Annotated in this window: 42 protein-coding genes, 1 tRNA gene and 1 other RNA gene (2 of these 44 only partly in view); 23 read left to right on the top strand and 21 right to left on the bottom strand. The window is 51.9% G+C overall.

The features are described 5' to 3' along the window. Positions 1-140, top strand: partial view of a ClpXP protease specificity-enhancing factor gene (gene sspB / locus U868_RS0101955; RefSeq protein ID WP_025151823.1) — the 3' portion only. Its footprint begins 349 nt before the window's first position; only the last 140 of its 489 coding nucleotides appear in the window; its start codon lies off the left edge, out of view; it ends in the stop codon at positions 138-140. A 58-nt stretch (positions 141-198) separates the two neighbouring features. On the opposite strand, the gene U868_RS23970 is transcribed toward sspB, so the two are convergent. The 4 genes from U868_RS23970 to gltB all read right to left on the bottom strand — a co-directional run bounded on the left by U868_RS23970 (position 199) and on the right by gltB (position 7,381). Beyond that, entirely contained in the window at positions 199-726 is a 528-nt protein-coding gene (locus tag U868_RS23970; RefSeq protein ID WP_025151822.1) for a hypothetical protein, read from the bottom strand. Beyond that, positions 689-1,270 (bottom strand): hypothetical protein, encoded by a 582-nt coding sequence (locus U868_RS25415; RefSeq protein WP_162817198.1) that lies wholly within the window; start codon positions 1,268-1,270, stop codon positions 689-691. Before U868_RS25415 ends, U868_RS23970 begins: the two co-directional genes overlap by 38 nt. 223 nt (positions 1,271-1,493) lie before the next feature. After that, positions 1,494-2,912, bottom strand: a complete 1,419-nt coding sequence (locus U868_RS0101940) for an FAD-dependent oxidoreductase (protein ID WP_025151820.1) — start codon at positions 2,910-2,912, stop codon at positions 1,494-1,496. A gap of 11 nt (positions 2,913-2,923) precedes the next feature. Continuing rightward, the gene (gene gltB, locus U868_RS0101935; RefSeq protein WP_025151819.1) at positions 2,924-7,381 is read right to left on the bottom strand and encodes a glutamate synthase large subunit; all 4,458 of its coding nucleotides are present in this window, start codon (positions 7,379-7,381) and stop codon (positions 2,924-2,926) included. 617 nt (positions 7,382-7,998) lie between these two features. Here gltB and arcB point away from each other — a divergent pair. The 3 genes from arcB to mtgA all read left to right on the top strand — a co-directional run bounded on the left by arcB (position 7,999) and on the right by mtgA (position 11,950). Then, positions 7,999-10,329, top strand: a complete 2,331-nt coding sequence (gene arcB, locus U868_RS0101925; protein ID WP_025151818.1) for an aerobic respiration two-component sensor histidine kinase ArcB — start codon at positions 7,999-8,001, stop codon at positions 10,327-10,329. 241 nt (positions 10,330-10,570) lie between these two features. Next, positions 10,571-11,221: an isoprenoid biosynthesis glyoxalase ElbB gene (gene elbB, locus U868_RS0101920; RefSeq protein WP_025151817.1), complete on the top strand. Its 651-nt coding sequence runs from the start codon at positions 10,571-10,573 to the stop codon at positions 11,219-11,221. Between the two features lie 6 nt (positions 11,222-11,227). Further along, positions 11,228-11,950 carry a monofunctional biosynthetic peptidoglycan transglycosylase gene (mtgA, locus tag U868_RS0101915; RefSeq protein ID WP_025151816.1) on the top strand — a complete coding sequence of 241 codons (723 nt, stop codon included), beginning with the start codon at positions 11,228-11,230 and terminating at the stop codon, positions 11,948-11,950. Between the two features lie 237 nt (positions 11,951-12,187). Here mtgA and dolP read toward each other — a convergent pair whose 3' ends face one another. The 4 genes from dolP to U868_RS0101895 form a co-directional block, all read right to left on the bottom strand. Then, the gene (gene dolP / locus U868_RS0101910) at positions 12,188-12,760 is read right to left on the bottom strand and encodes a division/outer membrane stress-associated lipid-binding lipoprotein (RefSeq protein WP_025151815.1); all 573 of its coding nucleotides are present in this window, start codon (positions 12,758-12,760) and stop codon (positions 12,188-12,190) included. A gap of 9 nt (positions 12,761-12,769) precedes the next feature. Continuing rightward, on the bottom strand, positions 12,770-13,360 hold the full coding sequence (gene diaA / locus U868_RS0101905) for a DnaA initiator-associating protein DiaA (RefSeq protein ID WP_025151814.1): 591 nt from the start codon (positions 13,358-13,360) through the stop codon (positions 12,770-12,772). A 34-nt stretch (positions 13,361-13,394) separates the two neighbouring features. Continuing rightward, positions 13,395-13,757, bottom strand: a complete 363-nt coding sequence (locus U868_RS0101900) for a YraN family protein (protein ID WP_025151813.1) — start codon at positions 13,755-13,757, stop codon at positions 13,395-13,397. Between the two features lie 85 nt (positions 13,758-13,842). After that, positions 13,843-15,603: a penicillin-binding protein activator gene (locus U868_RS0101895; protein ID WP_025151812.1), complete on the bottom strand. Its 1,761-nt coding sequence runs from the start codon at positions 15,601-15,603 to the stop codon at positions 13,843-13,845. A 60-nt stretch (positions 15,604-15,663) separates the two neighbouring features. Here U868_RS0101895 and rsmI point away from each other — a divergent pair, with 60 nt between their 5' ends. Both rsmI and rnpB read left to right on the top strand, forming a co-directional pair. Continuing rightward, positions 15,664-16,536 carry a 16S rRNA (cytidine(1402)-2'-O)-methyltransferase gene (gene rsmI / locus U868_RS0101890; protein WP_025151811.1) on the top strand — a complete coding sequence of 291 codons (873 nt, stop codon included), beginning with the start codon at positions 15,664-15,666 and terminating at the stop codon, positions 16,534-16,536. Positions 16,537-16,612: 76 nt separating this feature from the next. Further along, positions 16,613-16,984, top strand: an RNA gene (rnpB, locus tag U868_RS23980) — RNase P RNA component class A. Between the two features lie 50 nt (positions 16,985-17,034). Here the strand turns inward: rnpB and U868_RS0101885 are convergent. Then, positions 17,035-17,733, bottom strand: coding sequence for a pirin family protein (locus U868_RS0101885; RefSeq protein WP_025151810.1), 699 nt, complete (start codon positions 17,731-17,733; stop codon positions 17,035-17,037). 106 nt (positions 17,734-17,839) lie between these two features. On the opposite strand from U868_RS0101885, the gene U868_RS0101880 reads away from it, so the two are divergent. Both U868_RS0101880 and U868_RS0101875 read left to right on the top strand, forming a co-directional pair. After that, on the top strand, positions 17,840-18,736 hold the full coding sequence (locus tag U868_RS0101880) for a LysR family transcriptional regulator (RefSeq protein WP_025151809.1): 897 nt from the start codon (positions 17,840-17,842) through the stop codon (positions 18,734-18,736). Between the two features lie 203 nt (positions 18,737-18,939). Beyond that, entirely contained in the window at positions 18,940-19,695 is a 756-nt protein-coding gene (locus U868_RS0101875; RefSeq protein WP_025151808.1) for a glycosyltransferase family 25 protein, read from the top strand. 40 nt (positions 19,696-19,735) lie between these two features. Here U868_RS0101875 and U868_RS0101870 read toward each other — a convergent pair whose 3' ends face one another. The 6 genes from U868_RS0101870 to U868_RS0101845 all read right to left on the bottom strand — a co-directional run bounded on the left by U868_RS0101870 (position 19,736) and on the right by U868_RS0101845 (position 23,438). Next, on the bottom strand, positions 19,736-20,122 hold the full coding sequence (locus tag U868_RS0101870) for a DoxX family protein (RefSeq protein WP_025151807.1): 387 nt from the start codon (positions 20,120-20,122) through the stop codon (positions 19,736-19,738). A 186-nt stretch (positions 20,123-20,308) separates the two neighbouring features. Beyond that, positions 20,309-20,611: a YqjK-like family protein gene (locus tag U868_RS0101865; RefSeq protein WP_025151806.1), complete on the bottom strand. Its 303-nt coding sequence runs from the start codon at positions 20,609-20,611 to the stop codon at positions 20,309-20,311. Further along, complete coding sequence (locus U868_RS0101860; RefSeq protein WP_025151805.1) at positions 20,604-21,020, bottom strand: phage holin family protein; 417 nt, start codon at positions 21,018-21,020, stop codon at positions 20,604-20,606. The genes U868_RS0101865 and U868_RS0101860 overlap by 8 nt, the downstream gene beginning before the upstream one ends. Positions 21,021-21,023: 3 nt before the next feature. Continuing rightward, complete coding sequence (locus tag U868_RS0101855; RefSeq protein WP_025151804.1) at positions 21,024-21,326, bottom strand: DUF883 family protein; 303 nt, start codon at positions 21,324-21,326, stop codon at positions 21,024-21,026. Between the two features lie 217 nt (positions 21,327-21,543). Then, positions 21,544-22,224: a DedA family protein gene (locus tag U868_RS0101850; protein WP_025151803.1), complete on the bottom strand. Its 681-nt coding sequence runs from the start codon at positions 22,222-22,224 to the stop codon at positions 21,544-21,546. 263 nt (positions 22,225-22,487) lie between these two features. Beyond that, a complete protein-coding gene (locus U868_RS0101845; protein ID WP_036411297.1) occupies positions 22,488-23,438 on the bottom strand; it encodes a VirK/YbjX family protein in 951 nt (316 codons plus the stop codon). A 752-nt stretch (positions 23,439-24,190) separates the two neighbouring features. Between U868_RS0101845 and U868_RS0101840 the strand changes: the two genes are divergently transcribed. Genes U868_RS0101840 through U868_RS0101835 form a run of 3 tightly spaced genes read left to right on the top strand, consistent with a single transcriptional unit; the run spans position 24,191 to position 27,591 of the window. Next, positions 24,191-25,900 carry a pyridoxal phosphate-dependent decarboxylase family protein gene (locus tag U868_RS0101840; RefSeq protein ID WP_025151801.1) on the top strand — a complete coding sequence of 570 codons (1,710 nt, stop codon included), beginning with the start codon at positions 24,191-24,193 and terminating at the stop codon, positions 25,898-25,900. A gap of 57 nt (positions 25,901-25,957) precedes the next feature. Further along, positions 25,958-26,278: a hypothetical protein gene (locus tag U868_RS25410; protein WP_162817197.1), complete on the top strand. Its 321-nt coding sequence runs from the start codon at positions 25,958-25,960 to the stop codon at positions 26,276-26,278. Next, positions 26,275-27,591 (top strand): sodium-dependent transporter, encoded by a 1,317-nt coding sequence (locus U868_RS0101835; RefSeq protein ID WP_025151800.1) that lies wholly within the window; start codon positions 26,275-26,277, stop codon positions 27,589-27,591. The genes U868_RS25410 and U868_RS0101835 overlap by 4 nt, the downstream gene beginning before the upstream one ends. Positions 27,592-27,643: 52 nt before the next feature. Here the strand turns inward: U868_RS0101835 and U868_RS23965 are convergent, their stop codons facing one another. Further along, positions 27,644-30,376 (bottom strand): autotransporter outer membrane beta-barrel domain-containing protein, encoded by a 2,733-nt coding sequence (locus U868_RS23965; protein ID WP_025151799.1) that lies wholly within the window; start codon positions 30,374-30,376, stop codon positions 27,644-27,646. Between the two features lie 929 nt (positions 30,377-31,305). Between U868_RS23965 and hybO the strand changes: the two genes are divergently transcribed. From hybO to hypA, 7 genes are read left to right on the top strand one after another with little or no spacing between them, the layout of a single operon-like run. Further along, positions 31,306-32,439 carry a hydrogenase 2 small subunit gene (hybO, locus tag U868_RS0101815; protein WP_025151798.1) on the top strand — a complete coding sequence of 378 codons (1,134 nt, stop codon included), beginning with the start codon at positions 31,306-31,308 and terminating at the stop codon, positions 32,437-32,439. Positions 32,440-32,441: 2 nt separating this feature from the next. After that, a complete protein-coding gene (gene hybA, locus U868_RS0101810; RefSeq protein WP_025151797.1) occupies positions 32,442-33,425 on the top strand; it encodes a hydrogenase 2 operon protein HybA in 984 nt (327 codons plus the stop codon). Then, positions 33,415-34,596 carry a Ni/Fe-hydrogenase cytochrome b subunit gene (hybB, locus tag U868_RS0101805; RefSeq protein ID WP_025151796.1) on the top strand — a complete coding sequence of 394 codons (1,182 nt, stop codon included), beginning with the start codon at positions 33,415-33,417 and terminating at the stop codon, positions 34,594-34,596. Before hybA ends, hybB begins: the two co-directional genes overlap by 11 nt. Continuing rightward, a complete protein-coding gene (gene hybC, locus U868_RS0101800; protein ID WP_025151795.1) occupies positions 34,593-36,296 on the top strand; it encodes a hydrogenase 2 large subunit in 1,704 nt (567 codons plus the stop codon). The genes hybB and hybC overlap by 4 nt, the downstream gene beginning before the upstream one ends. Further along, positions 36,296-36,790 (top strand): HyaD/HybD family hydrogenase maturation endopeptidase, encoded by a 495-nt coding sequence (locus U868_RS0101795; protein WP_025151794.1) that lies wholly within the window; start codon positions 36,296-36,298, stop codon positions 36,788-36,790. The genes hybC and U868_RS0101795 overlap by 1 nt, the downstream gene beginning before the upstream one ends. Continuing rightward, positions 36,783-37,274 carry a hydrogenase-2 assembly chaperone gene (gene hybE, locus U868_RS0101790; RefSeq protein WP_025151793.1) on the top strand — a complete coding sequence of 164 codons (492 nt, stop codon included), beginning with the start codon at positions 36,783-36,785 and terminating at the stop codon, positions 37,272-37,274. The genes U868_RS0101795 and hybE overlap by 8 nt, the downstream gene beginning before the upstream one ends. Next, positions 37,267-37,608: a hydrogenase maturation nickel metallochaperone HypA gene (hypA, locus tag U868_RS0101785; RefSeq protein ID WP_025151792.1), complete on the top strand. Its 342-nt coding sequence runs from the start codon at positions 37,267-37,269 to the stop codon at positions 37,606-37,608. The genes hybE and hypA overlap by 8 nt, the downstream gene beginning before the upstream one ends. Before the next feature lie 3 nt (positions 37,609-37,611). Here the strand turns inward: hypA and ampR are convergent, their stop codons facing one another. Continuing rightward, positions 37,612-38,487, bottom strand: coding sequence for a LysR family transcriptional regulator AmpR (gene ampR, locus U868_RS0101780; RefSeq protein WP_025151791.1), 876 nt, complete (start codon positions 38,485-38,487; stop codon positions 37,612-37,614). 110 nt (positions 38,488-38,597) lie between these two features. On the opposite strand from ampR, the gene U868_RS0101775 reads away from it, so the two are divergent. The 5 genes from U868_RS0101775 to U868_RS25830 all read left to right on the top strand — a co-directional run bounded on the left by U868_RS0101775 (position 38,598) and on the right by U868_RS25830 (position 49,302). Next, positions 38,598-39,737, top strand: coding sequence for a class C beta-lactamase DHA-12 (locus U868_RS0101775; RefSeq protein WP_025151790.1), 1,140 nt, complete (start codon positions 38,598-38,600; stop codon positions 39,735-39,737). 194 nt (positions 39,738-39,931) lie between these two features. Continuing rightward, positions 39,932-45,847, top strand: a complete 5,916-nt coding sequence (locus U868_RS0101770) for an alpha-2-macroglobulin (RefSeq protein WP_025151789.1) — start codon at positions 39,932-39,934, stop codon at positions 45,845-45,847. A gap of 23 nt (positions 45,848-45,870) precedes the next feature. Then, positions 45,871-48,231: a penicillin-binding protein 1C gene (pbpC, locus tag U868_RS0101765; RefSeq protein WP_025151788.1), complete on the top strand. Its 2,361-nt coding sequence runs from the start codon at positions 45,871-45,873 to the stop codon at positions 48,229-48,231. Positions 48,232-48,454: 223 nt separating this feature from the next. Continuing rightward, positions 48,455-49,123 (top strand): DMT family transporter, encoded by a 669-nt coding sequence (locus U868_RS23325; protein WP_240182641.1) that lies wholly within the window; start codon positions 48,455-48,457, stop codon positions 49,121-49,123. Then, positions 49,120-49,302: an EamA family transporter gene (locus U868_RS25830; RefSeq protein ID WP_240182640.1), complete on the top strand. Its 183-nt coding sequence runs from the start codon at positions 49,120-49,122 to the stop codon at positions 49,300-49,302. The genes U868_RS23325 and U868_RS25830 overlap by 4 nt, the downstream gene beginning before the upstream one ends. A 61-nt stretch (positions 49,303-49,363) precedes the next feature. On the opposite strand, the gene U868_RS0101755 is transcribed toward U868_RS25830, so the two are convergent. The 4 genes from U868_RS0101755 to dnaG all read right to left on the bottom strand — a co-directional run. Next, positions 49,364-54,043 (bottom strand): SEL1-like repeat protein, encoded by a 4,680-nt coding sequence (locus tag U868_RS0101755; protein WP_025151787.1) that lies wholly within the window; start codon positions 54,041-54,043, stop codon positions 49,364-49,366. A 463-nt stretch (positions 54,044-54,506) separates the two neighbouring features. Further along, positions 54,507-54,583: transfer RNA gene (locus U868_RS0101745), tRNA-Ile, on the bottom strand. Between the two features lie 202 nt (positions 54,584-54,785). Beyond that, on the bottom strand, positions 54,786-56,684 hold the full coding sequence (rpoD, locus tag U868_RS0101740) for an RNA polymerase sigma factor RpoD (protein ID WP_275886613.1): 1,899 nt from the start codon (positions 56,682-56,684) through the stop codon (positions 54,786-54,788). A gap of 136 nt (positions 56,685-56,820) precedes the next feature. Continuing rightward, positions 56,821-57,671 carry the 3' portion of a DNA primase gene (gene dnaG / locus U868_RS0101735; protein ID WP_024474555.1) on the bottom strand. Its footprint extends 886 nt past the window's final position, so 851 of the gene's 1,737 nt are visible here — the last part of the coding sequence; the start codon falls outside the window, past its right edge; it ends in the stop codon at positions 56,821-56,823.

The raw sequence follows: 57,671 nt of genomic DNA, 5'->3' as shown, positions 1-57,671 counted from the left end.
ACATTCTGACCCCGGCTGTGGATAACATCACCCTGATCCACGACGAACCGGCAAAACCGGCGGAAGAGAGTACTGACGGGGATGACCCGGAACCGCCGAAACCACCGCGTGGCCGTCCGAACTTACGTGTCGTGAAGTAACAGACTGATAAATAAAAAAGACCGCGAAAGCGGTCTTTTTACTGAAATTCTGCGGAGATTACCGGAGTATCGGGCAGGTAAATGTTTTTGCTTCTTTGTCTGCAATAAACGTCTCAATGCAGGCTATTTTCGTGCGAAGGTGTTGTTTTTCATCCGGGGATAACTGATTAATCTGATTATCCACGGTTTCAGCCGAGCGGTAATAGAGAAGCGTATCCGGTACAACCACCGAATTAAACTCTGTTAAGGCATTGTTCCGGGTTTTTACTTCTTTAAGCATTAATAACCGGGCATCAGCATAGTGCACGATAGTGTCAGGTGAAGGATAACGCAGCATCTTTTCGCCATACATTTTTCCGGCAGCTGACCAGTTTTTTTTTGCCATTGCGTTGACAGCCGGCGTATTAAATTGGGAAAGCACGGCATCATCAGGTGATATCGCAGCATTTTTCAGGCCATCAAGAACCAGGCCGGGTTGCCGGGCATCAGCCGTATTTTTTAAAACAAGCGTATCAGTACCGGCACTGGCAGGTGCAATAAAAAGACTATTAACGAGTAACAGTAACACGACCGACAGTTTTTCCATCTCCGCTCCTGCAACGAATAAGATATTCGTATAATTCTGTCCATTTGGTAGGGTCAACAGTAATACAGCCTAAAGTACCTCTTCCGGGATGTAAATACCGGTCATTATTACCCGGGACTGCATTTCCTGTTCCCAAATAAAACCAATTTTTGGCAAACGGTGATTGTACGGTATATCCCAAACCGCCATCATGCGGGAAATCAGGTATTTGAATATTGTGAATACCAACGGGGATTGGGTTGATATCATCGGTGAAGGCATGTATTTTCCCGTAAGGATATTCCAGTATTTCATTTGAAACAGAAAAACTGAGTGATGCGGCTGATCGGTAATTCGGGCTGACCCGTGATAAATACCCCTCTTTAACAGAGAAGTTTTTCCCTTTTTCCACACCTTCTGACGCTGTAAAATAGTCGCGGCCATTCTTATTACTGGTCACATCAACTTTTAATGTTCCGGGGAGTGCAATAATGTTTTGTGCGGGTTCTCTTTTGACATTAAGCCAGCCATCTGCACCGCCTGTAATATAGCGTATATCTGCCATTGGATATTTCCTTATGATCCGAAATTCAGATAATACTAACAGCCGGTAATTAAAAATAAATGAGTAGTAATAATTAGAGATTCGATATTCTTTTGACCGGCAGACAATAAAACGGTACCGTCAAATCTGAAACACAAAACCGGATTTCAGGGCACAGACAATAACGGGAAGGCCAATCTTCAGCCTTCCCGTTACCGGGTTTTATATAAGTGTAAATCCGTTTTTATACATGCAGATAATCCAGAATACTTTCTGCCGCCCGGCGGCCTTCGGCAATGGCGGTAACCACCAGATCCGAACCGCGTACCACATCCCCCCCGGCAAAAATGCCGCTGACAGAGGTTTCAAACGGATAGGTTGCCTGTGCGGGGGCGCTGATCCGGCCCTGCTGATCCCGCGTGACACTGAGGGCATCCAGCCACGGCATCGCGTGCGGCCGGAAACCAAACGCGATAATGACCGCATCGGCATCAATAACAAAGGCGGAATTATCATCCGTTTCAATCTGACGGCGGCCACTGCTGTCCGCATCACCCAACCGGGTGGTTAATACGCGGACACCACAGGCCTTACCCGATACATCGGTTTCAATGGCGGATGGCTGACAATTAAACCGGAAAATAACCCCTTCTTCTTTGGCATTTTTCACCTCACGGCGCGATCCCGGCATGTTCTCCTCGTCGCGGCGGTATACGCAGGTCACTTCCGCAGCCCCCTGGCGGATAGCCGTCCGCAGGCAGTCCATTGCGGTATCACCACCGCCGAGCACCACGACACGTTTATTTTTCAGATCAATAAACGGGGCAGAATCATCATCCGGCAGTCCCATCATCTGGCGGGTATTGCCGATCAGATACGGCAGGGCGCTGTATACCCCGGCGGCATCTTCATTTTTCAGCCCGCCGCTCATCGGCTGACAGGTACCCGCGCCAATAAAGACAGCATCATAATTCTGTTGTAATTCACTGAGCGTGATGTCTTTTCCGATCTCGGTATTCAGCTGAAATTCAACGCCCATTTCAGTGAACAGTTCACGGCGGCGCTGCATAATGGATTTTTCCAGCTTAAACGACGGAATACCGAACGTGAGAAGCCCGCCGATTTCCGGGTGCTTATCAAAGACCACCGGGGTGACGCCGTTGCGGATCAGGACATCGGCACAGGCCAGACCGGCAGGACCGGCACCGATGACCGCGACCTTTTTTCCGGTCAGGCAGACAGCGGAGAGATCCGGTTTCCAGCCCATTTCAAACGCTTTGTCGGTGATGTAACGTTCAATATTACCGATGGTGACTGCACCGAACTCATCATGCAGGGTACAGGCACCTTCACATAATCTGTCCTGCGGGCACACCCGGCCGCACACTTCCGGCAGACTGTTGGTCTGGTGTGACAACTCAGCGGCCTCAATAATCCGGCCTTCCTCCGCCAGCCGCAGCCAGTTAGGGATATAGTTATGTACCGGGCATTTCCATTCACAGTACGGATTACCGCAACCGAGGCAGCGGGTGGCCTGCTCTTTCACCTGCGGCGGCGAAAACGGCTCATAAATCTCGATAAATTCGGTTTTACGGAGTGCCAGCGGCAGCTTTTGCGGATCCGTACGCTGTAATTCAATAAACTGATAAACATTGCGGCTCATCTTGATTCCCCTTACTGTGCCCGGATCCGTAATTCAGTGTCTGCGTGGCGGGTTACCCCGGCAAGTGCATGAATATCCGCAGATTTCGGCTTGACGAGGATAAACCGCCCGGCCTGTTCTGTCCAATCTCTGAGAAGTGCGTCTGCTCTGGCGGAGCCGGTCAGGCGGCGGTGGTCTTCCAGCATGCCGCGCAGGTGTTCCTGCAGAACCGGCAGCCCGCTGATATCGCGGGTTTCTGCCATTTCCGGGTTGACACGCCCGGCGGCGGTGCCGTCCTCATCATAGAGATAAGCGAATCCGCCGGTCATCCCGGCCGCGAAGTTAATTCCGGTTTTGCCGAGCACACAGACAATCCCGCCGGTCATATATTCACAGCCGTTATCACCGACACCCTCGACCACCGCGAGTGCGCCGGAGTTACGGACAGCAAAGCGCTCTCCGGCACGACCTGCGGCATACAGTCTGCCGCCGGTAGCGCCATACAGACAGGTATTTCCGGCAATTGTGGTATCGTGAGCGGCAAAGGCAGAACCCGGATGCGGATGCAGAACAATCTGCCCGCCTGCCATTCCTTTACCGACATAGTCGTTGGCATCGCCCGTCAGGGTCAGTTCAATACCTGCGGCATTCCAGACGCCGAAACTCTGCCCGGCGGTGCCGGTGAAGTGCAGTTTCAGCGGTGAGGCGGCGATCCCGCTGTTGCCGTACAATTCCGCCACAAAGCCGGAGAGCGCAGCCCCCACCGAGCGGTCGGTATTGCGGATATCGTAATAAAAGGCGCGGGATTGCTGTGTCTGCACGCAGGTGCGGGTCTCTTCCAGGATGCGGCGGTTCAGTTCACCCTTATCAAACGGCGGATTGGTTTGTGAACAGAACAGGGCAGCACCCTCATGTGGTACCGGGGAGACCAGCAGATCGGACAGATCCAGTTTCTGCTGCCGGGCGGTGGTGCCTTCAATCCGGACCAGTAAATCAGTGCGGCCGATAAGATCGGTCAGTTTTCTCACCCCCAGTTGTGCCATCAGCTCGCGGGTTTCCTGTGCAATAAAGCGGAAATAGTTCATTACCCGCTCCGGCAGGCCGTGATAGTGATCGCGGCGCAGCGTTTCATCCTGGGTTGCCACGCCGGTGGCGCAGTTATTCAGGTGGCAGATGCGCAGATATTTGCAGCCGAGCGCGACCATCGGTCCGGTGCCGAAACCAAAACTTTCCGCACCAAGAATGGCGGCCTTGATGATATCCAGCCCGGTTTTCAGCCCGCCGTCTGTCTGTAAGCGGATTTTATGGCGCAGACCGTTGCTCACCAGTGCCTGCTGGGCTTCCGCCAGCCCCAGCTCCCACGGTGTACCCGCATATTTGACGGAGGTGAGCGGGCTGGCGCCGGTGCCGCCGTCATACCCCGAAATGGTGATGAAATCGGCATAGGCTTTCGCCACACCGGTGGCAATGGTGCCGACGCCCGGCTCCGAGACCAGTTTGACGGAAATCAGCGCGTCCGGATTGACCTGTTTGAGATCGAAAATCAGCTGAGCCAGATCTTCGATTGAGTAAATATCATGGTGCGGCGGCGGGGAAATCAGGGTGACGCCGGGCACCGAATAGCGCAGCGAAGCGATATACGGCGTGACTTTATCTCCCGGTAACTGGCCGCCTTCACCGGGTTTCGCGCCTTGTGCCACTTTGATCTGAATAACCCGCGCACTGCGCAGATATCCCGGGGTCACACCAAAGCGTCCGGAGGCTACCTGCTTGATTTTAGAGTTTTTCTCTGTACCAAAGCGCGCCGGGTCTTCACCGCCTTCGCCGGAATTGGAACTGCCGCCGAGCCGGTTCATGGCGACAGCCAGTGCTTCATGGGCTTCCGGGCTGAGGGCGCCGATAGACATGGCAGCGGTATCAAAGCGGGAAAACAGGGATTCCGCCGATTCTGTTTCATCAATACTGATGGGTTGTGTATCGGTACGCAGTGCCAGCAAATCGCGCAGCATAGCGGCCGGACGTCCGTTTACCAGCGCCGCATAGTGCTGGTAATCCGCATAATGTCCGCTGTGAACTGCTTTCTGCAATGTGGCGATCACATCCGGGTTATAAGCGTGATATTCACTGTTATGAATGTATTTCAGCAGACCGCCCGCATCGAGCGGTTTGCGCGGCAGCCAGGCGAGACGGGACAGGTTATGCAGATCCTGCTGGAAATCACTGAAATCCGCGCCGCCGATCCGGTTTGGTACGCCCCGGAAACAGAGCTCCGCTACCGAATCACTCAGGCCGACCGCTTCAAACAGTTTGGCGCAGCGGTATGAGGAGACGGCGGAGATCCCCATTTTGGACATAATTTTATACAGTCCCTTGTTGATGCCGTTACGGTAGTTGAGTAACACCTGCGCCGGTGAGTGTGTCAGAACGTTATCACTGCACAGTTTCAGCAGGGATTCACAGGCAAGATAAGGGTAAATGGCGGTAGCACCGAACCCGAGCAGGACGGCAAAATGATGCGGGTCACGGGCACCGGCGGTTTCGGCGATAATGTTGGCATCACAGCGCAGGCTCCGGCTGACCAGGCGCTGCTGTACCGCGCCGACAGCCATCGGTGCCGGGATCGGCAGGGTATCCGGGGAAATCTGCCGGTCACTTAGCACCACCAGTACGGCACCGGCGCGGACAGCGGCTTCCGCATTATCACACAGGGTGCGGATCGCCTGCTCCAGCGTGGTTTCCTGCGGATCAAAGCAGAGTGACAGATGTTCCGCGCGGTAATAATCCGGATCACGGCTCAGTAATTGTTCAAAATCCGTGTGCATCAGTACCGGCGAGGCCATACTCAGCCGGTGTGCCTGGCCTTCCGCTTCGCAGAAAACATTCATTTCCCGGCCGATGCTGGTGGCGAGCGACATAACGTGGGCTTCCCGCAGCGGATCGACCGGCGGGTTGGTTACCTGGGCAAACTGCTGGCGGAAATAGTCATAAATCAGACGCGGGCGGGTGGAGAGTACCGCAAACGGGGTATCATCCCCCATTGAGCCGACCGCTTCCTGGCCGTTTTCCCCCAGCACCCGCAGTACCTGCTCCAGCTCTTCGAGAGTGTAGCCGAACTGCTTCTGATAGACCGCCAGTTGTGCATCATTAAGGGCACGCTGCGGCGGTGTTTTATTCATCAGATCCTGATACGGCGTGAGGCGCACAACGTTTTTTTCCAGCCATGCTTTGTACGGATGACGGGTTTTGAGATCGTTATCGGTCTCGCGGGTATGCAGAATGCGGCCTTCCTGTGTATCAATCACCAGCAGTTCCCCCGGCCCGACACGGCCTTTTTCCGTGACCTCATCCGGCTGATAATCCCAGATACCGATTTCGGAGGCGCAGGTGATCAGTTTATCTGTGGTGATCACATAGCGGGCAGGGCGCAGCCCGTTGCGGTCGAGGTTACAGGCGGCATAGCGCCCGTCAGAGATAACAATTCCCGCCGGGCCGTCCCACGGCTCCATATGCATCGAGTTAAAATCAAAAAAAGCACGCAGGTCATCATCCATATCCGGATGATTCTGCCAGGCAGGCGGCACCAGCAGGCGCATGGCGCGCACCAGATCCATCCCGCCGTTGAGAAACAGTTCCAGCATATTATCCAGCGAACTGGAATCCGAACCGGTTTCATTAATGAACGGGGCGGCGGTGATAAGATCCGGGATCAGCGGCGTACGGAATTTATAAGCACGGGCACGTGCCCATTCGCGGTTACCGGTGATGGTGTTGATTTCGCCGTTATGAGCGAGATAGCGGAAAGGCTGTGCCAGCGGCCAGCGCGGAACGGTATTGGTTGAAAAACGCTGATGGAACAGACAGATGGCGGATTCCATTCTTAAATCGGCCAGATCCGGATAAAAACGCGGCAGATCGGCGGCCATGCACAGGCCCTTATAAATCGTCACCAGGTTGGACAGACTGCAGACATAAAAATCCGGGTCGCTGATGCGCTTTTCAATCCGGCGGCGCGTCATAAACAGGCGGCGTTCCAGATCCCGGGCCCGCCAGCCTGCGGGAGCATTGATAAAAACCTGCTCAATCTGCGGCATACCGGCGAGAGCGATTTCGCCGAGGATTTCCGGTCTGACCGGCACTTTGCGCCAGCCTGCGATAAACAGCGTTTCGTCCGCCAGCTCTTCTTCGATAATGTCACGGCAGGTTTGTGCAATGACCGGATCCTGACTGAGAAACAGCATCCCGACTGCATAATTACGCGCCAGCCGCCATTCATTCTCTGCAGCAATCATCTGAAAGAAACGATCGGGTTTTTGTAATAACAAACCGCAGCCGTCCCCGGTTTTGCCGTCGGCAAGGATCGCACCGCGATGCTGCATCCGCGCCAGCCCGCTGATGGCGGTACGCACGACTTTATGGCTGGGTTGTCCTTCGAGGTGGGCAATCAGGCCGAAACCGCAGTTGTCCTTATCCTGTGACGGGTTATAAAGCATAAGTGGCCCCTTTTGCATGTCTCACATTAGGCCGCATTCCTGCGGCGAAGCTGTTTCCGGGCCTCAGTCAGCCCTGCTGACGACAGATATCTCAGCAAAGGGTATTGTGATGTTATGTTTGTGCCGCGACCGGCTTCTGAATAATTATTATATCGGTGCTGACCACAGGTGATCCGGAACGTCATTTTTCAACTTACCGGGAAATACTGTGACGGTCAAATATCAGGGGACTGACAGTATGTGAGCCTGGTTTTTGCGATAATTTAATGAAAAAAAACTATTTTCAGGATTTTAATCCGCTGTTTCCGCAACCGGAGTGCCAATTTTTTGTGTGATGCACATCACTGTTTTTTGCGGGTTATTACCGCGCAGCATGGGCGTTTTTATTTATAACCTGATTTTATCTGCTCTGTTTCTGCTAATTTGCAGATAAATGTCGTGTTTTTAATTTTATTCAGATAAAAAAACAGTACCGGGTGATAATCCGGCCATATTATCCGGCGGAAAATGCGTACAGCGCCGGTGAGTTTGATTTTTTACTTAATCCGCGCCGGAAACGCGGTGATCCGCCAATTTTACGTTATGATACTAATCCTCATTCAGCGGGTGGAGCAGGTATGAAATTGCTACGCGGTTTAGCACAATATTATGTTGATTTACTGATGAAACTGGGACTGGTCCGGTTTTCGTTATTGCTGGCATCGGGACTGGTGGTACTGGCAATGGTGGTGCAGATTGCTGTCACCATGCTGCTTCAGGGGGAAGTGCAGAGTATTGACCTGGTGCGCTCGGTCTTTTTCGGCCTGCTGATCACGCCGTGGGCGGTCTATTTTATGTCGGTGGTGGTTGAACAGCTTGAGGAGTCCCGCCAGCGCCTGTCCGGGCTGGTCAGTAAACTGGAAGTGATGCGTAAGCGGGATCTTGAGCTCAACGAGCAGCTGAAAGAGAATATTACCCAGCTGAATCAGGAAATTACCGAGCGCGAAAAAGTCGAGGATGAACAGGTTGTTCTGCTGGATAAACTGAAGAAAGAGATCAGCCGCCGTGAGCAGACCCAGCTTGAGTTTGAACAGCAATCAGTCCTGCTGCGTTCCTTCCTTGATGCCTCACCCGATCTGGTTTATTACCGCAATGAGAAAAATGAGTTTTCCGGTTGTAACCGCGCCATGGAACTGCTCACCGGACGCAGTGAAAAACTGCTGCGCGGCCTGACCCCGCGCGATATTTATGACCCCGAAATCGCCGATAAGGTGATGGAAACTGACGAAAAAGTGTTCCGTCATAATGTCTCGCTCACCTATGAACAGTGGCTGGTCTACCCGGACGGGCGCAAAGCCTGCTTTGAGCTGCGCAAAGTGCCGTTCTATGACAGTGTCGGCAAACGCCACGGTCTGATGGGTTTTGGTCGTGATATCACGGAGCGCAAGCGCTATCAGGAGGCGATTGAAAACGCCAGCCGCGAGAAAACCACCTTTATTTCCACCATCAGCCATGAACTGCGCACACCGCTGAACGGCATTGTCGGGCTGAGCCGGATTCTGCTGGATACGGATCTTAATCCGGAGCAGGAAAATTACCTGAAAACCATTCATGTCAGCGCCGTCACCCTCGGCAATATCTTCAATGACGTGATTGAGATGGACAAACTGGAGCGGCGCAATGTCCGCCTCGATACCCAGCCGGTGAATTTCACCGAATTTATTTCTGATCTGGAAAACCTGTCCGGCCTGCTGGTGCAGCCGAAAGGGCTGCAGTTCACCCTCGATCTGATCCAGCCGGTACCGTCCGTGATCATGGCGGACGGCACCCGTCTGCGCCAGATCCTGTGGAACCTTATCGGCAACGGTGTGAAGTTTACCCGGGAGGGCGGCATTACGGTGAAAGTGTGGCGCGAAGCCAATGACATGCTCTGTTTTGAGGTGCGGGATTCCGGCATTGGTATTCCGAAGGATGAACTGGAGAAAATCTTCGCCATGTATTACCAGGTCACGGACAGTGCGGGCGGACGCCCGGCCACCGGTACCGGTATCGGCCTGGCGGTCTCCCGCCGTCTGGCGCAGGCAATGGGCGGTGATATCACCGTGACCAGTGAGCCGGGTAAAGGCTCCTGCTTCACGCTGTCGGTCTGCGCACCGGCCCGGGAGGCACCGGAAGAGGAAGATGATGATGACCTGCTGCCTGCCCTGAATATCCTGCTGGTGGAGGATATCGAGCTGAATGTGGTGGTGGCGCGTTCTGTCCTGGAAAAGCTGGGTAACACGGTGGATGTTGCGATGAATGGCCGTGACGCGCTGGCGATGTTCTCGCCGGAGGAGTACGACCTTGTGCTGCTGGATATCCAGCTGCCGGATATGAGCGGGCTGGATATCGCCCGTGAGCTGCATCAGCGTTATCAGGCGGATGAGTTACCGCCGCTGGTGGCACTGACCGCCAATGTACTGAAGGACAAAAAAGAGTATCTGGACGCCGGGATGGATGACGTACTGAGCAAACCGCTTGCTGTGGGCGCTCTGACGCAGATGATAGCGAAATTCTGGGGGGATGGCAGTGAGGTACTGCCTGCGGAGAAAAGCAGCTCAGCGGCATCTGAAGACGTGTATGCGCAATCACTGGATCTGGAGATGCTGAACCAGTATATCGAACTGGCGGGACCGAAACTGATTGCAGACAGCCTAGATGTATTTGAAAAAATGATGCCGGGCTACCTGGCGATTCTCAATTCCAATATGGTGGCGAAAGATCGCAAAGGTATTACGGAGGAAGGGCACAAAATCAAAGGTGCGGCGGGATCTGTCGGGCTTATCCGTCTGCGGCAGGTTGCGCAGCAGATTCAGTCACCGGAACTGCCGGCATGGGATGATAACGTGCAGGAATGGATCGATGAACTGAATCACGATTGGGAAAGTCAGGTGGGGATTTTAAGAAACTGGCTGGCAAATCGCAGGTAAAAAATAACCCCAACCGAGGTTGGGGTGCGCGAATACTGCGCCAACACCAGGGAAACTGGTTCACCCGCGACAACTATTTATCGTTATTTAGGCGAGTGATGAAATAGGCTCTTACATCATACAGGCTTCAACATAGCAAAGATAAGTATTTTTGTTACAAGATTCATTAAAAACTGTGATGAAGATTGGTGTTTGGACCTCTAAAGGGTTAAGCATTAATCTACTACAAAAGGAGTCAGATATGAAATCTGTTGGTATCGTTTTAAGCGGATGCGGTGTTTTCGACGGCAGTGAAATCCATGAATCCGTTCTTTCACTGCTCAGTGTAACCCAATCCGGCGCACAGGTGTATTTTTTTGCACCGGATGAACCTCAACGCACTGTTATCAATCACCTTTCCGGTGAGGAAAAGTCAGAGAAACGCAATATGCTGGAAGAGTCTGCACGGATTTCCCGCGGAGAAATCCGTCCGCTGGCTGACGCGGATGCCTCACAGCTGGATGCCCTGATTGTTCCGGGGGGTTTTGGGGCGGCAAAAAACCTGTGCGATTTTGCGGTAAAAGGCGCTGACTGTGAAATAGATAAATATTTTTTATTGTTGGCGCGTGAGATGTTGTCTCAGGGCAAGCCGATGGGATTTATGTGTATTGCACCGGTAATGATCCCGAAAATCGTTAATTCATCAGTGCAGCTTACTATTGGTAATGATTCTGATATTGCGGCTGCGATCGCAAAAATGGGCGGTGTGCATGTCAGTTGCACGGTGGATAATATCGTCGTAGATGAAACCCATAAAATCGTGACAACCCCTGCTTATATGCTGGCTGAGGATATCGCTCAGGCTCAGATCGGGATTGATAAACTCGTGAAAAAAGTGCTTGAACTGGCCTGATAGGGGATGAGGAAAATGATGGGGAGGATATTGCGGTTTCTGCGGAAAATAGTTGTTTTTGTTATGTTGTTATGGGTAACAATGATAATTTTATTCGCGTTCCTCCCCGTTCCTTACTCCATGGTGATGCTGGAAAGACAGCTGTCGGCATGGTCAACATTTAATTTTTCTTATGTTGCCCGCAGTACATGGGCGGGCGAAGATGCTATTTCTCCCCGGCTGAAGCTGGCGGTGATTGCATCTGAGGATCAGAATTTCCCGCACCACTACGGTTTTGACTTCGGCGCTATCTCTGATGCACTGTCAAAAAGCGGTAAGAAAGGCGGGGCTGCACGCGGTGCATCCACACTGAGCCAGCAGACGGTCAAGAACCTGTTCCTGTGGGATGGCCGCAGCTGGGTACGTAAAGGACTGGAAACGCTGCTGACGCCCGGCATTGAGCTGGTCTGGTCAAAGTCACGGATCCTGACGGTGTATCTCAATATCGCGGAGTTCGGGCCGGGTATTTTTGGTGCGGAAGCTGCGGCACAGCATTTTTTCGGTAAAAGCGCGAAGAACCTGACTGCTGCTGAGGCCGCATTACTGGCAGCCGTACTGCCAAATCCGCACCGTTTGCATGCGGATAAACCTTCTGCGTATCTTCGCCAGCGCCAGCAGTGGATTCTGCATCAGATGCAGTTACTGGGCGGAACTGCGTTCCTGAAGAAGAATAATCTGGCTGACAATTAACCATTGTATAATGAATTTATCTTACTGATTTATTTTTTGCAGAAATCATAAATAATTATGATAGTCGCTGTGGTTCTGACTGTTTCGGTATAATATTCTTATTATTTGTTATTTACTGATATATCCTGCATTTTATCTGTTTTCGGGCGGGGAAACAGAAAGCCGGCGCCCGGTACAGGTATAAAAAAAACCTGACATTAAGTCAGGTTTCTTATCGGTTTCCGAAAGCGGACGGAATTAATTCAGCCAGGTAAAGGCAGTAGTGACTTTTTTCGCGCCATCTGTTTCACTGGCTACTTTCGCCGCAGCCGCCCCTTCCTGACGGGTAACCACCCCTAACAGGAAAATCTCACCGTTTTCAGTGATCACTTTGATATTGGCGGATTTTACCGCATCACTGGTCAGCAGTTTGGAACGGACTTTTGTTGTGATCCAGGCGTCTTTGGAGGCGGTTCCCAAATCAATCGGTTCTCCCTGACGAACTTCGTTATACACCAGTTCGGTGCCGTCCACTTTGGCGGCAATCTCTTTTGCCCGCCGGGCCAGGGAGAGATCGTCTGCCTGTCCAATCAGCAGAACTTTCCCCTGATAAGCCACCGGAATAATCCGCTGCTGTTTGATATCTTTATCTTTATTGAGCTGGCCGCTGACACGGGCTTCCAGTGTGCCGTCATCGACCTGTGTGCCGACAGAGCGGGGATCTGTGGCGGCTTTGGTCGCCACAGCTGCCGATCCGACAAGTGCTGCGCCGATACATCCCTGTAACAGTAACGCGCTGCAGATTAATGCTGCCACGGGCACAATTCTCATAATATCTCCTTAGTCTTCCTGGTGGGGGAAAAGGGTATTGTCGATTAAATCACATAAACAATTCACCGTCAGCATATGCACTTCCTGTATGCGGACACTGTGCTGTGAAGGTACGCGGATTTCCGCATCACGCGGACCCAGCAGACCCGCCAGCTCCCCGCCGTCGTAGCCGGTCAGGGCCACGATCGTCATATCACGGGTCACCGCTGCCTCAACCGCTTTAATGATATTGCGGCTGTTGCCGTGTGTGGATATTGCCAGCAGCACATCACCGGTCTGACCAATGGCGCGGACCTGCTTGGCATAAATTTCATCCTGCTGCCGGTTGGCGGCGATCGCGGTCATCACCACATTATCGGTATTCAGTGCCAGTGCGGGCAGGCTCGGGCGCTCGGTTTCAAACCGGTGGATCATACTGGTGGCGAAGCGTGAAGCTGTCGCCGCCGAACCGCCGTTACCGCAGCAGAGGATTTTATTGCCGTTCAGCAGCGACTGAACCATCATAAGGGCTGCCCGTGAAATGGCATCCGGCAGGGCTTCTGCGGCTGCAATCTGCGTCTGAATACTTTCAGTAAAACACTGTTTAATTCTGTCTAACACGTATAAGTCCTGCTATCAGCAACGGATGACGACATTAACAAAAATCGGCGTGACCAAAGGCATTTTTCAGCCAGTCAATATGGTCACCGGTTATCGCGCAAATGTCAAAACGGCAGTCACAGGTCAGCATACTCAGCTGTTGCTGAGATAACCAGCAGGAAGCGGCATAAAGTAAGCGGCGCTGCTTGGTTTTTGTGACACTGGCGGCTGCTCCGCCATAGTGCGCATTGCGGCGGTAGCGGACCTCGGTAAACACCCAGGTGCCGCTGTCCCGCATAATCAAATCAATTTCGCCCCGGCGGAAACGGACATTCTGTGCAACAAATGTCAGTCCCTGCCGTTCCAGCCAGCGGCGGGCAAACAGTTCATGACGACGGCCTGTCAGCCATGTAAGCATAAATACGCTCCCTGTATATCAGCAATATCCTGTATACCAGCAAGATGAAGGTGACATCCTGTCACCTGTAAAATTCAGATAAAGACTAGTTTACAGCATCCAGCGGGGCAAGATTACCCTGCTTAAAGACCAGCCACGGCAGGTGGCGGTAAACGGTGCAGTTATCAGTGACAGTGATATCTCCGCTGGCACCATTCATGCGCAGAGTATGACGCTGCATATCACCGAACTGATTCGCCAGGCGCCATGCATCCATACCCATTGCATAGAGGCGGACACGGGTATAGTCGTTGCCGAATTTCCCGGCTGCCTGATTCAGTAACTGCGGGTTACTACCCGCAATCAGCGGAATATCCGTCAGTTTCAGCCCTTCCATCTCAAACTGAAAATCTTTACCGGTTCCGGCTTTATTGCTGCGGGAGCTGGCATAAAACGCCGGGCGTCCGCGCGCGCTGGTGGCAAATTCCAGTGCCGGTTTGATGTAAATCAGCTGATCAGAGGTGGCGATAATATAGACCGAGTCCACGCCGCCGCTGACAGGCTGCGGCTGTACCACCGTGTCTTCCGGCTGCGCTACTGCTGATGAGGACGGCTGCACCGGGACACCGGTCAGTGAAAGCGCGCTGCCCGGATTGCCGGAGAAGGTCTGGTGCAGTACCACACCACCGCCGTTTTTCTGCCACTCATCGGCAAAGCTTTGTGCGATCCGGCGGCCGAAGCTGTTATCCGGTGTCAGCACCAGCGGCGCGGTTTTATTATCCTGAAGGATAAACTGCGCCGCGTTGCGGGCTTCATCTTCCGGTGAGAGCGAGAAATAGCAGACATTAGGACGGGCGATTGGTGTATCTAATTCATTGAGCGCCAGAATGTTCAGCGGGGTGTTTGCTGCCGCCAGCGTGGCAACATCCCCTTTGAGCAACGGCCCGACGATCAGATCCATTCCGTCAGCCTGTGCCTGTGCCAGCAGGGTTACCAGCGGCTGGCTGTCGGTATCATAGATTTTTACATCAGTCACTGTGCGGGATTCGCCGCTGTACGGCAGTGCCTGCGGGGCAGACACCGGGCTTGCAGCCGTTGCGCCGTCTGCGGTGCTGTCATTAGTCGGTGCGCCGTTTGCTTCGTCCGGGGTGGTGATGTCTCTATCCGGATCCGCCGGGCTGAGTGTGGTCTGCGCCGGTACCGGCTCTGTGCTGACCGGCTGTGCAGCCGGCATTTCAGCAGCGCGGTAACCGGTACTGTATACCGCCCCGTTTTGTGCATCGGTAAAGCCCTGACGGATAGCATCACCCATCAGTTTCGCCTGACCGCTCAGCGGCAGGAACAGGGCGACACGGGCATTGTTACCGGTCTGACCGTAGGTGCTGCTCAGTATCTGGATAAGATCCTGCGGCAGGGATTTGGCGGCCGGGTTATCCGGGTAGCGGATTTGCCAGTCACCGAGTGCAGCGGAAAGCGCTTTCAGATCCTGCTGGTTGTTCTGATACAGAAAAAGCAGGTCAATCCAGCCCTGTAATACACTTTCATCTGCGTTAACCTGAATGTTATTGCGCTCATCCGGGGTAAAACGTGTTAGCATCAGCCAGGTTTCATCAATATTCTGCTGATGTGCATCCGGATCAGAAAGCAGCGGCTCCTGCGCGATATAGGCACGGATAGCATCAACGGACGGTTTTCCGGCCGCAGCATCAATAACCTTCTGATATTGCTGAACCAATGTTTCCGGCTGGCCTTTGCCGGTAGTACCCGCATGCTGGTTATCGGGTGTACACCCTGAGAGAACCAGTGTGGAAAAGAGTGCGGTACAAAGTAATTGCCTGCGGTAACGCGATAAAGTTAAGGAAAACATACTGTACCCGGTTATAGTTTTCTGAAAGCTCAATTCTAATGTGATCATCTGGACGAAACAATGAATCAACCTAATCAAGCCGTGGTTGCGGCAGCGACACTTTATGTTGTGCCGACACCGATCGGTAATCTGAAGGACATCACGGCACGCGCGCTTGAGGTGCTCACGAATGTCGATCTGATTGCAGCGGAAGATACCCGGCATACCGGCTTATTACTTTCTCACTTCGGTATTAATAACCGGTTGTTTGCGCTGCATGATCATAATGAACAGTATAAAGCAGATCAATTAATTACCAAATTACAGTCCGGGGTCAGTATCGCATTAGTGTCCGATGCAGGTACACCTTTAATTAACGATCCCGGTTATCATCTGGTCCGCCGCGCCCGTGATGCGGGGCTTACTGTGATCCCGCTGCCCGGTGCCTGTGCCGCTGTCACCGCGCTGAGTGCCGCCGGTCTGCCGTCTGATCGATTTTGTTACGAAGGGTTTCTGCCCGCCAAAACCAAGAGCCGTCAGGACACATTGCGGGCACTGGCCGATGAACCGCGCACGCTGATTTTTTATGAATCCACCCACCGTATTCTGGACACACTGGCTGATATGGTCACCGTCTGGGGGGAAGACCGCTATGTGGTACTGGCGCGGGAGCTGACCAAAACCTGGGAGTCTATTCAGGGAAAACCGGTCGGGGAACTGCTGGCCTGGATTCTGGAAGACGAAAACCGCCGCAAGGGGGAGATGGTGCTGATTGCGGAAGGGGCGAAACCGGTTCAGGATGAGGAATTCAGCCCGGAAATTTTGCGTGCGCTGGCGATTGTACAGAAAGAACTGCCGCCGAAAAAAGCGGCTGCCGTGGTGGCAGAGTTGTACGGTGTGAAGAAAAATGCCCTTTACCGCTACACCCTGGAGGGGAATTCAGCTGCGGAGTGATGCATTTCCCGCCATCCGCTCTTTCGTCGCGGAGTTATTCTGTACATCAGCGGGAAAGCTGCTTATAATCCGCAGCGGAGTCAGCCAGGCAATCGCTGCTTTATCGTAGTCCCTCCGGGAGACGGGTAAAGGGGAGGAAAGTCCGGGCTCCGCAGGGCAGGGTGCCAGATAACGTCTGGGAGGCGTGAGCCTACGACCAGTGCAACAGAGAGCAAACCGCCGATGGCCCGTAAGGGCACAGGTAAGGGTGAAAGGGTGCGGTAAGAGCGCACCGCGCGGCTGGTAACAGTCCGCGGCACGGTAAACTCCACCCGGAGCAAGGCCAAATAGGGGTTCATATGGTGCGGCCCGCACTGAACCCGGGTAGGCTGCTTGAGCCAGTGCGTGAGTGCTGGCCCAGAGGAATGATTGTCCACGACAGAACCCGGCTTAACGGCTGACTCCTCACTATCACAACCCCGCGTCTGACGCGGGGTTGTTTCATTTCAGAACCGTGTATCAGGTAAGAATATCAATCAGCAGTGCCCGGCAGGACGTTTTCGCCTGAAAGGTCACTTCCCGGCTGTCCTGTATAAACGCACCGTCCCCACACTCAATTATCCCCTGTTTTTGCCCGTCATCCGCCGTCACCGTACCGTGAACCGACTGATAAAATGCCCGTTTGCCGTACAGCGGCAGTGTCAGGGATTCACCGGCAGGGAGCAGAATATGGGAAATCCGCACACCCTGCTGTAAATCAAGACTGCCGTTTTCACCGTCCGGTGAGGCAATCAGCTGTACCGGCTGCTGTGTCAGCATCAGTTTTTGTGAACTGCCGCGCAGGCTGCCGCGTGCGGCTTTCAGCCAGATCTGAATCCGGGTCAGCGGGGATGCCTGACAGGGATTGGTTTCGGTGTAACTGGTATCCTTGCGCGGTGAGAAAAACAGACACTCATCCTGTCTGCTCTCCAGATACAGCCCGTCATTATCACGAATATCGTGCTTCCCTCTGAGGATCAGGTTTACAATATCCACATCGGGATAGGATTTGGGCTGGAAACCGGCACCGGGCGCCAGTACCTCCTGATTCAGGGCTTTCAGCGGACCGTATCCCATAAATCCGGGGTCAAAATAGTGTCCGAAAGAGAATGCATATTTTGCCTGTAACCAGCCATAGTCGGCGGACCCGGCCTGTCCGGCGGTTCTGTGTATAATCATAATGGTCTGCCTGTTATTCAACATAGTGAAATAATAAAGGGCTGGACGCTGAATTGTTAGCCAGTTAATCTGGTGGCGACATTCAAAATTTCTGACTGAGATAATGATGAGTAAAGACAAAGCGTTGACGCTGGAATCATTGCGCGTGATGGATGCCATCGACCGCCGGGGAAGTTTTGCGGCGGCGGCAGAAGAACTGGGGCGTGTACCATCTGCCCTGAGCTATACCATGCAGAAACTGGAAGAAGAGCTGGATGTTGTTCTGTTTGACCGCTCGGGTCACCGGACAAAATTCACCAATGTCGGGCGGATGCTGCTGGAACGCGGCCGCCTGCTGCTGGAGGCAGCGGATAAACTGACCAGTGATGCGGAAGCTCTGGCAAGAGGCTGGGAGCCGCATCTGACCATTGTCTGTGAGGCGCTGATCCCGGCAGCCTCGCTGTTCCCGCTGGTGGACAAACTGGCACAGAAATCCACCACTCAGCTGACCCTGGCGACCGAAGTGCTTGCCGGGGCCTGGGAGCGGCTGGAAACCGGGCGCGCCGATATCGTGATTGCGCCGGATATGCATTTCCGCACCTCCTCTGAAATCAACTCCCGCCCGCTCTATTCCGTGGTGAATGTGTACGTGGCGGCACCGGATCACCCTATCCATAAAGAGCCGGAGCCGTTATCCGATACCACCCGGGTGAAATACCGGGGAATTGCGGTGGCGGATACCGCCCGTGAACGACCGGTGCTGACGGTGTTACTGCTGGACAAACAACAGCGTCTGACGGTCAGTTCTATTGATGATAAACGCCGGGCTCTGCTTGCCGGGCTGGGGGTGGCGAGTATGCCGTACCCGATGGTGGAAAAAGATATTCAGGAAGGCCGCCTGAAAGTGATCGGTTCCGAATACAGCCACGAAACCAATGTGATTATGGCGTGGCGCCGTGACAGCATGGGTGAGGCCAAAGCATGGTGTCTGCGGGAAATTCCGAAATTGTTCAGCGGAAAATAAATTTTTATATTACTGAACCGCATCAGTATGCCCGCCCTGTTATGCAGGGCGGGCATTTTTTTTGCGTGCCGGCGGTCTGTTGCGGCATCTTCCATCAATAATAAGAACAACAGCAATTGACGGTAACTATTTATCCGTTAGCCTTTACCGGATACCAGCGGTCATAGCAGAAATATTTCATCAGTGAATGTGCAGGGGGCAATGTGGATCTGAAGCGGTTTATGTCGGATGTGGATTTTGCATTTGATCATGATTTTTTTGAGAAGGTTATTTATATCAATCTCGCATCACGGCCGGATCGCAAATTCGATATTCTGGAAGCGCTGGCAAATATTGAAATTCCGCACCATAAAATTGTCTGTTTTGATGCGGTCGCGAAAAGTCCGGGATTTCTGGGATGTGCACTTTCTCATGTCGCAGTGATGAAGATGATTATCGACAATGACTGGGGACCGGTACTGGTCGTCGAGGATGATAACAATTTTTATTATGATGATGAGCATATCCGGCAGGCGAATGTTTTTTTATCGGCTTTGCGGGAAAGAGACTGGGATGTCGCGTTACTGGGCGGAAATTATTATCATGTCTATGAGCATGAACCGGAGTGGTATTCACTGAAACTGAAATATTCACACTGTACAAATGCCTATATTGTGAACCGGGGTTACGCAGAGACACTGTATCAGGCCTTCAGTGAGTCTGTTTGCCGGATTACTGCAGGCGATGAACCGAATGAATCGCACAGTATTGATGTTGTCTGGAACGAGCTGATGGATAAAGATAACTGGTATGGCTTATACCCGTGTATTGCCTATCAGGAAGCCGGATTTTCGGATATTCGTATGGCAACACTGAATTATGAATATTTGTTTAATAAGCCGTTATCAGATCTGATATTCTTTACCCGCGATGGTCATGTAAAAAAAGCAGAAACATCCGCCGGCGCGGATGTTTCATAATATTATTATTATATTGCTGTGTGGCTTTGCCTGAATGTGATTACCATTTCTTTTTCAGTAAATAATCGATACTGAATTTACCCGGTCCGGTTACCGCCAGCAGTAAATAACCACCTGCAATGGTAAAGTTTTTCATAAACATTAACTGGTTGGCACCTTCCGCAAAATTGCTGTGGAACAGCAGGGCGGTCAGTACAGTAAAAGCAAAGGTGAAAATCGCGGTTGTGCGGGTTAAAAAACCAAACAGGATGGCCAGCCCGCCGCCCAGTTCAAGCAGAATGGTTAACGGCAGTAATGCTCCCGGAACACCCATTGCCTGCATATATTGCTGAGTACCTGCATAAGCATCCCCTAATTTGCTGTATCCGGCCACAATAAATAAGACAGGCATCATGATACGGGCGACTAAAATAGCGTAGTTGTTCATTGTGAGATCCTTATTAGCTCAACAATACTGAATAGTAAATATGAGGACTGTGTCACATATTCTTTTGTTTAAATGGCACGATGTGCCAATCCGTTTCGTTGGGATAATAGTAAGTGCGAATGATAAGGATTGTTAGCAAGAATTCTTAATAAACAAATTCAAAATTTTTGAATGCGGGGGAATATGTCAGTGCTGTTTGTTACGGGGTAAGCTGTTCTGAAGTGTGCGGAAGACACCCCACAGCCCCAGGGCGCGTTGCCCCCAGCGGACGAGTTTTTTCGGATGGCGGACAGCAAAGACGGACAACAGGCTGACACCCGCCACAACCAGCGGACGCAGTTGTGATAATGTTTGCCAGGTGCGATCGAATGACTCGGTTTTTTTCAGCCACTGATCCGTGGCCTGTGACAGATCGCTGCGCTGGGCAGCGATAGTGTCAATCAGTGCCTGTTTTTTGCGGGCGCGTTCGGCACGCTGATGCTTATTCATGATCCTGCTCCTGCTGCTTTTTTCTTTCCAGCAGTTGCCGGTCTATCGCCAGCTGTTCGCGGGTCGCGCCCAGTAAGGATGAACGGCGGGCTTTGCGGACGGCACACAGGGCGAAAATCAGCGCCCCGCCGAGCAGAACCGATGTCATGATAATCATTGCGGTCAGGCGGTAGACAGGATCGACCGCCCACATAACCAGAATCATCAGGCTCATCAGCCCGAATGCCGTCAGCAACAGAGCGGTACCGGCCAGTAAAATCAGCTGGATCAGGCTGGATTTCTCTTCTTCCAGCTCCGTGGCGACAAGCCGGAGCCGGGTCTCAGCCATGCTGATCACAATGGCGGCGATACGTGTCAGTGTATCAAGGAGCCCTTTGCCGGGCCCCTGCGGACGCTCCTGATCGGTCATAACTCAGCGGCGGGCCAGTAAAACGCCTAACACCACACCGACAGCGGCACCGATACCGATACCGGTCCACGGATTTTCGCGGACATAATTATCGGCCTTGCCGGCGATCTCTTTTGTCTGCTGCACAACCTGCTCTTTCCCTTCCGCCAGACGGGTACGGGATTTTTCCAGTGCGGCCTGTGCTTTTTTCTTCAGCGAATCCACTTCTTCTTTGGATTTGCTTTCTGCCGTACTCAGCACAGATTCCAGGGTGTCAGCCAATGATTTCAGTTCAGCGCGTAACTCTTCATTTGTATGATGTGACATAGGAACTCCTCGTGGTGGTTATACCGTAGCAGATTCAAAATAACCGCTTTTTATCTGCAATTAAAGGTAAATTATAGTTTATTTTCCGGCATTGTTCTGCACATTACGGGGGATGCCGGGATAATTCAGACGAAATGACGCTGAAATGGCGGCCGGGGAGATAATGTATCCCGGCCGGCTGCTGTAATTGCACCGGCCGGAAAAATAGTCTGTTGATTTACTGCGCGTGCGTGTCGTCAGACGGTTTTGTCCGCCGGCGTTTCCACACCACCCACAGGCTGGCGATCAGACCAAAGACCAGCAGCACCACCGGGATCAGCATCAGGATATTCATCAGATGATGTTCATACTTGCGGAAAATCGGGCTGATACCGAGGCCGTAACCGAGGGTGGTTAAAATACCGACCCACAGGAAGCCGCTCAGCCAGTTGAAAAACTGAAAACGGCGTGAATTCAGACCGGCGATCCCCGCCAGCATCGGCAGCAGGGTACGGATAAACGCCAGGAAACGACCGACTAACAGTGCCGCAAGGCCGTGACGGTGGAATAAACTGTGTGCCCGCTGATGGTAATGCGGGGGCAGATGAGACAGCCAGCCTTTCACAATCCGGGTATTACTGAGCCAGCGCCCCTGTAAATAGCCCACCCAGCAGCCGAGACTGGCTCCGGCGGTGAGAACTATCAGGGTTGTCGGGAAATCGAGCGTATCTTTGGCGATCAGAACACCGACAAGAATCAGCAGGCTGTCGCCGGGTAAAAATGCAGCGGGAAGCAGGCCGTTTTCCAGGAACAGAATGGCAAACAGCATAATGTAAATCGCCCACAACAGGGACGGATTTGACAGGGTTTCATAGTCCTGATGCCAGAGGGCAAAAAAAAGTTGCTGCATTGTTTCCATCAATTATTCCCGGATCTGAAGTAAACTTATTTTATGTTATGGGGCATTTCTGCTGATATGGCCGGAACCCCTGATATACACATCGGTAAATCCGGCCACTTTAGCAAATTAGAGGTAGCGGAGACAGTGAATTTTTTCCGGTTCCCTGAAACAATATTAAGATTAAATTCAGCCTTTTGCAGATTATATTTTACGGAAAATCAATAAGTTCTGTAATGAAATGTCAATTACCGGTCAAACCTGCTGTAAATGAAGGTTTTTTCTTAAATAACGTTATGTTGAACAGCTGTTTTATTTTCCGCCGGCGGCAGTTGCAGGCGTTCACACACGGCCTGCGCCACAGTATCCAGTAACTGATAACGGCGGCGGTATTCGGCACGTTTTTTACTGGCTATTTCCTCCGCAGGTTTACGCGGCAGGGTCAGCGGAAGTATATATTCCTGCTGCGGGTTGGCGGTGCCCCCGACAGATTCCCAGAAAGTATTATAATCGGCCACCCATTGTGTCAGTTTTTTATGGCGGTAACGGCGGCTGCGGTAAATATGCGTTTCATTACTGGACGCAATAATCTGCTGACACTGAAACAGTGAAGCGATAAGGCAGATGACTTCCGTGAGAATACGTTTGGGAAATACACCGTGGCAGTTTTTGGTCGCTGCGCGGATAGCATGGTGCGCCTGTTCACTGACACCGCCCTGGAGTGCGCCGATAAACAGCGTCCGTTTTTCGTTCAGGTTCAGCAGCGTGAAGGCACTGCGCGCCAGAATCTCTCCGGCATCATCCCGCATTTCCAGCGTCAGTTCACCCTCTTTGTTAAATGCATCCTGCACATCCAGCCAAAGGTGGCAAAGACCCTCTTTTCCCTCAACCGGGCAGAGATAAAAACGCTCGTTACTGTAGATTTGGCTGAATACTTCCGGCGGCAGAACGGCTTTGGTGATCCGGTAATGGTCACAGATAGCCGCCGACTTATTTTTCCGGTGAAAATTAATACTCAGATACGGACGCTGTAATTTGGTCGGCAGCAGCGGCTGTTTTTTCAGGATCGCATCGCAGCAGGCGGTATCTGTCAGGCCGGACAGGTATTTCATGGTAGACAGCGGCATAAACAGGCTGCGGGCCGCAAATTTAAAGCGGTTACGGGCGGAATCCCAGTGCATACCGGGGCAGAATTCTTTGGTAATGAGTTGTTTGAACAGTCGGAGGCCGGACATAGTAGCGCCTTTGATAAATAAAATTATTACACAATGAAACAATTCATCCATTTTAACGGCAGAATAAAGATAAAAATTAAAGAAAGCTTATCACCGGACCGCAGGCTTAGCTAATTATAAGGATTTCAGGGGAAAAACCAGTGATTACAAAACCACAACAACCGGCGGAATAATAGCCGGTTAATTATGGAAAAATAATATTTATATTTAAAATCAATCTATTATTGATGTACTTCATACCGTTGATAAAAAATCACTCATCAACATTCATTAGTTATATTCATGGTATTTTTATTATCCGGCAGTATTTTATCTGGCTGGAGAAGTGAATGGCTACGGAAAACGGAAAAAAGAAGCAAAATAACCGTGATTTTTCAGCAGAAGAAAAATAACGACAGAAAATAAACAATAAACAAAATTAAACAATGCATTATTAAGTATTGCACCGGCATTGTTAATGTTTTGTATTTAACGGTTCTTTGTAGAATAAAAAACCAGTAAATAACTTATTATGTAAATTTAAAATCTTATTTTTTCTTATTTTTTGGATTAAAAATTTGTGATCTCGACGTCATTTCTCAAAAAAACTTAGTGGCTAAAAAGGGTTGTTGTTTTATGTATTTAATTGATTTTATTTCATTTTATTTAAGTTTGTCACTGTGATTTATAGTTAGGCTATCATTTAAAATGCAATGAATTTGGCGCAAAGTAATGACATTACCTCAGTGTAATTTACTATTTTGGAGCTCATTGTGAATCAGTCAGAACTTATCACGCTCGCGTCCGCGAATGCGTTAAATAAAGATTTCGACGTTAAATATCAAAACGTCATCAGTGATTTCTTCAGCCGGGATCCCGGTAAATGGCCGATTTTTAATCATCCGCAAATTCGGGCAATTACGCAATTCCGTCAGACCACTGATGCGGATGTGCAGCAGATCAACCGTTATCCGCAGGGGAAGGATCTGTTTGCTCAGCTGGCGGGTGAGTCACATGTCCGTCAGAACGTGACCTGTCCGGGAGAAGGGCAGGATGATTTACTGGTGTTTGCGTCCGCGCTGTGCAAAAACTGGGAAAATCCGCTGGCGGTGGAAAACGTTATTGCCATGCCGTCAGACCCGGCAGTTTACGGCTCCATGCTGGGATTACTGGGTAACCCGAACATGGTGTACTGCGAGTACTCCGGCGTGGCGGATAACATGGAAAAAACCGTTATCCGCAAAGTGGCCAATCTGATTGGCTATGATGCGGACAAAGCGTCCGGTCTGTTCACCCAGGGCGGAACCATGTGTAACCTGTACGGTTATCTGTTCGGGATCCGTAAATCGCTGAAACAGTCAAAACACCTCGGAATGTCGGTTGATCAGGATTTCCGTATCATCAACTCACAGGGTGGTCACTACTCCAATATGACTAACCTGTCCCTGTTAGGTGTGGATATCACCAATAAAACAATCCGTATCAGGGTCACGTCAGATAACACCATCGACCTGGCGGATCTGGAACAGCAAATCCGTGCCTGCTATACCGTCCACTGTAAGATTCCGGTCATTTTACTGACGGCGGGAACAACTGATACCTTTGGTGTGGATGAGATCAAACAGGTTTATGATTTGCGCAACCGTCTGTGTGAAGAATTTGAAATTACCGAAAAACCGCATATTCACGTGGATGCGGCGGTCGGCTGGCCGATTATTTTCTTTATTGATTATGATTTTAATACCAACCCGCTGGCGATTAACGATGCCACCCTGGCTGGTCTGCGTCACAATGTGGCGAAATTTAAACAGCTGAAATATGCCGATTCCATCACTATCGACTTCCACAAATGGGGTTATGTGCCGTATACCTCCAGTCTGGTGATGGTGCGTGACGGTGATGATTTTAAAGCCCTGGAAAATGACCCGGAGAACTTCACCTATTTTGAGCATGCGCTGGAAGGGCAGACTCACCTGCAATCCACCATTGAGTGCAGCCGCAGCGGTGTCGGTGTATTCGGCGCGTATGCCGGATTGCATTATCTGGGTGCCGAAGGTTATCAGACCATCATTGCGCACTGTCTGCAAAATGCGAACTATATGCGCAATCGGCTGTTATCGCTGGGGAATGCCTGTGTGATGGTGCCGGAAAACCAGGGGCCGAGTGTCGGTTTCCGTCTCTATTCACCGAAACTGGTCAATGATCCGCAGGCAATGTTTGCGTATGAGCTGACCTGTGCCGGAGATAAAACGGCCTATGATATGATGGTGCGTAACAGCCGCCGGCACCGCGAATTATTCCTGAAACGCGGCAAAGCAGGGCTGTTTACCAACTGGGTGGACTCTATCGCCTGCTCGGCTTATGCGGAGCATAACCGGTTTGTCTATATTCCGGGGGAAAAAGCGGTCTTTATGAACCCGGTGACGCAGCGTCATCATATCGATGCGTTTACTGAAATGCTGAAAACCATGAGCACAGAATAAAAAAGGGTGTTTTTTTCTTTTCTGTTTATGGTATAACAGAAAAAGAGCATCACGGCAGTGTCATATAACGGCACTGTCTGTGAAGCAAGATTAACGATTTTAAGAGAAGAGCAAACCGATGAACTGCATGATGAACCGTCAGCTAAGCCTAAACCTACTACTCAGTTAGGTGGCTCCGTTTATCTGTTTTTCTTCATAAGCCACCAGCAAGGTGGCTTTTTTGTGCGTGTAAACCTGCTGGTGGAACTGTTTTTTTTAGGGAGAGTTCCTATGATGTCAGGTTTTACCGCAAGGATTATTATCAGCGCAGCTTCACGATCGGTCTGTTGTTCTGCCGCCGCTTCTGTCTCTCAGATGACACAGCAGGAGGCCGTATGAGTCAGGAATGGACATCCCGTTTTGGTCATATTTTAGCCGCCGCCGGGTCGGCCATCGGCATCGGTGCTATCTGGAAATTTTCGTATGTTGCCGCCAATAACGGCGGTGGTGCCTTCCTGGTTGTTTTCCTCTTATTCAGTTTTGTTATCGGTCTTGCGGTATTACTGGCCGAAAATATCCTCGGCAGCAGCACCCGCAGCGAAGCCGTCAACGCTTTCAAAAAAATGATGGGACGCCACTGGGCGTGGATCGGGGTGATCGGCGTATTCAGCTCGTGGTGTATTTACAGTTTCTACAGCGTGGTCGGCGGCTGGACTATCGGTTACACCGTGATGGCCGCCGCCGGTGAGCTGAACATTACCGACAGCAGCCAGCTGAGCGGTATCTTCACCCGCTTTATCAGTAACCCGTGGTGGCCGGTGATCGCCCACCTGGTATTTGCCGGTATGACCTGCTTTGTGGTGCTGGCCGGGGTGCAGCGCGGGCTGGAAAAATCCGTGAAAGTCATGATGCCGTTACTGTTTATTATTATGATCGTGCTGATTATCGTCGGGATAAGCTTACCCGGCTCATCCGCCGGACTGAAACTGTTCCTGTATCCGGATTTCAGCAAACTGACCGGCAAAGGCGTGCTGGATGCACTGGGTCTGGCGTTCTTCTCACTCTCTATCGGGCTGGGGATCCACATTACATACAGCGCGTATTTATCTGATAACAAAAGCATTGCCAACTCCAGCATGTGGGTGGTGATCCTCTCCTGCATGGTGTGTGTGCTGGCCGGACTGATGATTTTCCCGGCATTAGCGGCGGCCGGTCTGGAGGCGAATGCCGGTCCGGGTCTGACCTTTATGACCATGCCGGTGTATTTTGCTCATCTGCCGGGCGGCTCCGTGCTGGCGGTGACGTTCTTTGTCTTGTTGCTGATGGCGGCACTGACATCCGCAATTTCACTGCTGGAACACATTGTGGCGTATGTTCAGACGCGTTTTCAGTGGACACGCCGCAGAGCGGGCCTGGTGGTGACGGCATCGATTATGCTGATGGGGATCCCTGTGTCATTATCTTTCGGGCCGTTAAGTGATGTAACCTTCGGCGGGAAAACAATTTTTGATGTTCTTGATTATCTGACATCCAATATCCTGATGCCGCTGTTCGGTATTGCTGTCTGCCTGATTTTCGGCTGGTCGCGTAAAGCGAATGCGCTGATTCCGGAAAATATCACCGGACTGAAACGTCAGAGTTTATTACTGGTCTGGCGTTATGTGGGACCTGTCTGTATCGGTGTGATTCTGGTACACGGTCTGATCAGTTAATAACAGATAAAAAAACGGCCTGCATACGCAGGCCGTTTTGCTTTACGGACAATCAGAACCGGTAATTCACACCCAGGAAGCCGCTGTACGGCGTTTCCTGTTTACTGCCGTTGGCGTAGTTGAATTCGCCGTAGACAGCCCAGTTATCATTCAGTTTTGCATCAACACCAATACCGTATTTCCCGGTGGTGCCGGACATATCATTGGTCCGTTTCCCTTGTTTATTCAGTTCCACATCACCGTTTTTCAGGAATTCATGGTTCACGGCCACGCGGATATACGGTTTGATTTGTGTACCGTTTTCCAGCACGAAGTTTTTCCCGAAGGTGGCACCCAGCTCACCGCTGAACGAGCGGGCGGCATCGGCTTTGATACTCATCTCATTACTGTAGCGGTAATCCGCGCCCTGGCCGCGGAAGGCGGCAACCATGGCATACGGTTCGATAAAGTAATTCTCTTTTTCGAAGTACTTACCGGTTTCAACAGAGAAGCCGATACCGTTGGTGTTACTGTTGGCAGAGGTTTTGCCGTCATTAAACTGCGCATCATAATCACTGCGGAAATGGTTGGCTTTCACCACACCGTCCACATAGATACCGGATTTATGCTGCCAGGTGGTGTAAACGCCGAGGCTGTAACTGTTTATGGTACCGTCGTTTTTATCCATCTTCAGAGAGGAGTGAGAATACCCGGCAACAACGCCGCTCCAGAGATAGCCGTTTTCCAGCTCCGTCATTTTGTCACCACCGGCGACAATGCCGCTGATATCATGACGGTAGGCGACTTCATTATTACTGATATTGTGGCGTCCGCCGGTGACTTTCGACCAGACACCGAGATTCACCTGCGGGTTATTGCGCAGCTCACCGAGACGGGCGCGCAGCGTACTCAGTTCGCTCCGCCAGATTTGCGGCAGGGCGTTGGCAATCATCATTGCGGTTTTACCCGGTTCAGAGAGATCCGGGCGTTCAGGTTCCGGATCCACAGGGTCAACCGGGTCAACCGGGCCAACCGGCGGAGTTTCTTTGGTGGGTGACAGATACCATTCATCCGCTGAATTTTTATCCTGCACCAGATAATATTTATAGGCTCCGAGATCCACACTCTTGTTGGTCATGGTAAACGTATCGTTCTGACTGCCGGCGGCGTGGATCAGATGATAGCGATCCGGGTCGGTGGTGTTACTGACCAGCGCCTTACCGGAATCCATAACACGGACACCAAACTTACCGTCTGTTTTATCCGAGACACTGAGGAAATCCCCGCTGCCGTCCGCGAGGCTGGTATTCATCACAAACAGGCCGTTACCGGAGAGTTCTTTGATGTTGAGCTGACTGTTGCGTCCGGTATTGCTGCTGCCCGGTTCACCGAAGACGGCGACACCATTGTTCACCAGGTTATCGACAGTGACAACGGATTCACCGGTATCACCGTTATGGCGGATATAGAGATACGCATTATCACCGGTCAGATTCACATTCTGAGCATACGATCCTTTACCGAAGTTGCTGAGCCACGGATGCTGATCCCCGCCTTCCATCACCAGAGAGCCGTCTTCCACATCCAGGTTATAGAAGGAGTAAGCACCGTAATCGAGGATGGTTTGTCCGCCGTTGCGGATAGTGGTACCTTCTGTGCCGCCGTAAGCCAGAACATGCTGGATCCCGCCGTCAACCAGGGTAGTGGCCGCTTCCGCATATTTGCCGACAAGCTGAAGGCCGTCTCTATAAATAGTGGTATCGGAGGCTTTGCCGTTCAGTCCGACATTCTGAACACCGCCTGCCATGACCTGTGTATTAATAGCCGTCGGATCATTACCCCATTTTGCTTCAGGATCACTGTTCTCAACCCACCTGCCGTCTTTCCAGTCACCGTCATGGTTTGTCACCAGCTGCTGACCGTATATCACGGTATCCTCAACCGTCCCGGAGCGTACCCGCTGTGTGCCGCCTGTATAAATCGTGGTGTTTTTGGCACCGGTACGGTCATTGACATAAACCGACTGATAGCCGCCGTCATAGATATAGTTGTTCAGTGCCAGCCCGGACACGGCGTGATAGCTTCCTGCGCCGGTAATATAGTTATTGGTGGCTGTACCACTATCCTGTGTATAGGTACCGCCATTCCGAATAAGGGTACTCCGGGTTTCTGCATCCGGATTACTGACAGGAATGTACAGCTCACCGCCGTCAATCAGATTATTTTCAGCATAGGCGTTATAGCCGACAGTCAGCTTACCGTCTTTATTTACACGGGTATTATAAGCCGATACCCGTTGTTTGGTGTCAGATGCGGTGCGTAACTCCATCACACCGAAGGTATCCACGGTGGTGTTGTAGGATGTCGTGCCGTTATACATTTGCAGGTTAGCGACATGGCCCGCATCAATCCCTTTCAGGGTAATACCGATAACGCTGCTGTTATCAAAAGGGGTTGCTCTGAATGAATCGCCCAGGTGGGTCGTCGAGTGCCCGATGGTCGTGCCGATCAGGTGGGTATCATCCTGAAATCTGACATTCGGTTTTTTTGCCGCAGAGTAATTGATATCTATTCCGGTCAGGTATTTATAACCTTTTACCGTAAATCCTTTGCCTGCACTGACATCCGCCAGTACATCAGCATCCGCATTGCTATAGCTGCCGCTATTTTTAATACTATCAATACGTTTGGATTCATCACTGAAGGAAAATTCAGGAATCGGTTCAGGTATCACAGCATAACCGGCAGAGGCGTACGACATCCCCATTGCGGAAAGTATCAGAAAGGAAAGTTTATTGATTTTCATTTTTTTGCCCGTGGTGGTTTTTTAAAAACACGTGAAAATCTGTGTTATTTAATTAATAAATAAAAGAAAATATTTTTTTTCGGGGGCGGAAAGAGAATAATAAGATCCTAGGATTTTAGTTAAGAACAGTCAATGCAGGGAATTTAGGGAAATTTAAGAATGTCTGTAATGCTGATTTTTTGCACAAAAAAGATCAGAAAGTATGAAAGTGAAATGATTATTTCAGGTGATGATCACTATTAAAATGAATAATAAACAGAATATAAATAATCAGCTAAGTATAAACAGATAACAACATTATAATAATAAACATCTTATTGTGTTCTTATGGTGATATTTTCTGTATTTACGCTTATTTGTAGTATTAATATCTGATTTTCCTAATTTAATGCAGAGTGTAAGAGTAATGAGAAATTCAATATTAATTGATTTAAGTCAAAACAGCCAAAAGCCATATTGTATTAATTGATATCCACCGGTAAATAAATCAGATGTAATTTATTTAATTTGTTATTTATTTGTGCTTAACCGATTAAATTATACCGGATGAGAATGTATTTCATTTTTATTTTAAACAGCATCGGTTGTACGAAATGTATTATTTCGCCGGACTCAGTTAATTCTGAAAACACCCCGGATTGCGTCTGATGAACCGGTGATATTCATCCGGTAAATGCTGTCTTTCTTCCTGTCGGTAGTGAAAAACTCCGCCATTCTCATTGCTGAACGCCGGTACGTTATATTTTAAATTGATATAAATTAATAAAACCGATAAATAGATTAAATGTTAAAAATAGAAAAAATTCTCATTATCTGTAAAATAATATTTCTGATTTTATTTTTTTGTTTATTGATTATGTTCCGTGTCTCAGTAATTTAATAATAAGCGGATTATATTAATATTAAATTAACACAACGGAATAGAGAGAATGATCGAAGATAATACCTTTATTACTTCGGATATCACTTCTGAGGGTATTAACCGGCGAAGCTTTCTGAAACTCTGTGCGGCGTTAGCGGCCACCATGGGTCTCAGTGCAAATACATCTGCCGAAATCGCGGCGTCCGTCAGCCGTAAGGATTGTCCCCCCGTCATCTGGATATCTGCACAGGAGTGTACCGGTTGCACTGAGTCCCTGCTCCGGGCGACGCACCCGACCATCGAAAATCTCATCCTTGATATGATTTCGCTGGAGTACCACGAGGTACTCTCAGCGGCATTCGGTCATCAGGCGGAAGCCAACAAACACAATGCGATTGAGAAATACAAAAGCAAATATGTGCTGGTGGTGGACGGCTCTGTACCGCTGAAGGATAACGGCATTTACTGCATGATCGCCGGCGAGCCGATTGCCGATCATATCCGCCGTGCGGCGGAGGGTGCTGCCGCGATTATTGCCATCGGCTCCTGTGCCGCCTGGGGCGGGGTGGCTGCCGCCGGTGATAACCCGACCGGCGCGGCATCACTGGAAGCGGTTCTGCCCGGCAAAACCGTGATTAATATTCCGGGCTGCCCGCCTAACCCGCATAACTTCCTGGCAACGGTTGCTCACATCATCACTTACGGCAAAGCCCCGGGGCTGGATGACAAAAACCGACCGCTGTTTGCGTACGGTCGTCTGATCCACGAACACTGCGAGCGCCGCGCTCACTTTGACGCCGGACGTTTTGCCAAAGCGTTCGGCGACCACGGTCACCGCGAAGGCTGGTGTCTCTATCACCTCGGCTGCAAAGGGCCGGAAACGTACGGTAACTGCTCCACATTGCAGTTCTGCGATGTCGGCGGTGTGTGGCCGGTGGCTATCGGGCATCCGTGTTACGGCTGTAATGAGGCCGGTATCGGCTTTCATAAAGGTATTCATCAGCTGGCCGGGGTACAGAACCAGACACCGCGCGCTGAAAAACCGGATGTGGATCTGAAAGAGGGCGGTTCGGTATCGGGTGGTGCTATCGGTCTGCTCGGCGGTGTGGTTGGTCTGGTGGCCGGTGTCAGTGTGATGGCTGTCCGTGAGCTGGGCCGCCAGCAGAAGAAAAACCGGTCCGGCGATCTGCGGGGAGAGTAACTGTGAACAGGCGTGACTTTATTAAAGCGGCTTCCGGCGGAGCATTACTGTTAGGTAATACATCCGTGAGCCATGCGGCGGCGGAGAACCGCCCGCCGATCCCCGGTGCATCGGGCATGCTGTATGACTCCACCCTGTGTGTCGGCTGTCAGGCGTGTGTGACCAAATGTCAGGATATCAATTTCCCCGGCCGTAATCCGGACGGGGCGCAGACGTGGTCCAACAATGACAAGCTGTCACCGTACACCAATAACATTATCCAGGTATGGACGAGCGGCAGCGGTGAACACAAAGATCAGGAAAAAGACGGTTATGCCTACATCAAGAAACAATGTATGCACTGTGTTGATCCGAACTGTGTCTCTGTCTGCCCGGTCGGTGCGCTGAAAAAGCATCCGGTCACCGGTATTGTGCATTATGACAAAGATATCTGCACCGGTTGCCGCTACTGCATGGTCGGCTGCCCGTATGATATACCGAAATACGATTACGATAACCCGTTCGGGGCGATCAGCAAATGCGAACTGTGCAACCAGAAAGGCGTTGAACTGCTTAATAAAGGTGGTTTGCCCGGCTGTGTGGATGTCTGCCCGACCGGCGCTATCATCTTCGGTTCCCGCGAAGATCTGATGAGTGAAGCGAAAAAACGCCTCGGGCTGACAGCCGGAGAGGAATACGCCTATCCGCGCCAGACCCTGAAAACCGGCGACAACTACAACCATCCCGTGCCTTCCTATTACCCGCATCTGTACGGCGAAAAAGAGGGCGGCGGAACGCAGGTGATGGTACTGACCGGCGTGCCGTATCAGAATCTGCAACTGCCGGAACTGGCTGAACTCTCCACCGGCGCCCGCTCCGAAAACATCCAGCATACCCTGTACAAAGGGATGATCCTGCCGCTGGCGGTACTGGCCGGGCTTACTGTGCTGGTGCGCCGCAACAGCAAAAATGACACTCACGACGGAGGTGATGATCATGAGTCATGATCCCAAACCCCTCGGCGGAAAATTATTCAGTAAGCCGATCATCATTTTCGGACCGCTTGTTATCCTTTGTGTTCTGCTTATCGTCAAACGTCTGATTTTCGGACTGGGGTCTGTCTCTGATCTGAACGGCGGCTATCCGTGGGGGATCTGGATTGCCTTTGACCTGCTGATCGGTACCGGTTTTGCCTGCGGCGGCTGGGCGCTGGCGTGGGCGGTGTATGTATTCAATAAAGGTGAATATCACCCGCTGGTACGTCCGGCATTGCTGGCAAGCCTGCTGGGGTATTCGCTGGGCGGATTATCCATCACCATTGACCTTGGTCGTTACTGGAATATGCCGAACTTCTTTATTCCGGGGATTTTTAACGTCAACTCCGTTCTGCTGGAAACCGCGGTCTGTATGACGATTTATATCGGCGTGATGGCACTGGAACTGGCACCGGCATTCTGTGAACGCATGGGCTGGAAAATCTCTCTTAAGCGGCTGAACAAAATCCTGTTCTTTGTGATAGCGCTCGGCGCGTTGTTACCGGCTATGCACCAGTCATCGATGGGATCACTGATGATTGCGGCAGGCCACAAGGTCTATCCGCTGTGGCAGAGTTATGAAATGCTGCCGCTGTTCTCCCTGCTCACCGCCTTTATTATGGGATTCTCCATTGTGGTCTTTGAGGGCTCGCTGGTGCAGAGCGGCCTGAAAGGCAACGGCCCCGATGAAAAACGGCTGTTCGGCAAGCTGGCACTGACCGTCAGTGTGCTGATGGCGCTGTTTCTGGTACTGCGCTTCGGGGAGCTTATCTATCGCGGCAAGTTCGGGCTGGCTTTCGCCGGGGATTATTACGCTGTGCTGTTCTGGTGCGAGATCGCGCTGATGGCGATTGCACTGGCGGTCTTCAGTATCCCGGCGTTCCGCCGCGATTCCCGTCTGCTCTACATCGGTGCGGTGAGCATGCTGCTCGGCTGTGCGGCATGGCGTCTTGCCTATTCATTGCTGGCGTTTGATCCCGGTAATGGCTATCACTACTTCCCGGCGACGGAAGAACTGTTAATTTCCATTGGTTTCGTGGCTGTTGAGATCTGCGCTTACCTTTTCCTGATCCGCCTGTTACCGATACTCCCTGCAGTCAATAAAACCGCAGATCACCCTTATCATGAGGCAAGCAAGTCATGAGCCAGAGAATTACGATTGATCCGGTCACCCGTATCGAAGGACATTTACGCATCGACTGTGAAATTGATGATGGTGTGGTCACCAAAGCCTGGGCGTCAGGCACCATGTGGCGCGGAATGGAAAAAATCGTCAAAGGCAAGGATCCGCGTGATGCGTGGATGATCCTCCAGCGCATCTGCGGTGTGTGCACCACCACACACGCGCTGGCCTCAGTGCGTGCCGTGGAAAATGCCCTGAACCTGGATGTGCCGGTGAATGCGCAGTACATCCGCAATATCATTCTGGCGGCGCACACCACCCATGACCATATCGTTCACTTTTATCAGCTTTCCGCGCTGGACTGGGTGGATATCACCTCCGCACTGAAAGCGGATCCGGCAAAAGCCTCTGCCATGCTGAATGGCGTGTCTGACTGGCCGCTCAACAGCACACAGGAATTCATCAGAGTACAGGATAAAATCAAAGCCCTGGTGGAGAGCGGGCAGCTGGGGATTTTTGCCAACGGCTACTGGGGACACCCGGCGATGCAGTTGCCGCCGGAAGTGAACCTGATTGCTGTCGCGCACTATTTACAGGCACTGGAATGTCAGCGCGATGCTAACCGCATTGTGGCGCTGCTGGGCGGCAAAACGCCGCATATCCAAAACCTGGCGGTCGGCGGGGTGGCAAACCCGATTAATCTCGACGGTATCGGTGTGCTGAACCTGGAACGCCTGATGTATATCAAATCATTTATCGACAAGCTGAATGATTTCGTTGAGCAGGTTTATAAAATTGATACTGCGGTTATTGCTGCATTTTACCCGCAGTGGTTTGAAACCGGGCAGGGCGCGGTGAACTACCTGAGCACGCCGGAATTCCCGACCGACGGCAAAAACGGCAGTTTCCTGTTTCCCGGCGGCTACATTGAAAACGCTGATTTAGCGACCTTCCGCCCGATTAATTCTCAGACGGATGCTTTTCTGCTGGAAGGGATTCAGGAAAGCTCGCCGCACTCCTGGTATCAGGATGAAGCACCGCAAAAACCATGGGAAGGCACAACCGAGCCGAAATACACCGGCTGGGACCCGGATGGTAAATACTCGTGGGTGAAATCGCCGACGCTGTACGGCAAAACCGTTGAAGTCGGTCCGCTGGCGAATATGTTCTGTAAACTGGCGGCGAAACACCCGGGAACAGCCGAAAAACTGAATGAAATTATCGAGGTTTATCAGACCCTGACCGGCAACACGCTGGAAGTAAAACAGCTGCATTCCACACTCGGGCGGATTATCGGCCGTACGGTGCACTGCTGTGAATTACAGGCGGTGTTGCAGCATCAGTATGCCGCGCTGATCGCTAATATCGGTACCGGGGATCACATCACCTATGTGAAACCGGAATTCCCGGCTACCGGTGTGATAAAAGGCGTGGGTTTCCTGGAAGCACCGCGCGGCATGTTATCGCACTGGGTGGTGATCAAAGACGGTGTGATTGAAAACTATCAGGCGGTGGTGCCGTCCACCTGGAACTGCGGGCCGCGCAATCACGATAATGTGGCGGGGCCGTATGAGCAGTCGCTGGTCGGGCTGAAAATTGCCGATCCGGAAAAACCGCTGGAAGTGGTGCGCACTATCCACTCATTCGACCCGTGCATGGCATGTGCGGTTCATATTGTTGATGTTGATGGCCGTGAAACGGTATCAGTGAAGGTGCTGTGATGCGGATTCTGGTATTAGGTGTCGGCAATATTCTGCTGACCGATGAAGCCATCGGCGTGCATATTGCGGAAGCACTGGCGGAGCGCTATATCCTGCCGGATTATGTGGACGTGATGGACGGCGGCACGGCAGGGATGGAGCTGCTCGACAGCATGGCCGGGCGGGATCATCTGATTATCACCGATGCCATTGTGACGGCGAAAAGTGCACCGGGTACCATCCGCATTCTGCGGGATGAGGAAGTGCCGGCGCTGTTCACCAATAAAATTTCCCCGCACCAGCTGGGGCTGTCTGATGTGTTGTCTGCACTGCGTTTTACCGGGGAATTCCCCGCCAAACTGACGCTGGTGGGCGTGGTTCCGGCCTCGCTGGAGCCGGATATCGGTCTGACCCCGCGACTGCAGGCCGCCGTTGAACCGGCACTGCAGCAGGTGCTGGCGGTACTGCGGGAATCGGGCGTTGAGGTGGTGAAGAAGGAGACAGCAGATGTCTGAGGATATTCAGGGCTTTATGCACAGCCCGGCAACGCAGATCCGCGAAGCATTTGAAAAGATAGCGGCAGATACTATGCATGATCTCACCTTCCTGCACCCGTCGATGCCGGTGTATGTCACGGAACTGACACTGTTTGAAGGGCAGTGGACGGGGTGTGTGATCACGCCGTGGATGTTCAGTGCCGTGATTTTTCCGGGGCCGGATCAACTCTGGCCACCACGCAAAGTCAGTGAAAAAATCGGCCTGCGGCTGCCGTACGGCACCATAACATTCACGGTCGGTGAGCTGGAAGGGGTATCTCAGTATCTGGCGTGTTCGCTGCTGTCGCCGCTGCCGCATACACTGTCCCCGCAGGAAGGAATGAGGCTGGCAGATGACAGTGCGCGTATGCTGCTCTCACTGCCGGTCACCGATCCGGATGCCCCGGTGATGGCCGGGCGCAGAGCGCTGTTTACCGGTAAACCGGTACCCCGGCATGCATGAGTTATCCCTGTGCATGAGCGCGGCGGATATTATCCGCGAGCAGGCTGAACAGCACGGTATCACGCGGGTGACGGATGTCTGGCTGGAAGTCGGCGCACTGGCGGATGTTGAGGAGAGTGCGCTGCACTTCTGTTTTGATATCGCCTGCCGTGATACCGTGGCGCAGGGCTGCACACTGCATGTTGATGTTATCCCGGCACAGGCGTGGTGCTGGGATTGCAGCCGTGAGGCCGAAATCATGCAGCACGCCGGATGCTGCCCGCATTGCGGCAGCGAACGGCTGCGCATCAGTGACGGCGATGATTTGCGGGTAAAAAGTCTGGAAGGTGAGTGAATTTTACTCCGCTGCCGTATTCAGCAGCCAGCGGGAAAACTGCTGCATGGCCGGGGTTTCCGTGCGGGACTGTAACCGGGTCAGCCAGTAGCCGCCGAGGGTGATCTCAGCGGCAAACGGCTGTACCAGTGCGCCCGACTGCAACAGGCGGCTGAACATACTCACCGGCGCAATTGCAACTCCGGCACCCAATTGTGCCGCTTCCGCCATGGCCAGTGAGGTATCAAACACCATGACCGGCTGTGACGGGGAAGGCGGTGTGCCGCCTGCACAATCCAGCCAGCGGCTCCACTCATCCCGGCGGAATGAACGCAGCAGCGTGAAGCGGTGAACATCATCCGGCTGCTGTAACTGTTCTGCAATCGCCGGTGAGCACAGCGGGGCGTGCGGTGCACTGAAAATCAGTTCCGCATCCGATTCATGCCATGCGCCGTTACCGAAACGGATCGTATAATCATGCCCTTCCGCCGCCGGGTCCACGTGGTTATTGTGGGTGGAGATATGCAGATCAATATGCGGATGGCTGTCATAAAATCCGCTCAGACGCGGCAGCAGCCAGCCTGCGGCAAATGTCCCGACCACCCCCACTTTCACCCGCTCACGGAACTGCCCGTGAGAAAAACACTCCAGCGTGTCCGCAATCCGGTCAAACGCCTCATTCAGCACCGGCAGTAATCCTTCACCTTCATGGGTCAGCACCAGCCCGCGCGAGACGCGGGTAAACAGCGCACAGCCGAGCTGCTCTTCCAGCACTCTGACCTGCTGGCTGACGGCGGCATGGGTGACATTCAGCTCAATCGCCGCGCGGGTAAAACTGAGATGACGGGCGGCGGCCTCAAAGGCGCGCAGCGGGTTAAGGGGGAGGTAACGTCTGACCATAATCCACCTGTAAGTTTTTCTTTAGGCTCTTGTTATAATTAACCGTTTGTTCTGTCCGGCGAATCTGACGATACTTGCCGCCGTTACTCACACACGGAAGGTTAATTCTGATGAAAAAATCATTATCTGCAACACTGATTTCTGCCCTGCTGGCGTTTTCCGCCCCGGGGTTTTCCGCCGCTGACAATGTCGCGGCGGTGGTGGACAGCACCATTAAACCGCTGATGGCACAGCAGGATATTCCCGGGATGGCAGTTGCTGTTTCCGTAAAGGGCAAGCCCTATTATTTCAACTATGGTTTTGCCGATGTTGAGGCAAAACAGCCGGTCACTGAAAATACACTATTTGAGCTCGGATCTGTAAGTAAAACTTTCACAGGTGTGCTGGGTGCAGTTTCCGTGGCGAAAAAAGAGATGTCCCTGAATGACCCGGCGGCAAAATACCGGCCTGAACTGACACAACCGCAGTGGAAGGGGATCACATTGCTCGATCTGGCTACTTATACCGCAGGCGGACTGCCGTTACAGGTACCGGATGCGGTGAAAAGCCGTGCGGATCTGCTGCATTTCTATCAGCAGTGGCAGCCGTCATGGAAACCGGGCGATATGCGTCTGTATGCAAACAGCAGTATCGGCCTGTTTGGTGCTCTGACCGCCAACGCCGCAGGGATGCCGTATGAGCAGTTACTGACTACGCGTATCCTGTCTCCGCTGGGGTTATCACACACCTTTATTACCGTGCCGGAAAGCGCGCAAAGTCAGTATGCGTACGGCTATAAAAACAAAAAACCGGTCCGCGTGTCGCCGGGACAGCTTGATGCGGAATCTTACGGGGTGAAATCCGCCTCAAAAGATATGCTGCGCTGGGCGGAAATGAATATGGAACCGTCACGGGCCGGTAATGCGGATCTGGAAATGGCAATGTATCTTGCACAGACCCGCTACTATAAAACCGCCGCGATTAACCAGGGGCTGGGCTGGGAAATGTATGATTGGCCGCAGCAGAAGGACATGATCGTGAACGGCGTGACCAATGAAGTCGCATTGCAGCCGCATCCGGTAACCGACAATCAGGTGCAGCCGTACAACCGCGCTTCCTGGGTGCATAAAACGGGGGCGACAACCGGTTTCGGCGCCTATGTGGCCTTTATTCCGGAAAAACAGGTGGCGATTGTGATCCTGGCGAATAAAAACTACCCGAATACTGAAAGAGTCAAAGCCGCACAGGCTATTTTGAGTGCGCTGGAATAATGTTTTTCCTGAACCGGCCCCGGCGGACACGGCGGGGCCGTAATTTAAGATTATTCCTTATGCAATAATTTGCTTTATGGGCTGTTTTATGGAGGATGAGAGTATCGGGCACTGACAGCTTCCGGCTGAACCGGATTTCACTGTGTGCTGCGGCAAACTGATGTCAGTCTCAACACACAGAGGAAAATGTTGTCATGGACGTTCTGCGTTTTATCCTCCGCTTACCTTTTATTCTGCTGCGTCTGGCAGCACGAGGTCTTGTTTATCTTTTTACGCTGCTGGGGTTTCTGCTGCGCCCGTTCACCGGACGGATCCGCTGGGCGGTACCAGGCTGGGTGACCTTTGCCGGTAATCAGCTTGTCCGGCTGGAGCGGGGTGTAAACCGCTATCCGAAGACCATTTTTGCCTTATTGCTGCTGACCGCTGCGGTGGCAGCGGGCAGTTATTACACCTGGCACTGGTACCAGAACAAACCCGGGCCGGTGGATGTCGCACCGCTGGTGGTGCAGGATATTTCCGCGTCTGTGCAGCGCCCTTCGGCAGTGAATTATAACCGTGATGATAATTCAGCGCAGATTGTGGTGGTGACATTCTCCCGCTCTGCCGCACCGGTGACGCTGATCGGCAAACCGGTCACTGCCGGTATTACTCTGACCCCCGCAACGGAAGGTGAGTGGCAGTGGCGTAATGACCGCAAGCTGGTATTCACAGCGAAAAAAATCTTCCCGATGGGGAAAACTTACACCGTCGATATGGATGCCAAAACACTGCTGGCTCCGCAGGTGGCGTTAGCGGAGAAACAAAAGACCTTTACCACCCCTGAGTTTTATTATCGCGGCGGCCGGGCGGAGTTCTATCAGGATCCGCAGGATCCGATGAAAAAACACGCCATTATCGGCCTGACCTTCAATGCCCCCGCTGATGTCAAAAATCTGGAATCACGTCTGTCGCTGACCCGCGATGGTAAGCCGGTACCGTATACCGTCACTTATGATGATAAAAAACTCAAAGCCTGGATCCACTCCGGGCAGCTGGCACTCAATGATACGGACAGCGAAGTGCTGCTGACGGTCAGAGCCGGTGTCGGTGCGGTCGTTCCGGCGAATACCACGGAAAAAGATGAAACCTTCCGTGTGATCGTGCCGAACCGCTACAGTCTGGATGTGACGGGCATTGACAGCCAGCTGGTGGAATCAGATGACGGAAAAGATCGCCGCGCCCTGATTGTGTCATTCTCCGACCCGGTGAATGAAAAACAGATCACAAAAGCGGTTCGTGCCCGTCTGCTGCCGGAAAAACACCCGGATTATCATTCTGAGGGTATTTACGACGACTGGAAACCGGATGATATCAGCGAAAAAGTCATTGCCTTATCAGAGCCGGTCACGCTGACTCCGGATGACAGCGAGCAGGAAAATCAGGCAGCATTCAGCTTCAGTTATAACGCCCCGGCCAACCGCTGGCTGCTGGTGGAAATCACCGGCGGTATGAGTTCAGCGGGCGGTTATTACCTGAAAACATCACGTTATCTGCCGGTACGCATCCCGGATTACCCGAAAACACTGCGCTTTATGTCAGACGGGGCACTGCTGTCGATGAAAGGTGAAAAACAGATCACCGTCGCGGCACGTAACTTCCCGGGCCTGCAACTGGATGTGAAACGGGTGATCCCGGGCCAGTTACAGCACATCGTCTCCTTTAAGGATAAAAACTTTACCTCAACGGATTTTAACCGCCTGAGTGATGAATACTTTACGGAGCATTTTACCTATCAGACGGCGTTGTCAGCCGCCAGCCCCGGCGATATTCAGTACAAAGGTATCGACCTGAGCAAATACCTCTCAGCCGACCCGTCCGCAAAACGCGGCATATTCCTGCTGAGCCTGCGGGCGTGGGATCCGGCTAAACCGGCGGAAGCCCCGGAAGCGGAAAGCTATGACGAAGGGGATGAGGATTACGAAGAGGACGCGGTTCTCGATTCGCGCTTCGTGGTGGTCACTGATATGGGGATCATTGCGAAATCTTCCCTCGACGGCTCGCGGGATGTATTCGTGCAGTCCGTGTATACCGGCGAGCCGGTCAGTGATGCGAAAGTCTCGGTGGTGGCCAAAAACGGCACCACACTGCTGAGCCGTGTGACCGGCAGTGACGGCCACGCCGCATTCCCGCCGCTGCATGATTTCCGTAATGAGCAGATGGCGGTAATGTTCCTGGCGGAAAAAGAGGGGGATGTCTCCTTCCTGCCGGTCAATGCCTGGTATGACCGCCAGCCGGACTTCTCGCGCTTTGATATTTACGGCGACGAAACCCCGGAAGATCCGCGCACCCTCAGCAGTTATCTCTTCTCAGATCGCGGTATTTACCGGCCGGGGGAAACCTTTCATGCGGGGCTTATCACCCGCACCTATGACTGGAAAACCCCGCTGACCGGCATCCCGCTGCGGGCGGAGATCCGCGACCCGCGCGACACGCTGATGCACTCACAGCAGATTATTCTTGATGCCACCGGTTTCAGCGAACTGAGCTACACCACATCGGAAAACGCCCCGACCGGCGACTGGAATATCTATCTCTACCTGGAAGGTAAAGATGAGAACGATCTGCGCCTGCTCGGCACCACCACTGTGGTGGTGAAAGAGTTTGAACCGGACAGCATGAAGGTGGCGCTGAAACTGACACCGGATCGTCAGCAGGGCTGGGTGAAACCGGATGAATTACAGGCAGCGGTTGATGTGCAGAACCTGTTCGGCACTCCGGCGCAGAACCGCCGTATCGCGACAAAAATGACCATGCGGCCGGTTTATCCGTCATTCACGCAGTATCCGGATTATCGTTTCTATGAAAACAGCCGCAGTACGGATAACTTTGAAACACAGCTTGAAGAGCGCACCACCGATGAAAACGGTGCCGCACTGCTGGCGTTAGGGCTGGAAAACTACGCCGAAGCGACCTATCAGTTACAACTGTTCACCGAAGCGTTTGAGCCGGGCAGCGGCCGTTCGGTCACGGCAGCGGCGCGGGTACTGGTCTCCCCGCATGATTCGCTGGTGGGTATCAAAGCGGACGGCGACACAGATTACATCAGTAAGGATGCACTGCGGGTACTGAATCTGATTGCGGTGGATCCGTCACTGACCCGTATTGAAAAGAGCAATCTGAAACTGGTGCTTCTGGAGCAGAAATACATTTCGGTGCTGATGCGCCAGCCGTCCGGGGTCTTCAAATATCAGTCCAGACTGAAAGAAACCCGGATTGATGAACAACCGCTGACCATCAGCAGCACCGGTACAGATTTCACACTGAACACCTCGAAACCCGGCCACTTTATCTTACAGGCGGAAGATGCGGACGGTAATGTGCTGAACAGAACCGACTACACCGTTGCCGGTAACGCGAATATCACCCGCTCGCTGGATCGCAATGCGGAACTGCAGCTGACGCTGAATAAAGAGGAATACAAACCGGGCGAAGAGATTGAAATTGCTGTCAGCGCGCCGTACACCGGCAGCGGTATTATCACCATTGAGCGCGACAAAGTGTATCAGTGGGTGTGGTTCCGCGCGGACACCACTAACTCGGTGCAGAAAATCCGCGTACCGGCAGAGCTGACCGGCAACGGCTATGTTAACGTGCAGTTTGTCCGCGATATCAACTCCGATGAAATCTTTATGAGCCCGCTGAGCTTCGGCGTACAGCCGTTCCGTGTCAGCCATGAGGCGTTTAACGCGGGGATTTCACTGACATCGCCGGACGTGATGAAACCGGGTGAAAATCTGGCGGTTCATGTGAAAACCACCTCGCCGCAGAATGTGGTGGTCTTTGCCATCGATGAAGGCATATTGCAGGTGGCGCGTTACCGTCTGAAGGATCCGCTCGACTATTTCTTCCGCAAACGGGCGCTGGAAGTGAAAAGCACCCAGATCCTTGACCTGATCCTGCCGGAATTCAGCAAAATGATGGCGCTGACCGCAGCACCGGGCGGGGATGCCGGAGAAGGAATCGATCTGCATCTTAATCCGTTCAAACGCAAGCGGGATGAACCGGTAGCGTACTGGTCGGGGATCACTGCCGTTGATGGTGACGCGGTCTTTAATTATCAGGTGCCGGATTATTTCAACGGTAAGATCCGCGTGATGGCAGTATCGGTTTCACCTGACCGCATCGGTCACACACAGAGCAGCACAACGGTACGGGATGATTTTGTGCTGACGCCGAATATTCCGGCCATGGTCTCCCCGGGGGATGAATTTGATGTCTCCCTCGGTATTGCCAATAATCTGACCGGCCTGAGCGGCGAAGCGGTGCCGCTGGATGTCACTGTCAGCGCTGATCCGGCACTGGAAATCACCGGCAGCAGCCGTGAGCAGATCACCCTCGGTGAGAAGAAAGAGGCAGTACTGTCGTTCCGCCTGAAAGCCAATGCGCTGCCGGGCACGGCGGATATCACTTTCCGTGTCACTTCCGGGGATAAATCGGCAGTCCGCACGCAGAATCTGTCAGTCCGTCCGGCCTCGGCTTACCGCACCCGCTCGTCTCTCGGACGGATGGACGGTAAACAGCAACGGGTGACGGCGCTGCGGCAGATGTTTGATAACTATGCCAAACGGGATGCGCGGGTGTCATACTCGCCGATGGTGATGAGTGAGGCGCTGTCGCAGTATCTGGATAACTATCCGTATAACTGTTCGGAGCAGATCACCAGCCGCGCCATTCCGCTGCTGTTCAGTCAGCGTAATCCGGAAATCAGCACATTGCAGTCACAGGCGGCGATCCGCAAACAGCTGCAACAGACCATGACCACACTGCTGACACGGCAGAATGGTCAGGGTGGTATCGGTGAATGGCAGGCGATGCCGGAAACCGATCCGTTTGTCACGCTGTATGTGGTGCAGTTCCTGCTGGAAGCACAGGACGCGGGTTATCCGGTGCAGGAATCACTGCTCGGCTCCGCCAATATTTACCTGAAGAAAGTGGCGGCGAACCCGATGCTCAATACGCAGGATGATCTGCGGATGCGCGCCTTTGCTGTCTACCTGCTGACCCGTCAGGGCGAGGTGACCACCGGACTGCTGGCTGAAGTACAGACACAGATGCAGAGCAGTTATCCGGACGCCTGGCAGGATGACCCGGGTGCGCTGTATCTCGCGGCATCCTACAAAATGCTGAAGATGGATAAACAGGCGGATATGATGCTGGCGCCGACGTGGAAAGCCCTGAACACGGCTTACAATAAAGCATGGTGGACACGGCGCTATCTCGATCCGCTGGTGCAGGACAGCACACGGCTCTATCTGATTGTCCGTCACTTCCCGGAAAAAGTGTCTGCTATCCCGCCGCAACTGTTGGAAAACATGGTGCTGCGCTTTAAAGAGGAGCGTTACACCACCTATTCAGCAGCCATGAGTATTCTGGCAATGGAATACTACAGCCGTCATATGCAGCAGAGCGGGGCACAAGCCGGTGAACTCACTATCAGTGTCCTGAAAGGCAAAGAAGCGCCTGAAGTGATTTCGGTGATGAAAAATGTCTCCGCGACCGGAAAGTTCGGTGACGGTGTCAGTGAAATCCGCTTTGATAATCCGTCGGATAATCCGGCCTGGTATGTGGTGACAGAATCCGGTTTTGACCGCACACCGTCGCAGGCGGCAGTGGCGAAAGGGCTGGAAATCAGCCGTGATTACCTGAATGAAAAAGGTGAGGTGATAACCCGTGCGGCACAGGGCGAAAAAGTGTATGCCCGTCTGCATATCCGCGCCAACACCAAACAGGGACTGAATAATATTGTGGTGGCGGATCTGCTGCCGGGCGGGTTTGAGGTGGTGCGTCAGGATCCGGAAGCGGCGGACAGCCTGCAACTGTCACAGCTCCCGTTCAGCACCGGCCGCCGCTGGGTGCCGGACTTCACTGATGCCCGCGAGGACAGAGTGCTTATCTACGGCAGTGCTGCGGCGGATAGTCAGGAGTTTATCTATCAGATAAAACCGGTGAATACAGGGCGCTTTACTATTCCTCCGGCCTTTGGCGAAGCCATGTATGACCGGGAGATTCAGGCGCAGTCTGCGGCAGCCGGGGTCTTTACGGTTCTGCCGCCAGCCGGTGACAAACCCTGAATGCACGGGCGGTATCAGTCAGAATGAGCGGCATCCGGCGTATTTTACAGAACCTGGCGGCAGTGATTATCCTGCTGGCGCTGTTTCTGACCGGATTCCGCCTCTGGCCGCACCCGCCGCTGTCAGAAGGTGTGCCTCTGTCGGTTGCCTATTATGACCGCAACGGCACACTACTGCGCCTGACACTGGCAAACGATGACCGCTACCGGCTGTGGACCCCGCTGGAAGAGATGTCACCCCTGCTGACACAGGGGACGCTGCGCTATGAGGATCGCTGGTTTTATCTCCATCCCGGGTTTAATCCGTACAGCCTCACGCGCGGTTTTTTTGTCAGTTACATCAGCGGGGAGCGGCTTCAGGGCGGCTCAACCATCACCATGCAGCTGGCACGGATGCGCTGGCATCTCAACACTCGCACCCTGCGGGGGAAAACCGAACAGATCCTGCGGGCGGTGCAGCTGGAACTGAGCTATTCCAAGCACGACATCCTGGAAGCCTATCTTAACTATGCCCCCTATGGCCGGAATATTGAGAGCGCCGGGGCAGCCTCACTGGTCTATTTCAATAAAAAACCGGCGGATTTAACGCTGCCGGAAGCCCTGACGCTGGCGGTACTGCCGCAGTCGCCGGGGTATCGTGTCACACCGGGAGGCGCGGATATCAGCCAGCCGCTGATGCAGGCACGCAACCGGCTCTGGCAGTACTGGCGGGAAGAGCATCCGGACGATGAAAACATGGCGGCACTGTTTGAACTGCCGCTGATGCTGCGCCAGCCGGAACAGATGCCTTACATCGCTCCGCATCTGATTGAGCAGATAGCGCGGCAGAACCGGTTCAGTGCTGAAAAACCGCAGACCGTGGTCACCACGCTGGATGTGAATCTTCAGCGTATTGCCAAAAAACAGGTGGCTGCTTTTATCGCCCGCCGTCAGCAGGCGGGATTACACAATGCGGCGGTGCTTCTTGTTGATACCCGTGATATGGGCGTGCGGGCGCTGGTGGGCTCTGCGGATTATTACAACACGGCGATCCACGGTCAGGTGAACGGTACCAATGCCAAACGCTCCCCCGGATCGGCGCTGAAACCCTTTATTTACGCCCTCGGGCTGGAGCAGGGCGTGCTGCACCCGCTGACCATTCTTAAAGATGTGCCGTCCACCTTCGGCAGTTATGCGCCGGAGAACTTTGATCTGCGCTTTATGGGGCCGCTGCCGGCGACACAGGCACTGAACTACAGCCGTAATATTCCGGCGGTGGATATCGCGGCAAAACTCAGCAAACCGAATCTCTATCAGTTTCTCCGGCTGGCCGGGCTTTCCGGGATGGTGGGAGAAAAGCACTACGGGTTGTCGCTGGTCCTGGGCGGCGGTGAAGTCACCGCGCAGGAGCTGGCAAAACTCTATGCTATCCTCGCAAACCGGGGTGTTCTGCGCCCGCTGCGGATGACTGAATCAGAGCCGCCCGCTGCACCGGTTCGCCTGCTGAGTGAGGAAGCGGCATTTATCACCCTGGATATGCTGGGGCAGCACCGCCGTCCCGGTAACACCCTCGCGCAAAAACCGATGACACTGCCGGTGTACTGGAAAACCGGCACGTCCTGGGGATTCCGTGATGCCTGGAGCAGCGGCATCACCGGGCCGTATGTGCTGGTGGTCTGGCTCGGGAACTTTGACGGCACCGGAAACAGTGCGCTGATTGGTGCGGAAGCCGCCGCACCGCTGTTTTTCAATATTATCGACAACATTATGGCGGAATATCCGGCGCTGCGGGAGCCGGACTTTCCGCAACCGGAAAATCTCCGTCAGGTGGAGGTTTGTCTGGCCAGCGGCAACCTGCCGACGCAGTGGTGTCAGCGGCGGGGCAAAACCTGGTTTATCCCCGGTAAATCACCGATTGCGGTTGATACCATCTACCGCCCGGTGGCAACGGATAAAATCACCGGCGACGTGGTCTGTCCGCCTTATGATCCTGCTGAGGTGAATATTGATATCTATGAATACTGGCCGTCTGACCTGGCACGGGTGTTTGCCATGGCCGGTCTGCCGAAGAAAACCCCGCCGTCTGCCGCACACTGCAAAGGCGGCAACAGCCTGATCGGCGGCACTCCGCCGCGTATCACCTCACCGCTGCGCAACACCACCTACACACTGCGGCGGACAGCAAACCAGCCATCCTCTCTGTTTTTTACCGCCACTGCGGATAATGACAGCAGTGTGATTTACTGGTTTGCCGGGGATGCATACCTCGGTAACAGCACCAGCCGCCGCCCGCTGGAATGGAAACCGGAAACCGCCGGGAGCTACCGTATCCGCGCCGTAGATGATCACGGTCGTGCAGATTCACGGATGATTCAGGTGGATATTCTGGGGGTGAGGGACAGGTGAGTTTATAGAGTAAACCGGTGATATTATTTGCAAATATATTACTCTGGATAATTTATTTTTTATTTTCATTCGGCTGACAAAGTAAAAAACTCAGCGGGACTCACACTTTCGGTGAATATCTTTATTACCGATTGACAAGAAAAAGGCAATAAAAATACTGAGTGTATTGATAACCATACGGTATTAGTTGCCCGCTATGACTGAAAAAAAGGTACTGCTGTGCATGGCATTAGTCATTGCCCTGATATGGGGAAGTAATTTTCCTGTCTCTAAAGCAGCGATTGAACACATTGGAGCATGGCCATTCCGGTTTTATTGTAATATTATTTCTGTTGTTATCCTGCTGATTATTATTCTATTCTTCTTCCGGAAGAAAATAGTGTTCAAAGATATTATGCTATGTATTCCTCTGGGGGTGTTTAATTTATTTTTGGTGCCGTTACTGAATAATGTTTCTCTGTTTTATACCGATGCGGTAAAAGCGTCCGTGCTGATTTATACCATGCCGGCTTTTACGTCATTAATTTATATGGTTATCAACAGAAGTATAAATATAAAATATGTAATGACAGCGATTTTGGGCGTGACAGGTGTACTGATTTTTATTTCTGCGGATAAAATCGGAACAGGTGAGTTAATTATATTAATCAGTGCCTTTTGCTGGGCTACAGGAACGGTTCTGTCAGAAAAAATACCGGTTAAATCAAATCTCTTGCTCAGGGTATTCTATCAGAACGGTGTTTCGTTGCTGCTGATTGTACTGACGATGCCATTTATGTCTGATGATATCAGGTTGCCATTATCTGTGTTCAGTCAGCCTGATGTGTTATTACCGGTACTGTATACAGGAATAACCGGCGGTGTTTTGTCTATATTTTATGGTTTTATATGATCGAAAAGGGCGGGGCGGAACTGACATCCTGTGCCATTTTGCTGTCACCGGTTATCAGTGTTCTTATTTCACTGTTTTTTCTGGGGGAATCTGTCACTCTGAATATGCTGATTGGACTGCTGTTTATTATTTCCGGCCTTTTTATTGCATTCCGGAAGAAAAAATCATCCGGCAGGTAATAAAATCGCCCTCCCGGAACAGATTACATTCCGGGAGGGCGCTGATAATAAAACGGCTTATTTATTTTTTATCGCTGATACGTGAAAAATCCCACTCTTTTAAGGCTTTTTCGGCCTCTTTATTGCCGTATTTTGCTGACAGTATCAGGTTATCCCGTGCTTTGCGCAGATCATCATCACTGCCGGTACCGACCAGTTTGTGATAATACATCCATGCGACCTTGAGTTTCGCCATTTCATGATGATTGCCCTGTTCAAGGGAGGTCATTTCATAATAGCGGGCAGCCTGCGGATAATCCTTTTCCAGCCCGGACTGACCGAAATAGAGCATATCACCGGCGAGGTGTGCGGTATTGCTGTCACCCAGTCTGGCTCCCGCATCAAAATACGCGAGGGCTTTTTTGCCATCCTCCGGGATGCCGCGCTCATTCGGTTTGCGGTAGAGATTCCCCAGTACGTTATACGCTCTGGCGTAGCCGTTTTTACCGGCGAGTTCATAGAAATAGAGCATTTTTTCCGTATCTTCCGGAACACGTTCGCCACGGGCATAGTTTACCCCCAGCGAGAATGCAGCCATGGCATCACCGCTTTCCGCTTTCTGCCGTTTCGCTTCAATTTCCTGTTCATAACGGCCGTATTGCTCATATTCCTGTTTTTTCTTAATCCGTTGCAGCACCGCATCATGTTCTGCATCTGTCAGTGTGTCAGTCAGTTTGTCTCCCTCGCGGGAACTGACATCGGCAAGTGAACCGTAGTAATACGCTTCGGCGGCATCTTTTTTACTGACATAAGCGTTATACATACCTTTCAGGGCGTACGTGTTGTTATATTCCAGCGAGCGGTTATACCACGCGATGGCTTTATCCGGGTCGGGTGCGGTGTTGCAAAAGCCTTCAAGCCACGCATCCCCCATGGCTTTGGTCATGGTTTCCGGCGGCATCAGCATATAGTTATCGGTATTTTCCGGGTAGTCCGATTTTTTCAGCCACGCCGTCAGATACTGTTCCGCTTTAGCGGGATCGGCATCGTCACGGCGGCAGTATTCCGGTGATATATAGTATTCGTAGAGGGCTTCTGTGGCAGCAATATCGCCGTTATCATGGCCTTTCTGCAGATAAGACAGTGCTTTATCTGTGTCATTATTCTGCCGGTAATAATTGAACAGAGCGATTTGCGCATCGGCCCGTTTATCTGCCTCCGCTTCCAGCAGTGCGAGATATTTTTTGTTATCCGCGTTATACAGGGAGTTGCCGTTGTTATCACTGAGAGTACCGTTATACAGCCGGGCCAGTGTATCAAACGCGGCTTTTGACACGGATTCATCACTGTTTTTCAGTCCGTTTTCCACCCGGGTGACCACACCGGCCCACTCCGGTGAATCCGGTGGTATGCGGTTCTCTTTGAGCAGGATGACTGCCAGCAGGGTATCGGAGCAGCTGTCACCTTTCTCCGCACCACGGCGCAATGCCGCCATTCTGCCGTCATTGGTTTCCGTCACCCCGGCCAGAGCGCAGAATGCAGGCAGATAACCGCTTTCAGCGCTTTTTTCAAACCAGTAACGGGCAGCATCATAATTACCGCGGCTTCTGTCGTGTTCCCCGGCGGCGTTCATGGCACTACTGTCCCCTGCCTGTGCCGGTTTTATTGTGCTTTCATAGAACGTGATATTTTCTGATACATCACGCGGCCCTTGGTAGGCACGTATCAGGACAATCGCTTTATCCCAGTCCGGTTCGATAATACGTTGCTGTGTATTTTTATCGTACACTCCCTTTTCATAGGTATCCGCCAGCAGGATGGTGGCGTGGTTATGACCGGCATCTGCTGCTTTTTGCAGGTATAACAGGGCTTTTTGCGGATCTTTACGGACACCACGGCCAAGCAGCCAGGCATAACCGGTTTCATAGGCTGCATTCGGGCTTTCATCCGTCAGTCTGGCGTTTATTTCAAACTGATCCATTGCCTCCAGTTCGTCCTCACCGTAATCACCGGCTTTGCTGAAATAATAACGGGCTTTCTGACGATCCGCGCTGACAAGGTTGCTGCCCTGCAGATACTGTGTACCCAGATCACGCAGATAGCGATTATTGCCGGTTCCCGGGAGTTTGTCGTACAGCGACAGCAGCCGTTTTTTATCCTCCGGGCTGAGTGTGTCTGCGCTTTTGTAGTTATCAATCAGTGTGGTAATGGCATTTTCGTGCCCGCCTTCGGCTGCCATTTTCAGGTAATACAGCGATTTTTCCGGATCCTGCGTCAGGCCGTGGTCGCCGTTTTTCCAGGCATAAGATAATTCATAGGCGGCTTCCGCATCCCCTTTACGGACGCGGGCATTCAGGTCTGCCAGGGTATCACGGCTCTTTTTGACTTTGCTCAGGCGTGATTCTGTGAAACGGTAATCGCGGTCAGGAATTTTTTCATACCAGGCAATGGAGGCATTCAGGTCAGCGTTTACACCGTATTTACCTTCATAATAGATCTCGCCCAATTCATACATGCAGGCCCATTCGCCGGCATCAGCACACTGTGTCAGGCGGGGTACAATATCGCGTTCTGTCAGTCCGGTTACCTTCAGAAATGCCTGATTCAGATTGCTCTGCGTACCGGGGCGGGTTGCGCTCTTCAGACGATTCACCATGTATTCACCGGCTTCCGGGCTGCCCTGATCTGCCGCTTTCATCATCAGTTCAATATCCGGACGCAGGATCTCATCGGTCATATCCGGTTTATCTTCCGCATCTTCCAGTTTCAGCCGCGCATAGTAATACGTGACATCCGGATCCTGACCCAGCAGCGGGGTAATCAGTTTCTGTGCTTCGGCGTTATTATCCCGCAGGGCAAGCAGGACCCAGAATTGTCTGGCAGGGAGGTCATTTTTGCCTTCGGAGAAGACAATCTGCGTGACATCATTCCATTCTTTTTCCGTCAGCAGGGAGCGGGAATATTCACTCTTCATGATTTCCAGCGCCAGCTTCAACGCCTGTTCATTATCGCCGGTATTGAGGGAAATAAGCGCTTTTGCCAGGTGAGCATCGGCACCGGGGGTATATTTGCTGGCTTTCTGATACAGTTCCATAGCCTGTTTGCGGTTTTTGACCGGATCTTCCCGCAACAGATAATCGGCATAAAAATGTGCCTGGCGGTAGTTATTATTCTCTTCGGTATCTTTTTTCAGGAACGCGATAATCTCTTTTTCATCAATTTCACCACCGGTATCAAAGGAAAAATACAGATCCGTTAAACGCCGGTAAGCCTTATCCTGAAAATAGGGATTTTCTGACAGGGATTTATAGATCCCGACGGCTTTTTTTACATCCTGTTCAACACCGATACCTCTGGCATATTTATAGGCCAGCTGATCCTGTGAATCTGCCAGCGGCGATAATTCTGCCGATTTTTTATTCAGTTCAAAAGCACGGACCGGATCATAAATATTCCCTTCCTGATCACCGTAACGTGCGGAAGCCAGCATCAGTGCCTCCGGGTCATCCGGATATTTTTCCAGTAACTTGGTTAAATACGCGGATATCTGTGTGTTGGTGTCGTTATCCGGAAATTGATAGCTGTCGGCAAGATCCGCAATAATTCCGATTAATGCATCATGGTGTCCGGTATCCGCAGCCTGTTTCAGGTATTCTGCTGCGCGTTCACGATCATAATCGAAGGCATCATCAAAACGGATATTACGGTGGATTTGATAAAGCAGATAAAGGGCATCGGGATATCCGGCTTCAGCTGCGGCTGTCAGATATTCAGGGTTTGTTTTGGTATCAAGATACCAGGTATAAAGGGCTTTCGGATCGTTTTTATCAATCAGCGGCTGTAAATAACGGAGGGCTTTTTCTTTATCTGTGATGACTCCCGTTCCCTGCATATAAGTATCATAGAGGGCGTAACGGGCATGAAGATTACCGTTCTCTGCCATTTTTTCCAGTTTCGCCAGCCGGTCCGTTATTTCATCTGCTGTTTCTGAGCCGTAGAGTGATAACGCTTTCGGCATAACATCTTCTTCACTGAGTGAGCTTATTTGTGAAAAAGCCATATAGCGGTATTTTTTTGCCTGTCCGGGGTCGGCTTCTATTCCGTGACCGCCGGTCTCGTATATCCGGGAAAGTAACATCGCGGGGAAGAGAAATTGTTCACTGAGCAGGGGCGTCAGGATCTCAACGGCTTTTTTATAATCTTTATCATATTCGTAAGCGATATAACCCAGGGCGAATTTTGCAAAAAACGATCCCTGATCGGCGGCGGCGGTCATATATTTTCGCGCCTGCTCTGCATCTGACGGAATATTTTCATATTTATCGAGCATATAAATACTGCCCAGTAATTCCTGTGCCTCACGTACACCGGTTTCTGCCGCAGCGTTCAGTGAGGTAATACCGTACGGATCCTGTTCGGTATAAGGCACCCTGCCGTGATAGCGGTAATAACCGAGGTTATATAACGCGTTTTTATTACCGGCTTTCGCAGCCCGTTCCAGCCACTGATATCCCAGCACCGCATTTTCCGGTGTACCGTTGCCGCTGAGATACATCACTGACAGCGCATAAGCAGCCTGCGGATCCTTTTCCGCTTCGGCGGAAAAATAACGGAATGCGCCGTCAGTATCCCCGGATAAATACAGCTCATAGCCTTTATCTGCAGGGGTAGTACCGGACGTCACAGAATAGGTCAGCCAGGCCCCGCCGGACAGTGCAATAGCAATAAGCAGAGCAATCCTTAGTTTACGTTGCTTTGTCATATCATCCCTTATACGGATTAATCTTAAACAGAAAGTGAAGAATAAAAAATTTGACTTAGTGTAACGGAATGGAGAGGTAATTCAACGTGATTGGACAGGGAAAAAACAAATAAAAACATTATGTTATTTTCTGATGATATCCGGTGGGCTGTTTTTTGATACGGGAAATCGTTATCTGAATAACAAACGGGAGATAATAAAAGTGGTGAAGGTTGGGCCGAAAATTAACCTGCGAAAGAAGATTTAATATTTTGCATTCATTTACGGGAAATATTCTGAATAGTAATGTTCCTGAAATCTATGAATATCATTAGTAATGTTTACAGTGATAATGACATTATTTGCCTGATATTGGCACACAAGTCAAAAAATCTCTGCTGCCATTTTGCTGCCATCGGTTCGCGGATGTAAAAAAGCCACCCTGTGAAGAGTGGCTTAATACACTGATAAATCAGTGAAAATTTGGTGGCCCCTACTGGACTTGAACCAGTGACCAAGCGATTATGAGTCGCGTGCTCTAACCAACTGAGCTAAGGGGCCGAGTGGGGATGATTATACTGCCTGTTTCCGGCGGGGTCTAGCGTTTCTTGTCTATCTGACTGTTTTATGAGCGGAATATTGACTTCGGAAAATGATTAATGTGCGGTGATTGTGTAAATGAATGACTGTTTGTCCGGTAATGGGTCAGCATAAAAAAGGCGCCGTTAAACGGCGCCTGATAATGCTCTGATCCTCAAGCGGATTATTCGTCGAGGAAGCTGCGTAACACTTCAGAACGGCTCGGGTGGCGCAGTTTGCGCAGTGCTTTCGCTTCAATCTGACGGATACGTTCGCGGGTAACGTCAAACTGTTTACCCACTTCTTCCAGCGTGTGGTCAGTATTCATATCAATACCGAAACGCATACGCAGTACTTTTGCTTCACGCGGAGTCAGACCAGCCAGTACTTCATGAGTCGCGGAACGCAGGCTCTCTGAGGTGGCTGAATCCAGCGGCAGCTCGAGGGTGGTATCCTCGATGAAATCCCCTAAGTGCGAATCTTCATCATCACCAATCGGCGTTTCCATTGAGATTGGCTCTTTGGCGATTTTCAGCACTTTGCGGATCTTATCTTCCGGCATCAGCATCCGCTCTGCCAGCTCTTCCGGTGACGGCTCACGGCCCATCTCCTGAAGCATCTGACGGGAGATACGGTTGAGTTTGTTGATAGTCTCAATCATATGCACCGGGATACGGATAGTACGTGCCTGGTCTGCGATAGAGCGGGTAATCGCCTGACGGATCCACCAGGTGGCATAGGTTGAGAACTTATAACCACGACGGTATTCAAATTTATCAACCGCTTTCATCAGACCGATGTTACCTTCCTGAATCAGATCCAGGAACTGCAAGCCACGGTTGGTGTATTTTTTCGCGATAGAGATAACCAGACGTAAGTTCGCCTCAACCATCTCTTTTTTCGCACGGCGGGCTTTCGCTTCACCGATAGACATGCGGCGGTTAATATCTTTGACCTGTTCAATGGTCAGACCGGTTTCTTCTTCAATCTGACGCAGGCGTTGCAGGCTGCGTTCAACTTCTTCCGCGATATCCTGCAGCTTTTCAGACCACGGTTTGTTCATCGCGACAGCAGCCGTAAACCAGGAATCACTGGTTTCATTGCCGGTGAACAGGGTGATGAAGTTTTTCTTCGGCATTTTGCTCTGCTCAACGCAGAGTTTCATGATGTAGCGTTCCTGCTGACGGACACGATCCATCATTTCACGCATGTTGTTGACCAGGTGGTCAAACTGTTTCGGAACTAAACGGAACTCTTTGAAAACTTCAGAGAGCTGCTGGATTTCCGCATTGGTGTTCGGGTGGTCGCGGCCGTGAATTTTAATCTGCTGACGCGCTTTTTCATGCTGCACACGCAGCGCTTCGAATTTCTGACGAGCCAGTTCAGGATCGATGCTGTTATCGTCATCGCTGTCACTGTCATCCTCTTCTTCTTCGTCTTCGTCGTCGTCATCTTTGTTTAATTCTTCGGCCGGCAGCTCAGAACCGATGTTGGTTGCGGTTGGTGCCAGATCTTCTTCCGCGTTCGGGTCAACAAAGCCGGTAATCAGGTCAGAAAGACGGACTTCGCCTGCTTCAACGCGGTCGTACTGATCGAGTAAATACGTGATTGCCTCAGGATATTCAGCAACGGAACACTGAACCTGATTGATGCCATCTTCGATGCGCTTGGCAATGTCAATTTCGCCTTCGCGGGTCAACAGTTCTACCGTCCCCATCTCACGCATATACATACGCACAGGGTCAGTGGTCCGGCCAATTTCCGATTCTACACTTGAGAGGACTTGTGCTGCAGCTTCGGCTGCATCATCATCGGTGTCTGTTGAATTCTCTGCCAGCATCAGATCATCAGCATCAGGTGCTTCTTCCATTACCTGAATGCCCATGTCATTGATCATCTGGATAATATCTTCGATCTGATCAGAATCGACGATATCTTCAGGCAGATGGTCATTGACTTCAGCATAGGTCAGATAGCCTTGCTCCTTACCACGGGTGACAAGAAGTTTCAGCTGTGACTGCGGGTTTTGCTCCATAAGACGGTATCCACACTTCTGAGTATTTAGGTTTGTGTTGGTCGGCAAAACAACTTAGCCAGCAACAATAACAATCAAGGATTTCTTTTCTTCGGCCATGAACCTTGGTGACATGGCATGCAGGGCTGTTCCTGCTGTCTGCGGCACTTAAGCCGTTATATTCATCATAGTTTAATAATAATACTTATTGCCGGACCCGTACGAGAAGGCTCACTTCATTGCGCTCTTCCGGGGTCAGACCTTCTGTCCGCTCTTTGGCGATCAGGAAGTTAAACCGGTCATTGAGAGCAGATACCACCAGATGATTTAACGCATCTTTGAAGGTTTTTTCTGCTATCTCATCTATCTCTATATCGTTCCATCCGGCCAGTTTTTCAAGTTGTGGCGCTAATTTATTATCACGGTAGTGTTCCAGTAACTGACCGGTGGTCAGCCCGGGTTGTGATAAACAGGTATCAATCAGTTCCCTGAATAATGAAAAACCGGCAATACGGCTGGTATCAATGGATTCCAGCGGTGGCACTAATTGAGCAAACTGCGGATTCTGCACCAGCAGGGCAATCAGGATCCGCATGGTGGTCGGTTTCAGCTTCGGGGCCTGATAACCGGGACTGTTTTCACTCTGGCGGACAGCCTGTTTGAGCTGTGTGATATCCGGTAATCCGAGTAAATTGCCCAGATCCTGCAATAAAAACGCCTGCTGTGCTTCACCCGGCACGCGGCTTATCAGCGGCATGGCGAGGGCATTCAGCTTGCTGCGCCCCTCCGGGGTGCTCATATCCACCTGGCGCAGCAGGGTATCGAACAGAAACTGAGACAGACTGTGAGCCTCATTCTGCCGCTGCTCAAAAGCCTCACGGCCTTCGCGGCGTACCAGTGAATCCGGGTCATCACCGTCCGGTAAAAACATAAAACGAAGCTGCCGCCCGTCATTCAGATGAGGAAGGGCCGTTTCGAGTGCCCGCCAGGCGGCTTCGCGTCCGGCGCGGTCTCCGTCGTAACAACAAATTATGGTATCAGATGTCCGATAGAGCA

The sequence above is a fragment of the Morganella morganii H1r genome (genome assembly GCF_000633515.1).
GTDB classification, from domain to species: domain Bacteria; phylum Pseudomonadota; class Gammaproteobacteria; order Enterobacterales; family Enterobacteriaceae; genus Morganella; species Morganella morganii_B.
This window is presented reverse-complemented; position numbering and strand designations above follow the sequence as displayed.

Excerpts from the sequence above, each read along its gene's own strand:
- U868_RS23970 (WP_025151822.1), bottom strand. The coding sequence starts at position 726 with ATGGAAAAACTGTCGGTCGTGTTACTGTTACTCGTTAATAGTCTTTTT.
- U868_RS25415 (WP_162817198.1), bottom strand. The coding sequence starts at position 1,270 with ATGGCAGATATACGCTATATTACAGGCGGTGCAGATGGCTGGCTTAAT.
- U868_RS0101940 (WP_025151820.1), bottom strand. The coding sequence starts at position 2,912 with ATGAGCCGCAATGTTTATCAGTTTATTGAATTACAGCGTACGGATCCG.
- gltB (WP_025151819.1), bottom strand. The coding sequence starts at position 7,381 with ATGCTTTATAACCCGTCACAGGATAAGGACAACTGCGGTTTCGGCCTG.
- arcB (WP_025151818.1), top strand. The coding sequence starts at position 7,999 with ATGAAATTGCTACGCGGTTTAGCACAATATTATGTTGATTTACTGATG.
- elbB (WP_025151817.1), top strand. The coding sequence starts at position 10,571 with ATGAAATCTGTTGGTATCGTTTTAAGCGGATGCGGTGTTTTCGACGGC.
- mtgA (WP_025151816.1), top strand. The coding sequence starts at position 11,228 with ATGAGGAAAATGATGGGGAGGATATTGCGGTTTCTGCGGAAAATAGTT.
- dolP (WP_025151815.1), bottom strand. The coding sequence starts at position 12,760 with ATGAGAATTGTGCCCGTGGCAGCATTAATCTGCAGCGCGTTACTGTTA.
- U868_RS0101900 (WP_025151813.1), bottom strand. The coding sequence starts at position 13,757 with ATGCTTACATGGCTGACAGGCCGTCGTCATGAACTGTTTGCCCGCCGC.
- U868_RS0101895 (WP_025151812.1), bottom strand. The coding sequence starts at position 15,603 with ATGTTTTCCTTAACTTTATCGCGTTACCGCAGGCAATTACTTTGTACC.
- rsmI (WP_025151811.1), top strand. The coding sequence starts at position 15,664 with ATGAATCAACCTAATCAAGCCGTGGTTGCGGCAGCGACACTTTATGTT.
- U868_RS0101885 (WP_025151810.1), bottom strand. The coding sequence starts at position 17,733 with ATGATTATACACAGAACCGCCGGACAGGCCGGGTCCGCCGACTATGGC.
- U868_RS0101880 (WP_025151809.1), top strand. The coding sequence starts at position 17,840 with ATGAGTAAAGACAAAGCGTTGACGCTGGAATCATTGCGCGTGATGGAT.
- U868_RS0101870 (WP_025151807.1), bottom strand. The coding sequence starts at position 20,122 with ATGAACAACTACGCTATTTTAGTCGCCCGTATCATGATGCCTGTCTTA.
- U868_RS0101865 (WP_025151806.1), bottom strand. The coding sequence starts at position 20,611 with ATGAATAAGCATCAGCGTGCCGAACGCGCCCGCAAAAAACAGGCACTG.
- U868_RS0101860 (WP_025151805.1), bottom strand. The coding sequence starts at position 21,020 with ATGACCGATCAGGAGCGTCCGCAGGGGCCCGGCAAAGGGCTCCTTGAT.
- U868_RS0101855 (WP_025151804.1), bottom strand. The coding sequence starts at position 21,326 with ATGTCACATCATACAAATGAAGAGTTACGCGCTGAACTGAAATCATTG.
- U868_RS0101850 (WP_025151803.1), bottom strand. The coding sequence starts at position 22,224 with ATGGAAACAATGCAGCAACTTTTTTTTGCCCTCTGGCATCAGGACTAT.
- U868_RS0101845 (WP_036411297.1), bottom strand. The coding sequence starts at position 23,438 with ATGTCCGGCCTCCGACTGTTCAAACAACTCATTACCAAAGAATTCTGC.
- U868_RS0101835 (WP_025151800.1), top strand. The coding sequence starts at position 26,275 with ATGAGTCAGGAATGGACATCCCGTTTTGGTCATATTTTAGCCGCCGCC.
- U868_RS23965 (WP_025151799.1), bottom strand. The coding sequence starts at position 30,376 with ATGAAAATCAATAAACTTTCCTTTCTGATACTTTCCGCAATGGGGATG.
- hybO (WP_025151798.1), top strand. The coding sequence starts at position 31,306 with ATGATCGAAGATAATACCTTTATTACTTCGGATATCACTTCTGAGGGT.
- hybB (WP_025151796.1), top strand. The coding sequence starts at position 33,415 with ATGAGTCATGATCCCAAACCCCTCGGCGGAAAATTATTCAGTAAGCCG.
- hybC (WP_025151795.1), top strand. The coding sequence starts at position 34,593 with ATGAGCCAGAGAATTACGATTGATCCGGTCACCCGTATCGAAGGACAT.
- U868_RS0101795 (WP_025151794.1), top strand. The coding sequence starts at position 36,296 with ATGCGGATTCTGGTATTAGGTGTCGGCAATATTCTGCTGACCGATGAA.
- hybE (WP_025151793.1), top strand. The coding sequence starts at position 36,783 with ATGTCTGAGGATATTCAGGGCTTTATGCACAGCCCGGCAACGCAGATC.
- hypA (WP_025151792.1), top strand. The coding sequence starts at position 37,267 with ATGCATGAGTTATCCCTGTGCATGAGCGCGGCGGATATTATCCGCGAG.
- ampR (WP_025151791.1), bottom strand. The coding sequence starts at position 38,487 with ATGGTCAGACGTTACCTCCCCCTTAACCCGCTGCGCGCCTTTGAGGCC.
- U868_RS0101775 (WP_025151790.1), top strand. The coding sequence starts at position 38,598 with ATGAAAAAATCATTATCTGCAACACTGATTTCTGCCCTGCTGGCGTTT.
- U868_RS0101770 (WP_025151789.1), top strand. The coding sequence starts at position 39,932 with ATGGACGTTCTGCGTTTTATCCTCCGCTTACCTTTTATTCTGCTGCGT.
- pbpC (WP_025151788.1), top strand. The coding sequence starts at position 45,871 with ATGAGCGGCATCCGGCGTATTTTACAGAACCTGGCGGCAGTGATTATC.
- U868_RS23325 (WP_240182641.1), top strand. The coding sequence starts at position 48,455 with ATGGCATTAGTCATTGCCCTGATATGGGGAAGTAATTTTCCTGTCTCT.
- U868_RS25830 (WP_240182640.1), top strand. The coding sequence starts at position 49,120 with ATGATCGAAAAGGGCGGGGCGGAACTGACATCCTGTGCCATTTTGCTG.
- U868_RS0101755 (WP_025151787.1), bottom strand. The coding sequence starts at position 54,043 with ATGACAAAGCAACGTAAACTAAGGATTGCTCTGCTTATTGCTATTGCA.